Genomic DNA, 56643 nt, shown 5'->3' on the forward strand with positions numbered 1-56643 from the left:
GTGCTGACCCTGGCGCGCATTCCGCGCCAGTCAGTCGAGCAAGACCTTTGCACACCTGGTTTTTACGGTTTGCAAAGGCGACCCCGAACACTTCCGGCGCTCGCTGTAAATCCCAGGTGCAACAAAAACTTTTGCTGGCTCGATGGCCTGCAGCCTTTTCGTACCTGAGGAGCGTACATGGAGTGGTTTACCGATCTGTTCACGATGCAGTTTCTGACAGCCCTGCTGTCGATCGTCGTTATTGACCTGGTCCTGGCTGGCGACAACGCCATCGTGATTGCCCTCGCGGCGCGCAACCTGCCGCCGCACCTGCAGAAGAAAGCCATTGTCTGGGGCACCATCGGTGCCGTGGTGGTCCGTTCGGCCATGACGATTGGCGTGGTCTGGCTGCTCAAGATCCCCGGCCTGCTGCTGGTTGGCGGCCTGGCGCTGGTCTGGATCGCCTACAAGCTGCTTGCCGCCGAGAATGACGGCGACGAGCACGGCGCTGGCGCGGCCACGCTGATGGGCGCCATGAAGACCATCATCATCGCCGACGCGGTGATGGGCGTGGACAACGTGCTGGCCGTGGCCGGCGCCGCCCACGGCAGCTTCCTGCTGGTGGTGCTGGGCCTGCTGATCAGTATCCCGATCGTGGTCTGGGGTTCGAGCCTGGTGCTCAAGCTGATGTCGCGCTACCCGTCGATCATCTACATCGGTGCCGGCGTACTGGCCTTCACCGCCGTCAAGATGATCCTGGGCGAGCCGATCACCAAGGCCTTCTTCGAGGCACAGCCTGCCATCAAGTGGGGCTTGTACCTGGTGATCATCGGCGGCGTGCTGGGGGCGGGCTACCTGACCCAGAAGCGTCGCGACGGCAGCCAGAAGGCGGTGGAAAGCCACTGACCCGGCTGACCGGCATTGCCGGAAACGCAAAAGGCCGCCTTCGGGCGGCTTTTTGCTTTCAGGCTAAAATCCTCGCTTTACGGCCCTCAAAGCCGACATCACATTTCTACCCCGCGCCGATGAAACAGTACCTCGACTTCATGCGCCATGTTTTTGAGCATGGCACCGAAAAGTCCGACCGCACCGGCACCGGCACGCGCTCGGTGTTCGGCTACCAGATGCGCTTCGACCTGAACGAAGGCTTTCCGGTCGTCACCACCAAGAAGCTGCATCTGAAGTCGATCATCCACGAACTGCTGTGGTTCCTGCAGGGTTCGACCAATATCCAGTACCTGAAGGACAACGGCGTCACGATCTGGGACGAATGGGCCGACGCCAACGGCGAGCTGGGCCCGGTCTACGGCTACCAGTGGCGCGCCTGGCCGACGCCGGACGGCCGCCATATCGACCAGATCAGCGAGGTGGTGCAGCAGATCCGCAGCAACCCCGATTCGCGCCGCCTGATCGTGTCGGCCTGGAACGTGGGCGAGATCCCGCAAATGAAGCTGCCGCCCTGCCACGCGTTCTTCCAGTTCTACGTGGCCGACGGCAAGCTCAGCTGCCAGCTGTACCAGCGCAGCGCGGACATCTTCCTGGGCGTGCCGTTCAATATCGCCAGCTACGCGCTGCTGACGCACATGATCGCGCAGCAGTGCGACCTCGGCGTGGGCGACTTCGTCTGGACCGGCGGCGACTGCCACATCTACAGCAACCACTTCGAGCAGGTGCAGACGCAGCTGTCCCGCGCGCCGATGAAGCTGCCGACGCTCAAGATCAAGCGCCGTCCCGACAGCATCTTCGACTACCAGTACGACGACTTCGAACTGGTGGGCTACGAATCGCACCCCGCGATCAAGGCGCCGGTGGCCGTATGACGCTGCTGACCCTGATCGTCGCGCGGGCGCGCAATGGCGTGATCGGCCGCGACAACGCGCTGCCGTGGCGCCTGCCCGAGGACCTGCAGCATTTCAAGCGCACCACGCTGGGCGCGCCGATCATCATGGGCCGCAAGACCTGGGATTCGATCGGCCGGCCGCTGCCGGGCCGCCGCAATATCGTGGTGAGCCGCAACCCCGCCCTGCAACTGGAAGGCGCCGAGGTGGTGGGATCGCTCGAAGACGCCCAGCGCCTGTGCGCGGGCGTGGAACAGGTGTTCCTGATCGGCGGCGCACAGCTGTACGCGGAGGCCCTGCCCAGCGCGGATCGCCTGATCGTCACCGAGATCGATGCCGATGTGGAAGGCGACGCCCACTTCCCGGCCGTCGACCGGTCGAAGTGGGTGGAGGTTGCGCGCGAAACCCACCATTCAGCGGCCAACGCGTTCGACTATGCGTTCGTCACCTACGAACGCCCGCCGTCGGGCGAGGAATGACACCACCCGCCTGACCATGAAAAACGGCGCCCTCGGGCGCCGTTTTCCGTCTGGCCGAATGCCGGATCAGTTGCCGGCAATCGTCATCTGTTCGATCAGGATCGACCCGGTTTCCTTGGTGCCGCGCACCAGCGCGTCGGCGCCGATACCAACGATCTGCTTGAACATCTCGACCATGTTTCCGGCAATCGTGATTTCCTCCACCGGGTACTGGATCACCCCGTTCTCGACCCAGTAGCCCGACGCGCCGCGCGAATAGTCGCCCGTCACGTAGTTCACGCCCTGCCCCATCAGTTCCGTCACCAGCAGGCCGGTGCCCATCTTCTTCAGCATGCCGGCGAAGTCGTCGCCCGGTTGCGTGTTCGAGCTGGTCAGCGTCAGGTTGTGCGAGCCGCCCGCGTTGCCGGTCGTCTGCATGCCAAGCTTGCGCGCCGAATAGGTCGACAGGAAATAGCCCTGTACCACACCATCGCGCACCACCTGGCGGGCGTGGGTACGCACGCCTTCCTCGTCGAACGGGGCGCTGCCCATGGCGCCCGGCACGTGCGGCTGCTCATTGATCTGGATATCGGGCGAGAACACGGCCTTGCCCAACGAGTCGTACAGGAACGTCGACTTGCGGTACAGCGCGCCGCCCGACACCGCCTGCACGAAGGCGCCCAGCAGGCCGGCCGCCAGCGGCGCCTCGAACAGCACCGGGCACTTGCGCGTGGACAGCTTGCGGGCATTCAGGCGGGCCAGCGCGCGCTCGGCGGCATAGCGGCCAATGGCCTCGGGCTCGGCCAGCGCCAGCGGCGAACGCTTGGACGAATACCAGTCGTCGCGCTGCATGCCGCCGCCGGATCCGGCGATCGGTGCCGCCGAAATAAAATGGCGCGAATACGGGTAGCCGCCCACGAAGCCGCGCGACGTGGCCAGCACGAACTGCGAATGCTGGGCCGACACGCTGGCGCCATCGCTGTTCTTGATCTTCGGCGACACCGCGAACGACGCCGCCTCGGCACGGCGCGCGATGTCGATGGCACCCTCGGCGTCGATGTTCCACGGGTGGAACAGGTCCAGGTCCTGCGGATCGCGTTCGAGCAGCCCTTCCTCGGCCAGGCCCGCGCAATCGTCCTCGGCCGTGAAGCGGGCGATGTTGTACGCCGCCTCCGCCGTGGCGCGCAGCGCCTCCGGCGAGAAATCCGACGTGCTGGCATTGCCGCGGCGCTGGCCGATCATGACCGTCACGCCCACCACCTTGTCACGGTTCTGCTCGATGGTTTCCACCTGCCCCTTGCGCACCGTCACCGACAGGCCGCCGCCTTCGGAGATCTCGGTAGCGGCATCCGTCGCGCCAAGTTCGCGTGCCACGCGCAGCACATCGGCCGCCATGGCCTTGAGCTGATCCTGGGTATAGGTGAAATGCGCGGTCTTTTCGGCAGTCTGGCTCATATGGGCGGGCGTGATCAAAAGTCCAAACGGGAATCATAGCAAGATAAAATGCCGGCCATGACGCGAAATACCCGTAACAACTCCAACGGCCGTTTCCCGGGCGCCTTTGCCCCGGAAGAGGACGACGACCTGCCCAAGAGCAAGTCGCAGCGCAAGCGCGACATGACCGAGCTGCAGGACCTGGGCGCCGAACTCGAGGCGCTGGCCAAAGACCGCCTGGCGCGCGTGCCGATGCCAGAGTCGCTGGCGGACGCCATCCATGCTGCCCGCAAGATCACCAGCCACGAGGGCAAGCGCCGCCAGATGCAGTTTGTCGGCAAGGTCATGCGCAGCCTGGACGACGACGAAGTGGCCGCCATCCGCGCCGCGCTGGAAGGCTTCAAGGGCACCAGCAAGGCCGAAACGGCGAAGATGCACCTGATGGAACGCTGGCGCGAACTGTTGCTGGCCGACGACGCCAATCTGACCCGATTCCTGGGCGAACACCCGGGCGTGGACGTGCAGTCGGTCCGCAACATCATCCGCAACGCGCGCAAGGAAAAGGAACTCGGCAAGCCGCCGAAGTACTACCGCGAGCTGTTCCAGGCCATCAAGGCCGCACTGGAAAGCGGCAATGATGGCAACGAAAGTGCCGCGACAGACACCCCGAAGGAATCCGACGCATGAATCCGTCGCTGACCGCCCCCGTTCCCCGTCACCACCCCGACGAGCTGGTGGTCGGCTTCGTTTCCATTTCGGACCGGGCATCGTCCGGCACGTACCAGGACGAGGGCATCCCGGCCCTGCGCGACTGGTTCGGCAAGACGCTGACTTCGCCGTGGCAGGCCGTGGAACGGCTGATTCCCGATGAGGCGCCGCTGATTTCGCGCACGCTGATCGAACTGGTCGACGTGGCCGGTTGCGATCTGGTGCTGACCACGGGCGGCACTGGCCCGGCCCGGCGCGATGTGACGCCCGAGGCCACACTGGCCGTGGGTACCAAGGAAATGCCGGGATTTGGCGAGCAGATGCGGCAAGTGAGTCTGCACTTCGTGCCGACGGCCATCCTGTCGCGGCAGGTGGCGGTGATCCGCGAAACGCCGAGCCGCGCGGCGCTGATCGTCAACCTGCCCGGCCAGCCCAAGGCGATTCGTGAGACGCTGGAAGGCCTGCGCGACGTGGAAGGCCGCGTGATCGTGCCGGGCGTGTTCGCGGCGATGCCCTATTGCATCGACCTGATCGGCGGCCCGTATGTGGAAACCAACGAAGCCATCGTGAAGGCGTTCCGGCCGAAGAGCGCGTTGCGCGCGAAGCCGAATCCGACGGTATGACCGCCCCATGCCGATAACGCCCTTCCCCCTGCGCAGGGCGTTTTTTATTTCAGCCCCAGATACAGCCCGATCGGCACGAACACCACGGCGGCGATATTGCCGAGCAGCACGATCGACGCCACCTGGTCGGGTTCCTGCCGGAAGTGGTCGGCCACCAGGAAATTCAGCACTGCCGGCGGCAGCGATGCGAAGACGAACAGCAGCCCGCGCTGCAGGTCGGTCATCGGCACCCACCATGCCAGCAGCAGCGCCACGGCGATGCCGGCCAGCGGGCAGACGATGGCGCCCAGCACGCCCATGCCCCAGTTGCGCAGGCTCACATCCTTCATCCGTACGCCCAGTGCGAACAGCATCAGCGGCACCGTGGAATCGCCCAGCAGCTTGATCGATTCGTAGACGGGCTCGGGGAGCGCAAATACGGGCTTGGCCAGCGACAGCGCCACGCCGGCCACGGTGGCCAGCACCATCGGATTGCGCGCGATCTGCGCCATCGACGCATGCCGGTTCACGATCTTCATGCCGATCGTGAAATGCATCAGGTTCGATGCCGCGAACAGCGCCACGGCCGGCGCCAGGCCCCCCTGCCCGAAGGCAAAGACCGACAACGGCAGCCCCATGTTGCCGCAGTTGTTGAACATCATCGGCGGCACGAACGTGCGCGGGTTGGCGCCGCTCATGCGCGCCACCACCCAGGCCAGAACGCCCGAGCCGATGACCACGGCCACGGCGCAGGCCAGCAGCACCAGGTGATCGGCCAGCACAAAATCCTTGCTGATGAACGCCGATACCACCAGTAGCGGCGCGATCACTTCGAGCATCGCCTTGTTGATGCCCGCCATGTCCGGATGGGCACGCCGCCCGTATATCCACCCGATCAGGATGATCAGGATGACCGGCGTGATGATCGAGACGATGCGCGTGAACATGGCAGGGGCGGCTGGACGGACTCAGGCGGCGTGGCCGGTCCGTCTTGGAGCCCGCTCGCCGGGTTCTTGTTCTAGAGCGGGTGTTACGCGGAAGGGGCGGCGGGAGCGGCAGGCGATGCCGGTGCCGGCAACGTGGCGGCTGCCTCGGCCGGCGTCTTGATGAAGTGCTGGCGGTAGTAGCGCAGTTCTTCCACCGATTCCAGGATGTCGGCCAGCGCCGTGTGCAGCTGACGCTTCTGGAAACCCTTGTGGATCGCCGGCTCCCAGCGCTTGCACAGTTCCTTGAGCGTGGAGACGTCGAGATTGCGATAGTGGAAGAACGCTTCGAGCTTGGGCATGTAGCGCGCCATGAAGCGGCGGTCCTGGCAGATCGAATTGCCGCACATCGGCGACTTGCTGGCCGGCACCCAGCGCTTCAGGAAGGCCAGCAGCTCGGCCTCGGCCTGGGCTTCGGTCAGCGTCGATGCCTTGACCTTGTCGATCAGGCCCGAGCGGCCGTGCGTGCCCTTGTTCCAGTTGTCCATGCCATCGAGCACCGCATCGGACTGGTGGATCACCAGCACCGGCCCTTCGGCCAGGATGTTCAGTTCGGAATCGGTGACCACCACCGCCACCTCGATGATGCGGTCGGTATCCGGCTGCAGGCCGGTCATTTCCATGTCCAGCCAGACAAGGTTGTTTTCACTTTTGACGGAGGATGCGGCGGGACTTGTCATCTGGCGGTACGGCTCGATATGGACTTCGAAAAGGAATTGCCCCGGAACGGCGGGTGGCCGGGGGCGAACAATTTATAATTCTCGCATATCTGCCCCGGATGGCATGCTGCGCACTTGGGCTTTCCCGTTGCTGCGCCGCGCCATCCTCTACAAGGCTCTCCGATGTTCACGCTGATCTTTCTTGCCGCCCTGGTCATCATGGTGCTGACCAAACTCTGGCTCGCCTCGCGCCAGATCCGCCATGTGGCCCGCCATCGCGGCGCCGTGCCCGCGCGGTTTGCCGACACCATCGCCCTGTCCGCCCACCAGAAGGCGGCGGACTACACGATCGCCCGCACACGGCTGTCGATGCTCGAAGTGGTGGCCGGCGCCGCCGTGCTGATCGGCTTCACGATGCTGGGCGGCCTGCATGCGCTGAACCAGTTCTGGCTCCACACCTTCCCGGACAGCGCCTACCTCTACGGCGTGGCGCTGATCGCCAGCGTGGCCGTCATCGGCGGGCTGTTCGACCTGCCCTTCTCGCTGTACGGCCAGTTCGTGATCGAGCAGCGATTCGGCTTCAACAAGATGACGTTCGGCCTGTGGCTGGCCGACCTGGCCAAGATGGCCGCCGTGGCCTGCGTGCTGGGCCTGCCGCTGCTGCTGGCCGTGCTGTGGCTGATGGATCGCGCCGGCCCCTACTGGTGGCTTTACACCTGGCTGCTGTGGGTGGGCTTCAGCCTGTTGCTGCAGGTCATCGTGCCCACGTACATCGCCCCGCTGTTCAACAAGTTCGAGCCGCTGACCGACGAAGGCCTGCGCCAGCGCATCGAGGCGCTGCTGCGCAAGTGCGGATTCGCCAGCAAGGGCCTGTTCGTGATGGACGGCAGCCGGCGCAGCGCGCATGGCAACGCCTATTTCACCGGCTTCGGCGCGGCCAAGCGCATCGTGTTCTTCGACACGCTGCTGGAGCGCCTGGACGGCGAGGAGGTGGAAGCGGTGCTGGCCCACGAACTGGGCCACTTCAAGCGCCGCCATGTGGCCAAGATGATCGCGGTCACGTTTGCGCTCTCGCTGGTATTCCTGGCGATCCTGGGCTGGCTGGCCACCCGCGAGTGGTTCTTCACAGGCCTGGGCGTGCTGCCGAATTTCGGCGCCAGCAACAACGCGCTGGCGCTGGTGCTGTTCTTCCTGGCCCTGCCGGTGTTCACATTCATCCTCGGGCCGCTGGCCAGCCAGTCGTCGCGCAAGCATGAATTCGAGGCCGACGAGTTCGCCGCGCACCAGACCAATGCCGGACACCTGGTGTCCGCGCTGGTGAAGCTGTACAAGGACAACGCGTCGACGCTGACGCCGGACCCGATCTATAGCGCGTTCTACTACTCGCATCCGCCCGCAGCCCAGCGGATCGACCGTCTGCTGTCGCACGCATGACCCGCAGCGCACGCCATCACAATGCCGGCAAGGGCACCGGCAAGGCCAACGGCGCCGATACGGAATCGGCGCTGATCGTCGCCGCGCACGGCCGCCACTACGTGGTGGAGCGCACCGATGGTTCCCACCTGCATGCCTTCCCGCGCGGCAAGAAAAGCGACGCAGCCGTGGGCGACCACGTGCGCATCGAACTGGCCGCGGTGGACCAGGGTGTGATCACCGGCATCGACCCGCGCAAGAACCTGCTGTACCGGTCCGACCAGTTCAAGTCGAAGCTGCTGGCGGCCAATATCGACCAGGTGATCATCGTGCTGGCCACCGAGCCGAGCTTCTCGGAGGATCTGCTGGGCCGCGCGCTGGTGTCGGCCGAGGCGCTGGAGATCCGCCCGCTGGTCATCCTGAACAAGACCGACCTGACCGGGCGCCTCGACGACGCGCGCCGCCGCCTCAAGCTATACCAGGATCTGGGCTACGACACGCTGGAGCTGTCCGTCCACGGCCGCCCCGAAGAGGCGCTGGCCGCGCTGCAGCCGCGCACGGCGGGGGTGTCCAGCATCCTGATCGGGCAGTCGGGCATGGGCAAGTCGTCGCTGCTGAACCTGCTGATTCCGGGCGTGGAAGCCCAGACACGCGAGATTTCGTCGAAGCTCGACTCCGGCAAGCACACCACCACGTTCACGCGGCTCTATCACCTGCCTGCCGAATGGGCCGTCGTCGATGGCCAGCCCGGCTATCTGATCGACTCCCCGGGCTTCCAGGAATTCGGCCTGCACCACCTGAGCGAAGGCATGCTGGAGCGCGCCTTCCCGGAATTCCGGCCGCAGCTGACCGAATGCCGGTTCTACAACTGCCACCACATCAACGAGCCCGGCTGCGGCGTGCTGGGCGCCATCGACAACGGCACGATTTCTCCGCGCCGCCACCAGCTCTATACGCAGCTGCTGCACGAATCGCGACAGCAGAAGCCGTGGTAAGCCCCGGCTGGCAATTGGCAACGGCCGTGGTAAGGTAAAAGCACCCTGCCCGCCACGGCTTCATCATGAAACTGCTGCTGAGGACGCCTTCGCTGGTCCATGCCGCGCATTGCCAGAACGTACTGGATGCAGCGGGCATCCGCGCGGAAGTCCGCAATACCTGGCTTGCCGGTGCGGCAGGCGATATCCCGCTCAATGAAAGCGCCCCGCAGGTCTGGATTCTTGACGACGCCGCCGAGGCCGACGCATGGGCCACGCTCAATGCGGCGGCCAATCCCGCGCCGGGGCCCCGCTGGCAGTGCCGCCGCTGCGGCGAATGGCACGAGGCGCAGTTCGCCGCATGCTGGCACTGCGGCGCGCACCAGGAATAAAAAAAGCGCCACAACACGTGGCGCTTCGTCTTCGTCCGTCGGCGGTCAGCCCACCCAGAGGGCCAGCGAGATCATCGCCAGCAGCAGCATCCACAGGATCACGGCACGCCAGACCAGGCCCACCGCCGACTGCAGCGTGCGGACGCCGGGGTCCGCGCCAAACTCGGGAGGCACCGGCTCGGCCTCGCTCATGCCCGGCGCGTAGTCCACCCCAGCCAGGCTCGTGCGCAGCATGACGCTTGAATCCTCTTCGGCCAGCGGCTGGCCCAGCCGCACGCCGAGCGCCCCGCCGCCGCTGGCCAGCAGGATGCCGTTGACCGCGTCGTTCCACTTGCGCGCGTGGTTGCGCCACGCGTAGACCGCGTCCTCGAAATTGCCGACGATGGCAAACCCGATTGCCGTCAGGCGCGACGGCACCCAATCCAGCACGTAGAACGCGCGGGCGGCGAAACGCCCCAGCGCCGGGCTGCGCTCGTTCGACGGCGTGTTCCACTGGCGATTCAGGAATTCGGCCGTGCGATACAGCACCACGCCACCGGGACCGATCGGCACCAGGAACCAGAAGAACACCCCGAACACGTGGCGGTGCACGGCCACGATGGCCGCCTCCAGCGTGTGGCGGACGATCTCGCTCACGGGCATTTCGACCGTGTCGAGTCCGGTCCATTCATGCAGCAGCGTGCGGGCGGTATGCAGGTCGTCCCGGTTCAGCGCCTCGTGAATGTCCGTGAAGTAATGGCTGAACTGGCGGAAACCCAGGGTCAGGTAGAGCAGCAGGACATTCCAGACCAGCGTCAGGGCCACGCTGATCGACGCCAGCAGGTAGTGGACAAACACCACGGCCAGCGTGAGCGGCAACACAACGGTAAGCCAGGCCAGCGCAGCGTCGCGCGGGCGGCCGGTGTCGAAGGCGTGCTCGGCGCGGTCACCCAGCACACGCACGATGTCGTAGATGGGATTGTTCCGGCCGAGCGCCCGGAATTGTTCGGCAATCAGCGCCAGGAGAATGGATACGAAGGTCATCGCGTGACGATTAGTCGGCGCACGGCGTGTGCCGCGGCGGTCGCATGGCGGATAGGCCAGACGATAGCATAGCGGCAAGTGTTCCAAGTACCTGTAAGCACTGGTTACGGGTAAACAAATGGCGGCCGCGCAACGCAAACGCCCGCCAGGGCGGCGGGCGTCTGCAGCGGACTTCACCGGATCACGCCGGCAGGTCGAACACCAGCACTTCGGCGTCGGCGCCCTTTTCCAGGCTCACGGCATCCTCGCCGGCAAGCTTGGCGGCGTCGCCCGATTCCAGCGGCTGGCCGTTGACCGTCACCCGGCCGCGCGCCACATGCACGTAGGCCTGGCGTCCCGGCCGCAGCGCCAGCGTGGCAGTCTCGTCGCCGTCGATCAGGCCGGCAAACAGGCGAACGTCCTGATGGATCACCACCGAACCGTCGGCGCCGTCCGGGCTGCCCACCAGGCGCAGGCGGCCGCGCTTGTCGGCGGCGTCGAACGTCTTTTCCTCGTAGCCCGGCTCGATGCCCTGCTGGTTCGGCATGATCCAGATCTGCAGGAAGTGCGTGGTCTGGTCGGCGGCGTGGTTGTACTCGGAGTGGCGCACGCCGGTGCCAGCGCTCATGCGCTGCACGTCGCCCGGACGGATGACGCTGCCGTTACCCATGCTGTCCTTGTGCGCAAGTTCGCCTTCGAGCACATAGCTGATGATTTCCATGTCGCGGTGGCCATGGGTGCCAAACCCCATGCCGGGCGCCACACGATCCTCATTGATCACACGGAGCGGGCCAAACTGGATATGGCGCGGGTCGTAATAGTCGGCAAACGAGAACGTATGGTACGACTTGAGCCAGCCATGGTCCGCATAACCGCGATCTTCAGACTTACGGATTTCAATCATTTTGATGGCCCTCCTTGTGGCCTGGAATCGAACCCTTCAGCTCTTGGCTGCGGGCTCGGCGGCGTTTCGATGCTAGGCAGTTTAGGGGAGCGGGAGTATATTGGCGGGCACCGCGTTAGAAGCACTTGTTCAGAAATTCTGAATATGCCCCTGTCACTCGAATCCCTTGAAGTCCTTGACGCCATCGAGCGCAAAGGCAGTTTTGCCGCCGCCGCCCACGAAATGGGCAAGGTGCCCTCCGCGCTGACCTATGTGGTCCGCAAGCTCGAGGAAGACCTCGACGTACTGCTGTTCGACCGCCGCCGCCATCGGGCCGAACTGACGCCGGCGGGCCGCGCCCTGCTGGACGAAGGCCGCCACCTGCTGCACGCCGCGGACGACCTGGCACGGCGCGTCAAGCGCCTGGCCACCGGCTGGGAAGCCAGCCTGAACATCGCCGTGGACGATCTGGTCAATTTCCGGGCCCTGCTGCCCGTGATCCAGGACTTCTACGCCGAGAACACGGCCACCCGGCTGCGCTTTGCCAAGGAAGTGCTGGGCGGCACCTGGGATGCGCTGGTCAGCAACCGGGCCGACCTGATCATCGGCGGCGCGTACGAGATTCCAAGCACCCAGGGCTTCCAGGTGCGGCCGCTGGGCACGATTCCGTTTGTCTTCGCCGTGGCCGCGCATCATCCGCTGGCCACCGAGGAAGGCCCGCTCACCACGATCCAGATTGCCAAGCACCGCATCGTGGCCGTGGGCGATACGTCGCGCAACCTGCCCGCGCGCACCCACGGCGTGCTGGCCGGCCAGGACGTGCTGGTGGTGCCCACCATGCGCGACAAGCTCGAAGCGCAGATCCGCGGCCTGGGCTGCGGCTGGCTGCCCGCGCCGATGGCGCAGCCGCATATCGAAAGCGGCGTCCTGCAGGTGCGCGAAACCGTGGAAGTGCGCGCGCCCGGCAACTTCAAGGTGGCATGGCGCACCAATACGCGCGGCAAGGCGCTGCAATGGTGGTCCAGCAAGCTCGACGATCCCCGCCTGGCGCAGGCGTTGATGCAGCAGGCGCCGCAGCAGCCGGAGTCGTTCGAGTAAGTCCGCCGCACCATGCCGCAACGCTACCGGGGGCGCTTCGCCCCCTCTCCCACCGGCCCGCTGCATCTCGGTTCGCTGGTGACCGCGCTGGCCAGCTGGCTCGACGCGCGCGCCCATGGCGGCGACTGGCTCGTGCGGATCGAGGACATCGACTATCCGCGCTGCGTGAAGGATGCCGACACTGGCATCCTGCGCACGCTCGACGCGCTGGGCCTGCGGCCCGACGAACCGCCGGTCTGGCAAAGCCGCCGCGAGTCGCGCTATGCCGATGCACTGCGGCGGCTGGACGCCGCCGGCAGCCTGTATCCATGCGGCTGCTCGCGCAAGGAAATCGCCGATTCGCTGATCCATGTCCGCGAACGGCACCAGACGCTCGGCTATCCAGGCACCTGCCGCAACGGCCTGCATGGCAAGCTGCCGCGCGCGTGGCGCGTGCGCGTGCCGGACGGCCCTGCGGCCACGATCTGCTTTGACGATCGCTGGCAGCGGCGCCAGTGCCAGAACCTGGAAACGGAGCTTGGGGATTTCGTGCTGCGCCGGGCCGACGGGCTATGGGCGTATCAGCTGGCCGTGGTCGTCGACGACGCCGAACAGGGCATTACACACATCGTGCGCGGCGCCGACCTGCTCGACTCCACGCCCCGCCAGATCCATCTGCAGCATCTGCTGGGCCTGCCCACGCCGTCATATCTGCACGTGCCCGTAGTGGTCAACGCGATGGGCGAAAAACTGAGCAAGCAAAGCGGCGCGCAGGCGCTGGACACGGCCGCGCCGCTGGATGCGCTGCGGCAAGCCGGCGCGCACCTGGGCATCGTGAACGGAGAAGCGTCGGTCACAGCATGGCTGGCGGCGGCCACGGAGCAGTGGGCGGAACAGTGGCTGGAGCGATAGGCGGCGAGTGGGTCGTCGAACCCGATCCGTCCGTCGTCGCCCGGAATGATAACGGCCCGCCAATGCGGGCCGTTTTGCCAGTGAAGCCTTGGCGATCTTACGACTTGCGCGGCGCACCGCCCAGCAGTGCCGCCACCGGGCGCTTGGGCGCCTGACGGCCACGCGTGAGCGCGGCGGCCAGTTGATCTTCCGCCTTTGGCGCAGGCGTGTAGTTGCCCGACGGCTCGTACGGACGCGAGAAGAACGGATCGTCCGACGGACGGAACGCCGGCCGGCCATTGGGTTCGGTACGACGGCGGCGCGGGGCCGATTCGTCGCGCTCGCTGCTGCCACCGGCCGCACCGGCTGCACCACCCGCCGCACCGCCGTTGTCGCGCGCACGGCGCACGTCCGATCGCTGGCGGCGGCGGTCGGATTCTTCCTGGCGCGCACGCTCGCCGGTCGGGTCGAAGCCTTCCAGCGTGCCGCGCGGCACGCTGCGCTTGATCAGCTTCTCGATATCGGCCAGCAGGCGGTCATCGTTGCCCGGCACGTGGATCGACAGCGCGTCGCCGCTGGCACCCGCGCGGCCCGTACGGCCGATCCGGTGGACGTAATCCTCGGCGCTGAACGGCAGGTCGAAGTTGATCACGCACGGCATGGCCGGGATGTCCAGGCCACGCGCGGCCACATCGGTGGCCACCAGCGCATCGATGGTGCCGCTCTTGAAGCCGTCGAGCGTCTGCATGCGCTCGGTCTGGGTCTTGTCGCCATGGATGGCGGCGGCGTTGATGCCTTCGCGCTCCAGGTGGCGTGCCAGCCGCGAGCAGCCGATCTTGCTGTTCACGAACACGATGCACTGCTTCGACTGCTGCTCGTTGGCACGCTGCTTGAGCAGGTGCACCACGGCGGCCTGCTTGTGGCCATCCGGCACGGAATACACCACCTGGCGCACGTTTTCGTTGGTCGAGTTGCTGCGCGCCACTTCGATCGTCACCGGCTGCTTCAGGTAGCTCGACGCCAGCTTCTTGATCTCGGGCGAGAACGTGGCCGAGAACAGCAGCGTCTGGCGTTGCGCCGGCAGCAGGTTGATGATGCGCTGCAGATCGGGCAGGAAGCCCATGTCGAGCATGCGGTCGGCCTCGTCAAGCACCAGCATCTGCACCTGCGACAGGTTCACCGACTTCTGCTGTACGTGATCGAGCAGGCGGCCCGGCGTGGCCACGAGAATTTCCACGCCACGGCGCAGGGCGTCGGTCTGCGGATTCATGTCCACGCCACCGAACACAACGGTGCTGCGCAGGTCGGTGTGCTGGGCGTAGCGCGCCACGTTGTCGTAGACCTGGTCGGCCAGTTCGCGCGTGGGGGTGAGCATCAGCGCGCGCACCGGGTGGCGCGCCGGCGACGCGCTGGCGTTGGCCATCGGCAGCAGGCGCTGGATGATCGGCAGTGCAAAGCCGGCGGTCTTGCCGGTGCCGGTCTGTGCAGCGCCCATGACGTCCTTGCCCAGCAGCACCACCGGAATGGCCTGCGCCTGGATCGGCGTGGGCTTGGTGTAGCCCTGGTCGGACAAGGCACGCAGAATGCGCGCGTCCAGCCCGAAGCTTTCGAACGTCTGCTCTGCGGCTGGGGTCTGGTCTGGGGTGTTGGTCATCGTCATCAATGAGGTGTCGGTGCAGGGCGCGGAGCCGAGGCAACGGACACGCGTCTGGTACGGTTCAACGGGCGGCGCGCGGCGGAAAACGCGCGAAAAGATGAATTGCCCGGAAAATCAAAGACTTGGATTCTACCATCAGAGTCCGGGGGCGCACACCGGGGCGGAAGGGCAGTATCGGTGTTTGACATGTCAATGACATGTCAACAACGCGTCACATTACCGGGCGAGGATATCGCCCCGCCATGTCCACACATTGAGATCCGACGCCTTCCGCCATGACGACCCGCCTGCATTCGCTGCCCCCCGCGCCCCCCTCCGACGCCACCCGCCGCACTTTCCTGCGAACCTCCAGCCGCTTTTTCGGCCTGGGCGCCGGGCTCGCGGCCGGGTTGACAGTATTCGGGCCGCCGGCCCTGGCGGCGCCGGCCGTGGTGACGTCCGGCCGCCCTGACGCGCCGGATGGCATTCAGCTTGGCGATCCGTCGGACGATGGCCTCGTTGTCTGGGCCCGCGCCGGACAACCGTCGCGCATGATCGTCGAATACGCCACCGATCCCGGCTTCCGTAACGCCATGCGTATCGCCGGACCGCTGGCCAGCAGCGAGACCGATTTGACGGCGCGCACCCAGCTGACCGGTCTGTCGCCAGGTCAGTCCTACCACGTGCGGGTGGCGTTCGAGGCACCCGGCCGGCGACGTGCCCATGGCGCCTGGATGGAGGGCAGCTTCCGCACGCGGGCCATGACGGCCGACAAACCGGTCCGTTTTGTGTGGTCGGGCGACACGGTCGGCCAGGGCTGGGGCATCAACCCCGACCTGGGCGGCATGCGCATCTACGAGGCCATGCGCCAACGCAATCCGGACTTCTTCATCCACAGCGGCGACACCATCTACGCCGACAGCCCGATCGCGGCCGAGCAGAAGGCCGAGGACGGCCGTATCTGGCGCAACGTGGTGACCGAGGAAGTCAGCAAGGTGGCCGAAACGCTCAAGGAATTCCGTGGCCGCCATCGCTACAACATGATGGACGTCAATGTGCGCCGCTTCGCCAGCCAGGTGCCGCAGATCTGGCAATGGGACGACCATGAGGTGACCAACAACTGGTCCGACTCGAAGGATCTGTCAGCCGACAACCGCTACAAGGAGAAGGATGTGCGCCTGCTGGTGGCCCGCGGCAGCCGCGCCTTCCTGGAAAACGCGCCGATGCGCTGGCACCGCCAGGGCCTGGCCGAACGCGTGCATCGCAAGATCGCCTACGGCCCCCTGCTCGACGTGTTCGTGCTGGACATGCGCAGCTATCGCGGCCCGAACGGCTACAACCGCGAAACCGCCGAAAGCGCCGGCACCGCGTTCCTGGGCAACGCACAACTGGACTGGCTGATGGCCGAAATGACCGCATCGCAGGCCACGTGGAAGGTGATTGCGGCCGATATGCCGATTGGCCTGGGCGTGCCGGACGGCAAGGACGCCGAAGGCCGCGCCAGATGGGAAGCCATCGCCAACGGCGACGGCCCGGCGCTGGGCCGCGAGCTGGAAACCGCGCGCCTTCTGACCCGCATCAAGCAGGCCGGTCTGAAGAACGTGGTCTGGCTAACGGCGGACGTGCATTACTGCGCCGCGCACCACTATTCGCCCGAGCGCGCCGTGTACAAGGATTTCGATCCGTTCTGGGAATTCGTGGCCGGTCCGCTCAACGCCGGCAGCTTCGGGCCGAATCCGCTCGATAACACGTTCGGGCCGCGCGTGGTCTACCAGAAGGCGCCCACCGCCCAGAACATGTCGCCCTTTGCCGGCTTCCAGTTCTTTGGCGAGGTCAACATCGATCCCGCATCACGCGCGCTGACCGTGGACCTTCGTGATTTGAACGGTGTGTCGCAATTTCAGCAGACGCTGCCGGTGCAGGCCTGAATTGGAAGCTGAAGTTGGAGATTCAACGATGCACGCCTGGCCCGCGCACCCCGCAGCGAGACCAGGCGTGCCTTCTTCACGCTGACATCAGTCGCTCTTGATGTTGTTGTCCTTGATGACCTTGCCCCACTTGGCAAAGTCGTTCTGCATGCGCGCGGCGAGCTGGTCGGACGGCAGGTACGACGCCACCGTGCCGGCGCCCAGCATCTTCTGCTGCACGGTCGGATCGGCCAGTGCGCCCTTGAGCGCGTCGGACAGTTTGGCAACCACGTCCCTCGGCGTGCCGGCCGGCACCAGCAGGCCACCCCACGACGACGCATCGAAGCCCGGGAAGCCCTGCTCGGCCACGGTCTTCACCTCCGGCGCAAACGTGACGCGCTTGCTTGACCCCACCGCGATCGGGCGCAGCTTGCCGGCCTTGATATGCGGCAGCGCGGCGATCATGTCCGAGAACATCATCGGCACCTGGCCGGCCAGCAGGTCGGAAATCGCCGGTGCGCTACCTTTGTACGGCACGTGCTGCACGTCGAAGTGACCCAGGTTCTTCAGCAGTTCGGTCGACAGATGGCCAAAGCTGCCATTGCCGGCGCTGGTGTAGTTCATCTTGCCGGGGGCGGCCTTGGCCTTGGCGATGTACGACTGCAGGTCGGTCACGTCGGGCAGCGACTGCGGATTCACGACCATCACGATCGGCAGCTCGTAGGCGTTACCGACCGGCGTGAAGTCCTTGAAGATGTCGTAGCCCTTGCGCGGCAGCAGGTGCGGCGCCAGCAGCGTGGGCGTGGCCAGCATCACCAGCGTGTAGCCATCGGGGGCCGCCTTGGCCACGGTTTCGGTGCCGATGGTGCCCGAGGCACCGGGACGGTTGTCGATGACGATGGTCTGCTTCAGCGTCTCACCCATCTTCTGGCCGATGATGCGCGCGGCCGTGTCGGTCGGGCCACCCGCCGGGAACGGCACCACCAGGCGAAGCGGCTTGTCCGGGTAGTTCTGCTGCGCCAGCGCGGACGCCGGTGCAAACGGCAGCACGGCTGCCAGGGCCAGCGCGGACAGCGCCAGACGACGGGATTGACGACGGTGTTGCACAGTGCTTCCTCCAATATCGGCCCGGTACAGCGGGCCTCTTTCTCGTAATCGTTCTAGTAGTTTCTTGAATCGCGCTCAGAGCCGCATCGGCCCCGGCTGGAACAGCCGCGCGTCCATCGTGCGCAGGTCGTCGGCCACCGCCACCGGCGTGGCGCACTGGTCGAGCACGTCGCGCTGCAGGTCCACCCCCGGAGCGATTTCCACCAGCGTCAGGCGCGCGTCGCCGCTGGCATCGGCGCGCATCTCGAACACGGCGCGCTCGGTCACGTACAGCACCGGAATGCCCAGCGACGCGACGTACGGGCCATTGAAGCTCAGGTGCGAGACCTCGGGCACGATCTTCCTGACGCGCCCTTCCTTGACGATCTGCAGCGCGCCGTCCGCGGCGCGAACCTCCAGCCCGCCGGCCGTCAGCGTGCCCATGAAGACCACCGCGCGGGCGCTCTGCGTGATGTTGATGAAGCCGCCCACGCCGGCGATCAGCGCGCCCTCGCCTTCGCCGAACTTGCTCACGTTCACGTTGCCGTGGCCATCGAGCTCGGCAAGACCCAGGATGGCCAGGTCGATGCCGCCGCCCTCATAGAAATCGAACTGCGCGGGCTGGTCGACCACGGCCTCGGGATAGGCCGACGCGCCAAAGCTCAGCCCATCGGCCGGCGTGCCACCGATGGGCCCGGCCTCCACGGTCAGCGTGAAGCCGTCGAGTCCGGCCTGGTGTGCCAGCGCGCCCACGGCGGCCGGCATGCCCACACCCAGGTTCACCACGCGCGGCCGGCGCGCGGCCAGTTCCATCACGGCGCGGCGCTGCACGATGGTGCGGGCGTCCAGCGCGGCCGATGGGGCTGGCAGCGATTGCGCTTCCTTCGCCTTCTCGGCGGCATCGGCACGCTCGCCACGCCACGGGCGCACGTAGGCGTCGTTGTACGTCTCGGCAAACGTCATCTGGTGATGCGCGGGCTGCTCGCTGACCACCACGTAATCCACCAGGATGCCGGGCACGTGAATGGCCTGCAGCGTCTCGTGACAGTCGACGATCGACTCCACCTGCGCAATCACGATGCCCCCCGAGTTGTGGGCCGCCTGCGCCATGGCCAGCAGTTCGTGGTGGAACGCTTCGCGATGCGTGCTCAGGTTGCCGCGCGGGTCCGACGCCGTGCAGCGGATCAGCGCGCAATCGATGCGGAAGCTCGGATAGAACAGGTATTCGTCGCCCCGGAAGTCAACCGCTTCGACCCAGTTCGCGGTGCCCGCCGCAATCGCGTCGCGGGCCCGCTGGTTGACGGCGCCGCCGTGGTAGCGCGGGTCCTGCGTCGTGCGCGGATCCACGAACGTGTGCAGGCCGATCTTCGTCAGCACGCCGGGCTTGCCCCCGGCGATGGCGCGATACAGGTGCGTGAGCACGCCCTGCGGCAGGTTGAAGCCTTCGCAATCCTCGTTCATGGCCAGCGTGGCCAGCCGCGTGGCCGAACGCCAGTGCCCGCCGACGATGGCGCGCGTCATGCCGGCATTGCCGAAGTGATTCACCCCGCGTGCGCCACGGTCGCCCTGCCCTGCGGAATAGACCAGGGTCAGGTCGCGCGGCAGGCCATCGCGCAGAAAGCGTTGCTCCAGCGCCTCGGTCACGCCCTCGGCATGGCCGGCGCCGACAAACCCCGCACTGGCCACGGTCCAGCCGGTCTGGACGAGTTCTGCCGCCTGCGCGGTGGTGATCACCTTCATTGCCGTCTCCTGAGTCTTGTTCTGTCGTGGTTTTTACGGATCCACGTTTTGCGAACAAATGTTCGCGAAACACCTATCATACGGATCGGACGGCCGGACGCAAGTCGGGTCTGACCCGCAGAACCCTCATATTTCGATCCGCTTGAACCCGACATGCCGCGCAGCGACACCCAGACCACCGAAGACGCCATCGAGACCCCCAGGAAGGAGGAACTGCTCGACTCCCTGACCAAGGGCCTGGCTTTGCTGCGCCTGTTCGCCAGCGGCAGCGAGCGCCTGACCATGCAGGATGCGGCCGAGCAACTGGACGTGACGCGTGCCGCCGCCCGCCGCCTGCTGCTTACGCTGGCGCACAACGGCTACGTGGCCCAGCAGGGACGCCAGTTCGTGCTGACCCCGAGGGTCATGGATCTGGGCTATGCCTACTTTGCGTCAATGAACCTGCCGCAGCTTGCGCGTCCTTATCTGCAGGCGCTGTGCGCCGAGGCCGGCGAAAGCTGTTCGGTCGGCATGCTGGACCACGAGTCGGTGGTGCTGGTGGCGCGCGAGGAGCCCAGCCAGTTGCTGCGCGTGGACATGGCGATTGGCCGCCGCATGCCGGCCTATGCGCACTCGCTGGGCCGCGTGCTGCTGGCCGGGCTCGATGACGATGCCCTGAGCGCCTACCTGGACCGTGCCGAACTGCGCAAGCTGACACCGTTTACGATCAGCTCCCGTCCGGCTCTGGCGCGCAAGCTGGCGGAAGTGCGCGCCGATGGCTATTGCGCGCTGGTCAGCGAACTGGTCGATGGATTTGCCGGGATCTCGGTGCCGCTCACCGACCAGACCGGCAAGGTGGTGGCCGGCCTGGGCCTGAGCATGGTGCTGGGCAGCCGCGACCAGGCCTATCTGGAACGGCACTACCTGCCGCCGCTGCGCCACGCGGCGGCGCAGATCGAGGCCATCCTGAAGGCGCGATAAGTGCCCGTTGGCCCCAGAAGGAAAAAGCCCCGCTGGCCGGGGAGGTCGCGGGGCAGAAGTGGTAGCGGGGCAAGGATCCTGTCGCCCCGCCGCGTATCGTGATGCAAGGCGACTGGCGCCACATCACCCGTTTGTGGGGCATTTGGTGGGGTATCGCACGGCCAGCGTACGATTCCACACGACTTGATCCGTCAATACATCACATTCGCGCTCAGGCGTGCGGCAAGGCGCGGAAAGCGGGCAACGTCTCGGCCGCCGCAGTAAATGCGGCCAGCGCAGGATGCGACGCCGGCTCGACCCTGCCCGGCAGCAAGGCCTGCGTAAACGTCCACACCACCGCCGCCGTCAGGCCGGCCTGATCGAGGTCCTGCTCGACCGCAGGCAGCGGCACCGATTTCATCTCCGCTTCGAGCAGCGCGAAGGCGCTGGCGCACTGGCCATCCACCCGCTGCACCCACGGCTGATGCACTTTCTCGCTGGGGCGGAGGTTGTGCTCGTAGACATGCTGCACCGCCTTCTCGCACGCTGCGAGCGCCAGACCGACGATGCGCAGCGCGCGCTGGCGCGCGGCGAGGTCTGCCGGCATCAGGCTGCGGCCGGCCAGCGCCTCGGCGTAGTCGATGATCAGCGTCGAATCCATCAGCACCACGTCGTTGTCGCACACCAGGCTTGGGGCCTTGACCACGGGATTGATCTCGCGAAACTGCTCGAAGGTGCGAAACACCGACACCTGCTCCAGCGCATAAGGCAAACCCAGCAGCCGCAGCGTGATCGCGGTGCGGCGCACATAGGGGGAATCGAGCATGCCGATCAGTCTCATTTGGGCTCCAGTTTCAAGACGGACGAGGGGGAAGCGGGAGCCATACGATAGCGCAACCATGTCGCGCCCGTCGCTGTGTGATGGAATGACCATTTCAATCATTTTTATGATCGAACTGGTCAAAATCGATCGATTGGCCTACACTTCGCCCCACGTTTGATCGATCCGATCAAACGACTGCGCAAAACACACAGTGGCCGCACCCCACGCGGCAGGAGACGACGATGCAGATTCATATCAAGCGCGCCATCGAGCGCGTGCCGGGCGGCATGATGATCGTGCCATTGCTGATCGGTTCGCTGGTTGCAACGTTTGCCCCCGATGGTCCGAAGTTCTTCGGGTCGTTCACCAACGCCCTGTTCACCGGCGCGCTGCCCATCCTGGCCGTGTTCTACGTCTGCATGGGCGCCAGCATCAGCGTCAAGGCCACGCCCTACATCGTCAAGAAGGGCGGCGTGCTGTTTGCCACCAAGGTGGGCACGGCCATCGTGCTGGGCGTGATCCTGGGCCACTTCCTGGGCGAGGCGCCGATCAGCGCCGGCATGTTCGCCGGCCTGTCCACGCTGGCCGTGGTGGCGGCGATGAATGACACCAACGGCGGCCTGTACATGGCGCTGATGGGCCAGTACGGCAAGCCCGAGGACGTGGGCGCCTACACGATCATGTCGCTCGAATCGGGGCCGTTCCTGACCATGGTCACGCTGGGCGTGGCGGGCCTGTCGGCCTTCCCGTGGCCGACGCTGGTCGGCAGCATCCTGCCGCTGATGCTGGGCATGATCCTGGGCAACCTGGACCGCGAGATGCGCGAATTCCTGAGCAAGGCCGTACCCGTGATGATTCCGTTCTTCGCACTGGCGCTGGGCGCCGGCCTGGACCTGCACAAGGTATGGCAGGCCGGCATGCTGGGTCTGGGGCTGGGTGTTGCCGTGGTCGTGGTGACGGGCTTCACGCTCTATATCGCCGACCGCCTGAGCGGTGGCACCGGCGTGGCGGGCGTTGCCGCCGCCAGCACCGCCGGCAACGCGGCAGCCGTGCCCACCCTGGTGGCGGCGGCCAACCCGGCCTACACCGAGGCCGCCAAGCACGCCACGATCCTGGTAGCCGCCTGTGTGGTGGTGACTTCCGTGCTGACCCCGCTGCTGACCGCCTTCGTGGCGCGTCGCGTGGCACGGCGGACAAACGCCACCATGGCCAGGACCGCCGCATGAGCTGGCTCATCATCGCCGACGACCTGTCCGGCGCGGCAGACTGTGCGATCGGCTTCGCCGCGCATGGCGCGCGCACGGTGGTGACGCTGGATGCAGCGGCCGCCGTGGAAGTCGGCGGTGCCGATGTGGTCGCCGCCGACGTCGACAGCCGCCGCCTGGCACCTGCCGACGCCGCCGCGCGCAACCTCGAAGCCTGGCGCTGCGGCACGGCCGCACACCGGCGGCTCTACAAGAAGATCGATTCGACCCTGCGCGGCAACTGGGCCGCCGAAACGGCCGCGCTGCAGCCGGTGGCCGGCCTGGCCATCGTCGCCCCGGCCTTTCCGGCCATGGGCCGCGTCACGCGCGATGGCCGGATGTTCGTGAACGGCCAGCCGCTTGAAAGCACCGACATCTGGCACCTGGAAGGCCTGACCGGCCCCGCCGACATGGTGGCGCTGCTCGAAGCCCAGGGCCTGCGCGCCGCGCGCATTTCGCTCTACACACTGCGCGCCGGCATGGCCGCCGTGCAGTCTCAACTGGCAGGCTGGCAGGCCGAGGGCTATCAGGCCGTGGTCTGCGATGCCGACATCGACGCCGATCTGCTTACCCTTGCCCAGGCATCGATCGACCTGGCCACGCCGGTGTTCTGGGTGGGCTCGGGCGGTCTGGCACGCGCCCTGTCGGCGGCGGCACCCGTGCGGGGCGTGGAAGCCTCGCCCCCCGCGCCCCGCCACGAAGGCCCGGTGCTGACGCTGGTGGGCAGCATGTCCGGCGTGTCGGGCAGGCAGGCCGCCTATCTTTGCGAACAGGCCGGCATCGACGCGCTGGTGGTGCCGCCGCAGGCGCTGCGCGACGGCGCGTACCACGCGGCATGGACCGCGTCGCAGCAGTCGATTGCCGAATGCCTGATGGCGGGCCGCGACCTGCTGGTCAGCATCGGCCGCGACGACGCGTTCGATCCGGCCGAAGGGCCGCAGCTGTCCACCGCGCTGGCGCAGCTGGTATTGCCCTATTTTGCGCACGTCGGCGGCCTGATCGCCACCGGCGGCGAAACGGCACGTGCGATGCTGGCGGCCGCCGGCATCGGCGCCCTCACGCTGAAGCGCGAGGTGGAAGCCGGCGTGCCGCTATCCGAAACCCTCACGGGCCCCACGCGCCGCATTGCCACCAAGGCGGGCGCGTTCGGCACCGACGCCGCGCTATGGCTTGCCTGGCAAGCCATGCGCCAGGACTGATTTCCCCACCAAACGGGACATGGACAAATGAGCGACTACATTCCGGTTATCGGCATCACGATGGGTGATGCGACGGGCATTGGGCCCGAAGTCATCGTCAAGAGCCTGGCGCACGAGAGCGTCTACGCCCAGTGCCGCCCGCTGGTCATCGGGGACGCGCGCCGGCTGGAGCAGGCCGGCCGCCTGGTCAACTCGACGCTCAAGGTGCGCGCCATCGCCTCGCCCGACGAAGCCCGCTTCGAGATGGGCACGATCGACTGCATCGACCTGGGGCTGATCCCGGAAGACCTGCCGTTCGGCAAGCTGTCGGCCGTGGCCGGCGACGCCGCGTTCCGCTACATCGAGCGCGCCGTGCAACTGACGCAGCAGGAAAAGATCGACGCGATCTGCACCGCGCCGCTGAACAAGGAGGCGCTGCACGCCGGCGGCCACAAGTTCCCGGGCCATACCGAGATGCTGGCGCACCTGACCGGCACGCCCGAGGTGTCGATGATGCTGGTGGCGCCGAAGCTGCGCGTGATCCACGTGACCACCCACATCGGCCTGATGGACGCCATCCGCAAGATCGAGCCGGGCCTGGTCCAGCGCACGATCGACCGCGGCAACACCACGCTCAAGCGCGCCGGCATTGCCGCGCCGCGCATCGGCGTGTGCGGCATCAACCCGCACGCCGGCGAGAACGGCCTGTTCGGCCAGGGCGAGGAAGAGCAGAAGATCATCCCCGCCGTCGAGGCGCTGCGCGCGCAGGGCGTGGATGTGGAAGGCCCGCTGCCGGCCGATACGCTGTTCTTTCGCGCCGGCCGGGGCGATTTCGACCTGGTGGTGGCGATGTACCACGACCAGGGCCACGGCCCGGTGAAGGTGCTGGGCCTGGAAGCCGGCGTGAACATCACCGTCGGCCTGCCGGTCATCCGCACTTCGGTTGACCATGGCACCGCGTTCGACATCGCCGGCAAGGGCATCGCCGACGAGCGCAGCCTGCTGGAAGCCCTGCGCCAGGGCGCGGAGCTGGCCACGCGGCGCGCTTGATTGCCGACTGATTGCCGACTGATCTCGTATGGTCGCCCGGCGCGCATCTGACGGCGCCTGCACTGCTGTAAGATCGGGGATCGATTTTCGATCCCCTTTTTCTTGTCTCGCTCATGAAAGCCGCCGACCGCCGCCGCGCCATCCTCGAACTCGTGCTTGCGGGTGAAGACGCCAACGTCGACCGGCTGACCGCGAGCCTTGGCGTGTCCGAGGCAACCGTGCGCCGCGACCTGACCGCGCTGGCGCGCGAAGGCCGCATCGTGCGCACCTACGGCGGCGCCGCCGCGCTGATGCAGGTGGGCGGCCACGAACCCGAGGCATCGCTGGAGGAACGCAAGGCCCTGCAGCGCGACCAGAAGGAAGCCATCGCCCGCCTGGCGGCAAGTTTCGTGCAGGACGGCGACGCGGTGCTGCTGGACAGCGGCACCACGGCCGCCGCGCTGGCCCGCCTGCTGGCCGCGCGCGAAGACCTGCACGTCTACACCACGAACCTGCTGGCCGTAACCGCGCTGGCGGGCCTGCCCAGAATCCGCGTCACGCTGATCGGCGGCGATGTGCGCCCGTCGAGCATGGGCACGTTCGGGCCGCTGGCGCAGGTGGCGCTGTCACGCATCAGCGTCGACAAGGCATTCCTGGGCGCCGACGGCGTGGTGGCCGGCGTGGGCCTGTGCGAAGCCAGCGCGGAACAAGCCTACCTGAAGGAATGCATCATCCGCCAGGCTGCCGACATCTTCGTGCTGGTCGATTCCACCAAGCTCGGCCGCGCCCGCCAGCAGCACTGGACCCCGCTGGAACGCGCCTGGACGCTGGTCACCGATGCCGACGCCACGCCGGCGCAGCTGGAACCGTTTCACGCGCTCAAGCAGGTCGAGGTGGTGGTAGCCGAGTAGCTCCCATCTGATGCCGCAAGGGCGGCGATGGTTGGGGATGGCGGCGACCGTCATGCACCGAGTCGCGCACGCATGCCGGGGACATCCATCGTGTTCCCGGCGCATCGGCAACCTGCCCGAGAGCCTGGTGCTCTACGACAACCTCAACCGACTGGACACCCTGCGTTTCTGCGCAGCACACCGGCACGGTGGATCGGCGCCGCAGCGCCATGCCCGACCACCGGATGTAGCGGTATCGGCATCCCGCACCCGGAGCAGGGCTAATACGCCCCGCGCGCGCGCGTGCTAACTTGCCCCTTCCCGCCCGTGCATCCCACGCACGCAGGCAAGCCAAGTACGTTAGACGCACGCAATCACCCGATGGAGGCCGTCATGCAAATCGCTTTCCTTGGACTCGGCACGATGGGGCTGCCGATGGCCGCAAACCTGCTCAAGGCCGGCCATTCGGTACGCGCCTGGAACCGCTCGCCGGGCCCCGTCGACCGGCTCGTCGCACAGGGCGCGCACGGCGCCACCACGGCTGCCGACGCCGCCAGGGGGGCCGAGGTGCTGATCACGATGCTGGCCGACGACGACGCCACGCGCGACACCATCCTCGGCGGCGGTGCGCTGGACGCCCTGGCCCGTGGCGCCATCCATATCAACATGGGCACCGTCTCGGTGACGCTGGCGCGCGAACTGGCCGCGCTCCATGCGGCGCGTGGCGTAGCCTACGTCGCGGCGCCGGTACTGGGCCGCGTCAACGTGGCCGAAGCCGGCCAACTGAACATCCTCGCCGCCGGCGACACCCAGGCACTGGCCACCGTGCAGCCGCTGTTCGATGTGCTGGGCCAGAAAACCTGGATCTTTGGCGACAAGCCGGAGCAGGCCAACGCGGTCAAGCTTGGCGTGAATTTCATGATTGGCGCCGCCATTGGCGCCATGAGCGAAGGCGCGGCGCTGGCACAGGGCTACGACGTCGACCCGGCCGCGTTCCTGGACCTGGTCACCGCCACGGTATTCGCCGCCCCGGTCTACAAGATCTACGGCGGTGCGATCGCCGAACAACGCTTCGAGCCCGCCGGCTTCAAGCTGGCGCTGGGCGGCAAGGACGTCAGGCTGGCCCTGGAAGCGGGCGAGCAGGCCAACGTGCCGATGACGCTGGCCAGCACGCTGCGCGACGCGCATATCGAGGCCATCGCGCATGGCGATGGACAGAAGGATTGGGCGGCACTCGCGCTGACAGCGCGGCGGCGGGCGGGACGGGGCTGAACTCACGAAATTCGGCGCCGATTCGGAATTTCGCCAAAAAAAAGGGGTTACGGCATCAACCGTAACCCCTTTGTTTGCAATGGTGGGCCTCCCGTGAGTCGAACACGGCACCAACGGATTATGAGTCCGCTGCTCTAACCAGGCATGAGCTAGAGGCCCTTAGAAGGCGTGATGCTTAGCTGCCTTCCAGGAAGCTCTTCAGCTTGTCGGAGCGGCTCGGGTGGCGCAGCTTGCGCAGTGCCTTGGCCTCGATCTGACGGATACGCTCGCGCGTGACGTCGAACTGCTTGCCCACTTCTTCCAGCGTGTGGTCCGTGCTCATTTCGATGCCGAAACGCATGCGCAGCACCTTGGCTTCGCGCGGCGTCAGGCTGTCCAGCACGTCCTTCACCACGTCGCGCATGGAGCCATGCAGCGCCGCTTCGGCCGGGGCCAGCGTGTTCGTGTCCTCGATGAAGTCGCCCAGATGCGAATCGTCGTCGTCACCGATCGGCGTTTCCATGGAGATCGGTTCCTTCGCGATCTTCATGATCTTGCGGATCTTGTCCTCGGGCATTTCCATCTTCTCGGCCAGCGTCGCCGGATCCGGCTCGTTGCCGGTTTCCTGCAGGATCTGGCGCGAGATCCGGTTCATCTTGTTGATCGTTTCGATCATGTGAACCGGGATACGGATCGTGCGGGCCTGGTCGGCGATCGAGCGCGTGATGGCCTGGCGGATCCACCACGTGGCGTACGTGGAGAACTTGTAGCCGCGACGGTATTCGAACTTGTCCACCGCCTTCATCAGGCCGATGTTGCCTTCCTGGATCAGGTCCAGGAACTGCAGGCCACGGTTCGTGTACTTCTTCGCGATCGAGATCACCAGACGCAGGTTGGCCTCGGTCATTTCGCGCTTGGCTTCGCGGGCGCGCTTCTCGCCTTCGGACATCTTGCGATTGACGTCCTTCAGCTCCTTCAGCGGCAGCACCACGCGGGCCTGCAGGTCGATCAGCTTCTGCTGCAGCTCGTGCACGGCCGGCACGTTACGCTCGACGATCGTGCTGTACGGCTTGTTGTCGGCGACGATGGTCTCGATCCAGTCCAGGTTCGTCTCGTTGCCGGGGAAGCGGGCCACGAAGTCGGCACGCGGCATGCCGCACTTGTCGACCACGATGTTCAGGATGGCACGTTCCAGCTTGCGGACTTCGTCCACCTGGCCGCGCAGCGTGTCGCACAGGCGCTCGACGTTACGCGCGGTGAAGCGGATACCCATCAGCTCGGCCTGGATCGCTTCCTGGGCCTTCACGTACGGCTTCGACTTGTAGCCTTCCTTTTCGAAGGCACGGCGCATCTTGTCGAACTGCTCGGCGATGATCCGGAATTTCTCCAGCGCGGCAAGCTTCAGCTCTTCCAGCTGACGGGCCGATGCGCCGGCGCCGGCACCGTTCTCGTCGTCGTCTTCCTCGTCGCCTTCCTCGTCGTCGCCGTCTTCCGACTCCTCGTCCTCGTCAGCGGAGGCGGCCGCGGCGGCCGGCGAGTTGTCCTGGACTTCCTCGGCGTTCGGATCGATCAGGCCATCGACGAATTCGTCGATCTTCATCTCTTCGTTGGCGATGCGCTCGGCGCTGGCCAGAATTTCCGAGATCGTGACCGGGCAGGCCGAAATGGCCATGACCATGTCCTTCAGGCCGGCTTCGATACGCTTGGCGATCTCGATTTCGCCTTCGCGCGTCAGCAGTTCCACGGTGCCCATTTCGCGCATGTACATGCGGACCGGGTCGGTGGTGCGGCCAAATTCGGAATCGACGGTGGACAGCGCGGCTTCGGCCTCTTCCTCGGCCTCTTCCTCGCTGGTGGCCGACGGGGCGTTGTCGTTCAGCAGCAGCGTCTCGGCGTCCGGCGCCTGTTCGTAGACGGCGATGCCGATGTCGTTCAGCGTGGCGACCAGCGTGTCGATCGTTTCCGAATCGACCATGTCGTCCGGAAGGTGATCGTTGATTTCCGCATAGGTCAGGTAACCGCGCGACTTGCCCAGCTTGATCAGCGCCTTCAGCTTCTGGCGGCGGACCTCGAGTTCTTCCTCGCTGCCGGCCTGGTTGGACGAAGCGAATTCCTTGAGCAGCGCCTTTTCCTTGGCCTTGCGGTCCTTGGCCTTCTGCTTCTCGGTCTTGGGGGCCGCCGCGGGCGTGGAGGCGGGCGCGTCGTTGTCGTAAAACTCTTCAGTCACGTCTTCGATGGTGCTGTCTTCTTGCTGCATCTCGGCCTTGGGCTTGCGGCCACGCTTCTTCGGCTCGGGCTTGACGGCCGGGGCGGCGGGGCGCTCCGATGCAACGGGTGCGGGAGTTGCGGCACGGGCCTTCGGCGCGGCGGCAGCGGCGCCAGCCTTGGCGCTGCTGGTCCGGGTGCCGGCCGTCGTTGCCGCACGCTTGCTCTCGACTTCGGTATTCTGCTGTTTCGCCACGGTGATACTCTTGCCTTTCACTGTTGCAGCGGCATCACTGCCGCTTGTATTGGCGCTGCTGCCGCTCTCGCGTGCCGAAGTCGAGGGCTTTGAATTTTCGGATGTGCGATTCCTGGCGGAAGTGGTTCCGGCGGGCGCTGAAACGCTACGCGCGGACTTTGCTGGCGCAGACCGGGCTGATGTCGTCCTGACTGACGCGGTCGAAGTCTTCGCCGCCGTTGTTTTCACGGACGCCTTGCCGCTCCCTGATTGGGGAGCTTTGGAGGGAGCCTTCTCGGCTGCCCTTTCGGTTGCTTTGGCCTTTGCCATTGGCACGCTCACTTTCGCCAGTACTGGAGAGAGATTTCGCAATCCAAACCGGGCATTGTAGCACGTCGCCAATCCCCGGCTTCCTGTCAGGTGAGGTTTTCACCTGAAAAATCAAGGCTTAAGCGATTAGACCCCGGATTCGTCCGTCAGTTGGGATCACATGTGCAATGGCTCAAGCCGAAAAATCTGTGTGCTGCGCTTTTTATCGGGTGCCGCGTGGCGGCTACTCGTCTTCCGCGTTGACGGGCCGCCATCCCATCTGACGACGGCGCTGTACTTCCGGCATCAGCCAGCGATAGCGCGCCTTGTCGTCCTCATTGGCGGTGCCGGCCTGTATGGCGGCCAGCAATGTCTCCAGTTCGCGCTGCAGCGGGTCTGCCAGCAGCTTGTGTACGGCGCCGTCGAATTCAAGTGTCGCAAGCGCCTCTTCCATTTCTTCCTTCAGCACGGCGGCCCGGGCGGCGGCGTAGACGTCCGCGTACGGCGTCTGGGCCAGTTGCTCGTTGAAGGCCGCAAAATTCATGGTGCCCTGGATGCCGTCGCAGGCGGCTACCAAGTGAGCAAGCACTTCGGTTTCCGGACGCTGCGGATCGAGCAGCAAGGCGCGGGCATCCTCGTCAAGCCGGCTAGCCAGCGACGGGTAGCTCATCAGCAGCTGAATCACCTGCTGCTCCAGCCCGGTCGGCGCCTGGCGCCGCGCGCGGGGGCGCGGCTGCGAGAAACGGCCCACCCGCGACGAGTCGCTACCCAGCCCGCACACCGCCTCGATTTCGGCCGGCGTCGTACCGGTAGCATCGGCAAGTTCGCGCACAATCTGTAGCCGCAGACCGCCGGCCGGCATGGCCTGCAGCAGCGGCTTGGCCTCGAACTGGGCGCGGGCGCGGCCTTCGGGCTGCCGCAGGTCCTGGTCTTCCGTGACGATCTGGAGCAGAAAGCGCGACAGCGGCATCGCGTTCTGCACCTGACGCGCGAAAGCGTCGGTACCCTCTTCACGCACGTAGCTGTCGGGGTCGTGCTCGGCGGGCAGGAACAGAAAGCGGATGGTCTTGTTGTCAGCCACATGGGGCAGGCAGGCTTCCAGCGCCCGCCGCGCGGCCCGGCGCCCGGCGGCATCGCCGTCGAACGAGAAGACCACGGCGTCGGTCTGGCGCAGCAGCTTCTGCACGTGGATCGCCGTACAAGCCGTGCCCAGCGTGGCAACCGCGTTGGCAAAGCCAAGCTGCGCCAGAGCCACCACGTCCATGTAGCCCTCCACCACCAGCACGTAGCCATTCTCGCGAACGGCGTGTCGCGCCTCAAACAGGCCGTAGAGCTCCGTTCCCTTGCTGAAGAGCGGCGTTTCGGGGGAGTTCAGGTATTTAGGCTCGCCCTGACCCATGACGCGACCGCCAAATCCGATCACGTTGCCCTTGGTGTTCCGGATGGGGAACATGATCCGGTCACGGAACCGGTCGTAACGGCGCGGCTTGCCGTCGGCGTCACGCTTGTCCGGGGATTCGATCAACAGGCCATTTTCGACTAGTGGCGCCGCGATCGCATCGTCGCGATACGTGCCGAACACGGCTTCCAGGCCCTGCCAGTCGTCCGGCGCGTAACCAAGTCCGAACCGCACGGCAATCTCGCCGGTCAGGCCGCGGCCCTTCAGGTACTGGATGGCCTGCGGCGCACCGCGCAGCTGTTTCTTGTAGAACTCCGTGGCCCGCGACATGGCGTCGCTCAGTGCCACCGATCTGGCCTGCTGTTCCGCGCGCTGGGCGGGCGGCAAGCTGTTGCGTTCCTCGGGAACGGACAACCCCACCGACTGCGCCAGCTCGCGCACGGCATCGGGGTACGACTGGCCCGAATACTCCATCAGGAAGCCGATGGCCGAGCCATGCGCGCCGCAGCCAAAGCAGTGATAGAACTGCTTGGTCGGGGAAACCGTAAACGAAGGGGATTTTTCGTTGTGGAACGGGCACAGGCCCATGAAGTTGGCCCCGCCCTTCTTCAACTGTACGTACTTGCCCACCACGTCGACAATGTCCACGCGGTTGAGCAGGTCCTGAATGAAGGATTGCGGAATCACCCGACTGACCGTCCTGATGCCAAGGCCTGCCGGACACACCGGCGGCCATTTTTCTGGAATGCGTGACCGGAACGTCGCCCGGCTGCCATCGAATCATTGTAGTGCAGCCGCAACGAAATGCCGGCCTTCGCCGACATTTAGCGCCATGTCCCGTCAACGCGACGCCAACTCCGCGCTTCGCAACTGCTAATCCTGCTTATATCTGATGCGACTGCCAATTATTTGGGTGCAAGGGCAGCCTTGACCAGACCGGACACCGCTGTCATGTCGGCACGGCCGGCCAGGCGAGCTTTCACCAGACCCATGACCTTGCCCATGTCCTGCGGGCCGGTGGCGCCGGCTTCCGTCACGGCCTTCTGCACTTCGGCGGCCACTTCGGCTTCCGACAGTTGTGCGGGCATGTAGGCCACCAGCACATCGACCTCGGCCTTCTCCTTGGCCACCAGGTCGTCGCGACCGGCCTGCTCGAACTGGCTGATCGAGTCCTTGCGCTGCTTGATCATCTTGTCGATGACCGCGGTCACGGCGGCGTCGTCCAGCTCCACGCGCTCGTCCACCTCACGCTGCTTGATGGCAGCCTGCAGCAGTCGGATGGTGCCGAGGCGCTCGGTCTCGCGGGCGCGCATGGCGGTCTTCATGTCATCGGTAATGCGGGCTTTCAGGGACATGGCAATCTTCCGAAAAATTGGTAGCAACTGGGACCATAACGCAAAAACCCGCCGGAGCCATGGCCCGTAGCGGGTTTCTTGCAGAAGCAAAGCGTCGGTCAAAAGGGAACGAAGCGCCTCACCGGTCATGTGCGAGAGCGCCGATTGTAGCGCATGGCCTGCGCCACTGCATGCGCGGTGTCTATGCGGACCGGCCCCGCGCCGCCTCGGCCGCCGCCTCGCCTGCCGCCACGGCCGATGCCCAGGCCCACTGGAAGTTGTAGCCGCCCAGCCAGCCGGTCACGTCCACCACTTCGCCGATGAAGTACAAGCCGTCGACGTCACGCGCCATCATGGTCGACGACGACAGCCCCCGTGTATCCACGCCGCCGAGCGTGACCTCGGCCTTCTTGTAGCCCTCGGTGCCGGACGGCACAAGTCGCCAGCGGTTCAGCGCCTCGCCAAGCTGGCGCAGCGCCTTGTCAGGCATGTCGGCCACCGACTGCGTGCCCTGCAGACCCACGGCGGCGCACCAGGCGTCGGCAAGCCGGGATGGCAGGCGTTCGGCCAGCAGGTTATCCAGATGCTTGCGACCGCCTTTCTTATGGCCGATCAGCCAGTCCGCGGCGTCCTCGCCATCGAACAGGTCGATCTCGATGGGCGTGCCGGGCCGCCAGTAGCTGGAAATCTGCAATACGGCCGGCCCTGACAGACCACGGTGGGTCCAGAGCAGGTCTTCCTTGAAGGCGCCGGCCGACTTGCCGCTGCCGGTGGCGATATCGACCTCCATCGACACCCCGGCCAGCGGCACGAACGGCTGCCAGGCCTGACCGTCGAACGTCAGCGGCACCAGCGCAGGGCGGGTTTCCACGACCTTGAGCCCGAACTGGCGAGCAATGCGATACCCGAAATCCGTCGCGCCGATCTTCGGGATCGACAACCCGCCGGTAGCCACCACCACCGCGCCGGCGCGCACCGGGCCCTGTCTGGTCAACAGCAGGTAGTCGTCCCCTTCCTTGCGAATCTCGTCGATCGTGCAGCCGGTCTGCCAGTGCACGCTTCCGGCGTCACATTCGGCGCGCAGCAGCTGGATGATGTCTTCGGCGCTGTTGTTGCAGAACAGCTGGCCGCGATGCTTTTCGTGCCAGCCGATGTCGTAGCGGCGCAGCAGGCCCAGGAAGTCCTGCGGCGTGTAGCGGGCAAGGGCCGACCGGCAGAAATGCGGGTTCGACGACAGGTAGTTGGCCGGGCCGGCCTGCAGGTTCGTGAAATTGCAACGGCCGCCGCCCGAGATGCGGATCTTCTCGGCCAGCCGCGTGGCATGGTCGATCAGCACCACCCGTGCGCCGCGCTGGCCGGCCACGGCGGCACACATCATGCCGGCCGCACCCGCGCCCAGCACCGCCACGTCGAACCGGTCTTTCCTGCCTTGTGTCATGTCGCCCTTTCAAGAAGCCGCGATTGTAGCGAATGACTGGCGCCCGAGCGCATGGGGTCAGGGTGTGCTACCCTGCTGGCCTTCCGATTTTTGCCGGCAAGATCGCTGCAGTTGCAGCCCGAACCCGTCCGGCCGCACCAGAATTCCCATGCTTGTCCTCGGTATCGAATCCTCCTGCGATGAAACCGGGCTGGCCCTCTACGACACCGGGGCCGGTCTGCTGGCGCATGCGCTGCACTCGCAGATCGCCATGCATCGCGAATACGGTGGCGTGGTGCCGGAACTGGCGTCGCGTGACCATATCCGCCGCGTGCTGCCGCTGTTGCAGCAGGTGCTGGACGATGCCGGCCGCCAGCGCAAGGACATCGACGCCATCGCCTATACCCAGGGGCCCGGCCTGGCCGGTGCGCTGCTGGTGGGCGCCTCGGTGGCCAACGCGCTGGGCTTTGCGCTGGATGTGCCGATGGTGGGCGTTCACCATCTGGAAGGACACCTGCTTTCGCCGCTGCTGACTGATGCCCCGCCGCCGTTCCCGTTTGTCGCGCTGCTGGTGTCGGGCGGCCACACCCAGTTGATGGAAGTCAAAGGCATTGGCGACTACACGCTGCTGGGCGAAACGCTCGACGACGCCGCAGGGGAAGCGTTCGACAAGACCGCCAAGCTGCTGGGCCTCGGCTATCCGGGCGGCCCCGAGGTGTCGCGGCTGGCCGAATTCGGCAATCCCGGCGCGTTCGAGCTGCCACGGCCGATGCTCCATTCCGGCAATCTCGATTTCTCGTTCGCGGGGCTCAAGACCGCCGTGCTGACGCAGACGCGCAAGCTCGGCAACGCCTGCGAGCAGGACCGGGCCAACCTGGCGCGGTCGTTTGTCGATGCCATCGTCGACGTGCTGGCCGCAAAGTCGTTCAACGCGCTCAAGCAGACCGGCCACAAGCGGCTGGTGGTGGCCGGCGGCGTCGGCGCCAACCGGCAGCTGCGCGAGCGGCTCGACGAGATGGGCCGCCGCCGCAAGGTGGACGTGTACTACCCCGACCTGGCCTTTTGTACCGACAACGGGGCGATGATCGCCTTTGCCGGCGCCATGCGCCTGCAGGCCGCGCCCCAGCTGGCGCGACATGGCTACGACTACGGCGTCACGCCGCGCTGGGATTTGTCCGATATCCGCCTGCCGGCCCCTGCCGGCACGCCGGCTTCGCAGGACAGCTAGTTCTCCCCGCCCGCGCCGGGCGGAAGCGGGGAGCCACCTCGAACGCTTACGCGACGCGCTTGTCGCGCTCGATCACGGCGTAGGCGCTGTGATTGTGGATCGACTCGAAGTTCTCGGCTTCCAGCGTGTACGCCACGATCCGTTCATCGGCATTCAGACGCATGGCGATGTCGCGCACCAGGTCCTCCACGAACTTCGGGTTCTCGTAGGCGCGCTCGGTCACGAACTTTTCGTCGGGACGCTTGAGCAGGCCCCACAGCTCGCACGATGCCTCTTCCTCGGCCATGCGCACCAGCGTTTCCACATCCAGGTCGCCGGCCAGTTCCACCTGCATGGTGATGTGCGATCGCTGGTTATGCGCGCCGTACTGCGAGATCTTCTTCGAGCACGGGCACAGGCTCGTGACCGGCACCAGCGCGGTCAGGAACAGGCGCGTCCGCCCGTCGCGCTTCTCGCCGGCCAGCGTCACTTCGTAGTCCAGCAGCGACTGCACGCCCGACACCGGCGCGGTCTTGCTGATGAAGTACGGGAACGATACCTCGATGCGGCCGGCATCGGCTTCCAGGCGCACCAGCATGTCGTCGAGCAGCGCACGGAACCGGGCCAGGTCCAGCGGCGCGCGGTTGTCTTCCAGCAGCGCCACGAAACGCGACATATGCGTGCCCTTCTGGTCCGCCGGCAGGCGTACGTCCAGGTTGAACGTGCCAACGGTGCCGATGTCGCCAGCCGGCGTCTTCAGTGTCAGCGGATATCGCACGCCCTTGACGCCCACGCGCTGGATCACGATCTGGCGGGTATCGACGCTCGATTGCACGTCGGGCATCACGAAGGCGGGATTGATGTCATTCATCTACGGTTTCCTCCAGGACGTCGTCAGGGGATGACGGCCATCCTTACGGTCGCGGCGTTTTCGCAGGATTTCTCCACGCCGCGCAACGAGTGTGAAACGACGGGTCCGGACAGAAAACGAGGGGGGCGCCGGCCCGCAGCTGCGAACACAAAAATGGGAATGGCGATTCTACGCAATATTGGAAGGTGCTGCCGCGCCCACGCGTGAATCCGCGTATTTCATGCGGACAATGGCCCGCCGATGCAGCTTCCTGCCGTTTGCGGACAGCCAAAACAAAACCGGCGCGGATAATCCGCGCCGGTCCCGGGTAAAGCGTGCTGGCGACTGGCCGTCAGGCGACGCGCGTGGCCACCTTCACCGGCTGCCCGGTCAGCGCAAAACGCTCGCGCACCGAACGCTCGATGCCAGCGGCATCCAGGCCACACTGCGACAGCAGGAAAGCCGGATCGCCGTGATCGATGAACTTGTCGGGCAGCCCCAGCACCAGCGTCGGAATCTCGATGCCGGCCTCGGCCAGGGCTTCGAGCACGGCGCTGCCGGCGCCGCCCATCGTCGCGCCCTCTTCCACCGTCACCAGGTAGTCATGGTTCGCGGCCAGCTGCTTGACCAGGTCAACGTCCAGCGGCTTCACGAAACGCATGTTTGCCACGGTGGCATCGAGCGAATCCGCGGCCGCGAGCGACGGATGCAGCATCGAACCGAATGCCAGGATGGCCACGCGCTGGCCGGCACGCGCCTGGCCTGCGCGGCGAATCTCGCCCTTGCCCAGCGGCAGCGCCGTCAGCGCGGCCTCGGTAGCCACGCCCACGCCCGCGCCACGCGGGTAGCGTACGGCGGTCGGGCAATCCTGCTGGTATGCCGTGGTCAGCAGCTGGCGGCATTCCTGCTCGTCGGCCGGCGTCATCACCATCATGTTCGGGATGCAACGCAGGAACGGGATATCGTACGCACCGGCGTGCGTGGCACCGTCGGCGCCCACCAGGCCGGCGCGGTCCAGCGCGAACACCACCGGCAGGTTCTGCAGCGCCACGTCGTGGATCAGCTGGTCGTAGCCGCGCTGCAGGAACGTCGAGTAGATCGCCACGACCGGCTTCAGACCCTCGCAGGCCAGGCCGCCGGCAAACGTCACGGCGTGCTGTTCGGCAATGCCCACGTCGTAGTAACGATCCGGGAAACGCTTCTCGAACTCCACCATGCCCGAGCCTTCGCGCATGGCCGGCGTCACGCCGATCAGGCGCTTGTCGGCGGCGGCCATGTCGCACAGCCATTCGCCGAATACCTGCGTGTATGTCTTGCGCGACGGCTTGGCAGACGGGCGGATGCCCTCGGCGGGGTTGAATTTGCCCGGGCCGTGATACAGGATCGGGTCGGCCTCGGCCAGCTTGTAGCCCTGGCCCTTCTTGGTCACCACGTGCAGGAACTGCGGGCCGTGGCCTTCCAGGGCGCGCTGGCGGATGTTCTGCAGCGTCGGCACCAGCGATTCCAGGTCATGACCGTCGATCGGGCCGATGTAGTCGAAGCCGAATTCCTCGAACAGCGTGGCCGGCACGACCATGCCCTTGGCATGTTCTTCCAGGCGCTTGGCGAATTCGAGCACCGGCGGCGCCACCGACAGCACCTTCTCGATGCCCTTCTTGGTGGCCGCGTAGAACTGGCCCGACAGCAGGCGGGCCAGGTGCTTGTTCAGCATGCCAACCGGCGGCGAGATCGACATGTCGTTGTCGTTCAGCACCACCAGCATCGGCAGGTCCTTGTAGACCCCGGCGTTGTTCATGGCCTCGAAGGCCATGCCGGCGGTCATCGCGCCGTCGCCGATCACGGCGATGCCCACGCGCTTGTGACCCATCGTGCGCGCTCCCAGGGCCATGCCGAGCGCGGCCGAGATCGAGGTCGACGAATGGGCCGTGCCGAAGGTGTCGTATTCGCTTTCCGAGCGACGCGGGAAGCCGGAGATACCACCGTACTGGCGCAGCGTCGACATGCGGTCGCGGCGGCCGGTCAGGATCTTGTGGGGGTAGCTCTGGTGACCCACGTCCCAGACGATGCGGTCGCTCGGGGTGTCGAACACATAGTGCAGCGCAATGGTCAGCTCCACCGTGCCCAGGTTGGACGACAGGTGACCGCCGGTTTGCGAGACCGATTCCAGCACGTAGGCGCGAAGTTCGTCGGCAAGCGTGCCGAGCTGGCGGCGGTCCAGCTTGCGCAGGTCCGCGGGGTCGTCGATATTGTTGAGCAGCGTGTAGGTCATGATGTCCGTTCGGCCGCCGGATTCTGTGTGTCCGGCTTTTCAGTTCAGTTTGAGCGCAGCACGATCAGGTCGGCCAGTTCGGCCAGCCGGCCGGCGCGTGCGCCGAATCCCGCCAGCGCCTCGTGGGCGTCCGTGCGAAGCTGGGCAGCCAGCTCGCGTGCGGCATCCAGACCAAGCAGCGATACATAGGTCGGCTTGTCGTTGGCGGCATCCTTCCCGGCGGTCTTGCCGAGCGTTGCCGTATCTGCAGTGACGTCGAGAATATCGTCCACCACCTGGAAAGCCAATCCCACGGCCGCCGCATATTGGTCAAGCGCCGCCAGACCGGCCGGATCGATGTTTCCGCACAACGCTCCCATGCGCACGCTGGCACGCAGCAGGGCGCCGGTCTTCATGCGATGCATGCCTTCCAGTGCGTCGCGCGTCATTGCCAGGCCCACGTTCTGCAGGTCGATCGCCTGGCCGCCGCACATGCCCACCGAGCCCGACGCCATGGCCAGCTCGGCCACGAGCTTCAGGCGCGCCTCGGCGCCGAGTGCCGGCACCTGTGCCAGCACGATGAACGCCTGGGTCTGCAGGGCATCGCCCACCAGCAGCGCCGTGGCTTCGTCGTAGGCCTTGTGGACCGTCGGCCGGCCGCGGCGCAGGTCGTCGTCGTCCATGCAGGGCATGTCGTCGTGAACCAGCGAATAGGCGTGGATCATCTCGACGGCACATGCCGCGGCATCGCAGGCCTCGGGTGCCGCACCCGCCACCTCGCCCGCGGCATGAACCAGCAGCGGGCGCACCCGCTTGCCACCGCCGAGGACAGCATAGCGCATGGCCTCGTGCAAGGTGTGTGGAATTGTGTCCGTGGACGGCAGTGCGGTGTCCAGGGCGGCCTCGGTCCGGGCGCCTTGCGCCCGCATCCAGGTAGCGAAATCGCTCATTCGAAATCTGCGCTGTTGTTATCGGAACGTGGCTCGCCGGCCAGGGGTTTCAGGGCATCGCCCTCCAGAACCTTGACCTGCTGGGCCACCCGCTCCAGGCTCTGCTGGCAAAAACGGACGAGTTCCGCGCCGCGACGGTACGCGGTCAGGGACGCTTCCAGCGGCAGTTCGCCGCTTTCCATGCTCGCCACCAGGGTTTCCAGCTCGGCCATTGCGGCCTCATAGGAAGCCGGTGGCGCACTGGCGGCCGGCGTATCTTCAGGCTGGACCGGGGCGGTCGTCGTTCTTGGCATGTCAGGCCTTGATCAGGGGAATTCGCGATTTTACGCCAATCCGGGGCCGGGCCGCAGAACAGTCTTATCCACTTGATGGATACCGGGCGTGCGGATCGTGCACTTGGCACAGTCTTTTGACAGGGAAGTGACGTGTGCGCCCGGGTCGTCTTTGGGAATGCGGCTGAAGGGGCACCTCCATGACGACCCGGGTCGACTTTTTCGCTAAAAACCCAAAAAAATCAGGCCCTTAATTTTTGGGCTCGGGTACAATCCCCGGCTCGTCAGCGATATCCGACCGTTGCATCCAGGACGCACTTTTCCGCCGCCAGACTGGTCAGGCGGAAAGGGAACCGGCGCGGATCCCGATCGTCTGACACGGTTTCCCAAATCGATTCATTTTTCGATGGTTGGGTTGTTCACTGCTTTCGCCTGTTCATAGGGAGTGGGGATAATGTCCAATCTCAGCACCGCGCTCAAGCTTGCGCCGGCTGATTCGCAGTTGCCCGTCGACGTCTACTTTGACGAGGCGCTGCATCAACAAGAACTCGAACTGCTGTTCAAGAAGGGCCCGGGCTACGTCGGCCACGCGCTGATGGTGCCGGAATCCGGCGACTTCCAGACGCTGGCCGCCGAAGACGAGGGCCGCGTGCTGGTGCGCAACCCGGACGGCATCGAGCTGCTGTCCAATGTCTGCCGCCACCGCCAGGCCATCATGATGAATGGCCGCGGCAACGCCAGGAACATCGTCTGCCCGCTGCACCGCTGGACCTACGACCTGCAGGGCGAACTGCTGGGTGCGCCGCATTTCGCGGAACAGCCATGCGTGCGACTGAACCGGTCGCCACTGCAGAACTGGAACGGCATGCTGTTCGAAGGCGAGCGCGACGTGCGCGCCGACCTGTCCCGCATGGGCGTGGCTGAAGACCTGAACTTCGACGGCTACATGCTGGACCACGTGGAAGTCCACGAGTGCGACTACAACTGGAAGACCTTCATCGAGGTCTATCTGGAGGATTACCACGTTGTGCCGTTCCACCCTGGCCTGGGCAGCTTTGTGTCGTGCGACGACCTGAAGTGGGAGTTCGGCGAGCAGTACAGCGTGCAGACCGTGGGCCTGCACAAGGGCCTGGAGCGCCCGGGCAGCCAGACGTACCAGAAGTGGCACGACGAAGTGTTGCGCTTCAACAACGGCAAGTTGCCGAAGCATGGCGCGATCTGGCTGACCTACTACCCCAACATCATGGTGGAGTGGTACCCGAACGTGCTGTGCATCTCGACGCTTCACCCGATGGGCCCGCGCAAGACCCGCAACGTCGTGGAGTTCTATTACCCCGAGGAAATCGTGCTGTTCGAGCGCGAGTTCGTCGAGGCCGAGCGCGCCGCCTATATGGAGACGTGCATCGAGGACGACGAAATTGCCGAACGCATGGACGCCGGCCGCCTGGCGCTGATGAAGCGCGGCATCAGCGAGACCGGCCCGTACCAGTCGCCGATGGAAGACGGCATGCAGCACTTCCACGAGTGGTATCGGCGCGCGATGGACTACCGCAACCGCTGAACGTTCGCAACCCGGTGCGGTGATCGCCCGTAAAACTGTGGACAACACGAAACGGACCGTGAAAACGGTCCGTTTTGCATTGGAGCGGCGGTCGGCGCACTGATAGAATCCGTTTTAATCGTTGCCTTATCAACGATTTTTTTCTGGCTCCGCCCCCTTTCCACGCTGACTCTCGCCCGGTTTCGCCATGCAATCGCTCTGGATGTTGTTTGCCGCCTTCGCATTTTCCTTGATGGGGGTGGGGGTCAAGCTGGCATCCGAGCTCTACACAACAGGCGAGATCGTCTTCTACCGCAGCCTGATCGGCGTGACGATCATGTGGATCCTGCTGTCGTCGCAAGGCACGTCGGTGCGCACGCCGCACATGGTCACCCACATCAAGCGCAGCATCTTCGGCGTAACCGCCCTGCTGCTCTGGTTCACATCGATCACGCTGCTGCCACTGGCCACGGCGATGACGCTGAACTACATGTCGCCCGTGTGGATCGCGTTGATTCTGGGCGCCGGCGCGGCGCTGGCCGGCACGCGCGGCGGCACCGACAAGAAGCTGATCGGCGCCATCCTGCTGTCGTTCGCAGGGGTGATCTGCCTGCTGCAGCCCTCGGTGGGCAAGGACCAGCTGGCGGGCGGCATGATTGGCCTGGTGTCCGGCGTGTTCACGGCGCTGGCCTACGTGGAAGTGCGCCAGCTGGGCCAGCTTGGCGAACCCGAAGGCCGCATCGTGTTCTACTTCTCCGCCGTGGGCCTGGTCTGCGGTCTGATCTGGATGCTGTTCACCGGCATCAGCCACCACACCTGGCACGGCGCAGGGTTGCTGCTGGCCATCGGCATCCTGGCCACGCTGGGGCAGACGTCGATGACGCGTGCCTACAAGCGCGGCAACACGCTGCTGACGGCCAACCTGCAATACGCGGGCATCGTGTTTTCAAGCCTGTGGGGCACGCTGGTGTGGGACGACAAGCTCAACTGGATCTCCTGGCTGGGCATGGCGCTGATCGTGGCCAGCGGCATCGCCACCACGCTTACGCGCGCCCGCGATACCGACAAGCATCCCACGCCGGCCACGCCGGTCAAGTCGCCCGAGGCGGAAGTGCATCCCGAGGTCTGACGCGCGCGCGGAAGCGGCGGTGTAGCATTGGCATCGACTTCCCACTCAACGCGAGACAGGTTCTTCATGCCATCACCGCTGATTTCCGCCATCGAACTGAACCAGCTGCGCGCCTCGGCCAGGCAGCATGTGGTCGTCATCGATTGCTCGTTCGACCTGACCAATCCCGCCGCCGGCCGCGAGATGTACCAGCAGGACCATGTGCCGGGCGCGTTCTACCTGCACCTGGACAATGAACTATCCGGCCCGAAGACCGGCTTCAATGGCCGCCACCCGCTGCCCGATGCCGATCTGTTCGTGGCGCGGCTGCGCGCGCTCGGTGTCAACGACGACACGCTGATCGTCGCCTACGATGCGCAGGGCAGCATGTATGCCGCCCGGCTCTGGTGGCTGGCGCGCTGGGTGGGCCACGGCGCCGTGGCCGTGCTCGATGGCGGCAAGGCGGCCTGGCTGGCGGCAGGCCTGCCGCTGGAACCGGGCGTGACGCCCGATCCGGAAGCCGGGGGGAACCTCACGCGCCGCGCGTCGCTGGTGCGTACCGTCGATGCCGCCGCCCTGCTGGAAAACCTGGACCACCCCGCGCTGCTGGTGGTCGATGCGCGGGCGGCCGACCGCTTCCGCGGCGAGAACGAAACGCTCGACCCCGTGGGCGGCCACATTCCCGGCGCCGCCAATCGATTCTTCAAGGACAACCTGACCGGGGACGGACGCTTCAAGCCGGCCGATCAGCTGCGCGCGGAATTCGGCCAGGTCTTCGGCGGCAAGACGGCGGCCGACACAGTCATGCAGTGCGGCTCGGGCGTGACCGCCTGCCACAATCTGCTGGCCCTCGAAGTGGCCGGGCTGACCGGTGCGGCGCTGTATCCGGGGTCGTGGAGCGAATGGTGCGCCGATCCGAAGCGCCCGGTGGCGACGGGTAGCGCCACCTGAGGCGCCAGACGGCCCAGCAAAAGCGGCGCCAGTTCAGTTTGACGCCGCTTCCGTTTTGGCCTTCGAGTGGCCATGCGCGTGCTGCTCGTGCACGCCGTTGGTGATAAAGACGATCGCCGCGATACCGGCCGCCACCAGCACCACCTGCACCGCCGATTCCTTAAGACGCGGCTTGCGCTGCATCTGCGGCATCAGGTCGCTCACGGCGATATAGACGAAGCTGCTCGATGCAATCACCAGTACATACGGAATCCAGCCCGTAAGCTGGTCCAGCAGGAAGTAGCCCACGATGCCGCCCAGGATGGCGGCCAGGCTTGACAGCAGATTGAACGCGAAGGCCCGCGCCTTCGAGAAGCCCGCGTTCAGCAGCACGATGAAATCGCCCACTTCCTGCGGGATTTCGTGCGCGGCAATGGCCAGCGCCGTCACCAGACCGATATGCGGATCGGCCAGGAACGCGGCGGCAATGACGATGCCGTCGGCAAAGTTGTGGAACGTGTCGCCCACCAGGATGGTCAGGCCGCTGCGCCCCGCTTCCTCGCGGTCATGGCCGTGATGGTGGTGATGCCCGTCGCCCTCGTGGTGATGCGAATGGCGCAGCAGCGAGATCTTTTCGAGCAGGAAGAAACCCAGCAGCCCGGCCAGCAGCGTGCCGAACAGCGCACGCGGATCGGCGCCGGACTCGAACGCTTCGGGCAGCGAATGAAGCAAGGCGGTCGCCAGCAGCACGCCCACCGAGAAGCTCACCATGCGCTCCACCACGCGCGAAGCCACGGTCAGCGACAGCAGCGCCGCGCCGAAGATGCTGCCGACGCCCGAAATCGTCGCCGCCAGCAAGATGTACAAAAGCGTGGAATGGATGATGAACTCCCGGACCGGCCCCCGCCCGACAGCCGGGCAGTCGTCGCCGACTGACTACGCTCGCGCACTAACGCAACATGGTTGCAAAAACGCGAAAGTCCGCATTGTACGTACCTCGGCGCCCTCTTTGCAATCACCCGCGCGGATGCAGGGGCTAATGGGGGCCCGGATCAAACGACTTTGTGTTCCTTGAACCAGGCCAGGCAGCGTTGCCAGCCGTCCTTGGCTGCCGCTTCCACGTAGCTGGCGCGGTAGTCGGCGTGGAATGCGTGGCCGGCTTCCGGATAGACCACGAAGGTTGACGCCCTGGCGTTCGGGTTCGACGATTCGGCCAGCGCAGCCTTCATCTGGGACACATGTTCCTGCGTGATCCCGGTGTCCTTGCCGCCGTACAGACCCAGCACCGGCGCGTGCAGTTCGCCGGCGATATCGACCGGGTTCTTCGGCTTCAGCGCGTTCGGCTGGCCCACAAGCTGGCCGTACCACGCCACCCCCGCTTTCACGCGCTTGCTATGCGCCGTGTACAGCCACGTGATGCGCCCGCCCCAGCAGAAGCCGGTAATCGCCAGCCGGTTCACGTCGCCGCCGTTCGCGGCGGCCCACGTCACGCAGGCGTCGAGGTCGCCCATCACCTGGGCATCGGGCACCTTCTGGATGATGTTGGCCTGCAGTTCCTGGATGGTGCCGTAGCTGGTGGGGTCCCCCTGGCGGGCAAACAGCTCGGGGGCGATGGCCAGATAGCCCAGCTTGGCGAAACGGCGACAGATGTCGGCGATATGCTCGTGGACGCCGAAGATCTCGCTGATCACCAGTACGACCGGCAGGTTCTTCTTGCCTTCGGGCTGCGCGCGATAGACCGGCATGTTGAAGCCGTTCGATGGCACGGTGACTTCGCCGGCAGTCAGGCCGTTGAAATCGGTCTTGATGGTCTGCGCCGTCACCGGCAGTACGGCTGCCGCAAAGGCCGAGCCCAGCGCGGTCTTGACGAAACTGCGGCGGTCAAACGATTGACCGGGAACGAGGCTTTCGACTTCGGGCTTGAGCATGAGGGGTCTCCGTGGCATCGAGGGCACCGCACGCGTCATCTGCATGTGACGCAAGCGCGGCGCCGTCGATTCTAAGCAAACATGGCCGCCAGCGCACGCCCTGGCGTGGTGGCGGCCATCGGCCATGATCCAGCCCCTTTTTTCGGATCCGCGCCCGGTCAGTGCAGCTTCACGCGCGGGCTGGTCTTGCTGCGCAGCCAGTGCGTCACGGTGTCGAGCCCCATGCCGATCGCGCCATGCAGCGCCAGTACGTGCATCCGGTACAGCGACGTGTACATGAAGCGCGCCATCAGGCCCTCGATGAACATCGAGCCGCCGATCAGGCCGCCCATCAGGCTGCCCACCGCGCTGAAGTGCCCCAGCGACACCAGCGAGCCGAAGTCCTTGAAGCCGAATTTCGGCAGCGGCTTGCCATCGAGCCGGGCCCGCAGCGCGTCGTACAGGAACGTGGCCTGCTGATGCGCCGCCTGGGCGCGCGGGGGCACCGTGGTCTGTTTCTCGGGCCACGGCGCGGCCGCACAGTCGCCGAATGCGAAGACGTCCGGATCGGTTTCGGTCTGCAGCGTGGGGCCGACCACGAGCTGCCCCATCTTGCTGACCGGCAGGCCAAGCGTGCGCAACACGCCCGGCGCCGTGATGCCGGCCGCCCACACGGTCAGGTCCGCATCGATGCGCTTGCCGCTGGCCGTCAGCACGGCATCGCCCGTCACTTCGGTGACGCGCTCCGACGTGAACACGTCAACGTCGAGCTTGCGCAGCAGCTTGGTGGTCTCGGCGGAGACACGCTCCGACAACGCCGGCAGGATGCGCGGGCCGGCCTCGATCACATGGATGCGCACGTCACGGCGCGGGTCCAGGTGGTGCAGCCCATAGGCATTGAGCACGTGGGCGGTATTGCGCAGTTCGGCCGAAAGCTCCACGCCCGTGGCGCCGGCGCCGATGATGGCCACGTCCACCTGCGGCCGGCCATCGGCACCCATGCGCCCCTTGCCGTTCTGCGCGCGCACGCAGGCCGCGATGAGCTTGCGGCGGAAGCGTTCGGCCTGGTCCACGGTATCGAGCGCAATGGCGTGTTCGGCGGCACCGGGCACATTGAAGAAGTGCGTGATGCAGCCGATGGCCAGCACCAGCGTGTCGTACGGCAGTTCGCGCGCGGGCAACAGTTCGGTGCCGTCCTGGTCCATGCAGGCCGCCACGTTGACGATCTTGCGTGCCCGGTCGATGCCCGTCAGTTCGCCCTGCTGGAAGTCGAAATGGTGCCAGCGCGCCTGCGCGGCGTATTCGAGCTGGTGGGTATTCGGATCCATGCTGCCGGCGGCCACTTCGTGCAGCAGCGGCTTCCAGATGTGCGTGGGCATCCGGTCGACCAGCGTCACCTGTGCGCGTCGCGACTTGCCCAGCTTGTCGCCGAGCCGCGTGACGAGTTCAAGCCCGCCGGCCCCGCCGCCGACCACGATGATCCGGTGGGGAAGGTTCGAAGGACGCGGCGCCACGCTGACTTGCGTGCCGCCTGCGGTAGTGTCGATAGGAGTGGGGGCGCTTTCCTCTCTGCCTTGTGCGTTGCTCATGGTCTACCCGATGTTTTCAATTTGAAAACCGGTGCAGGCCCCTGCGGCGTCTTTCTGTTGTGGTCTCGCACCGCGAGGCCGATGTTCTGCGTGCGGCTGGTACTGCCAGGAAACGGCTGGTTTGCTGCCAGTGTGCTGCAGAGCAGCACGGCTGGCAAGCCTTCCAGCGTCGATTCAGACAGTACTTCTTTGCATACATCGGCATCGCGCGGGAGACAGTTGCAACCCGGCGATCTGTGCCCTGTCGGGGCACGCGCGACTGTGCTGGCGGCAGCGCCCGGCAAGGTGCTTGCCGGGGTGCCTCTTGCGGGGCCCGGCCAGCTTGCGGCCCCGAGTGCGATCGCTAGTGCGCTTCCTCCCAGTTCGCGCCGCTGCCCACTTCGGCCACCAGCGGCACGTTCAGCGTGGCGACCGAGCACATCAGCTCGGGCAGTTTCGACTTCACCAGGTCGAACTCGGCCTGCGGCACTTCGAGCACCAGTTCATCGTGCACCTGCATGATCTGGCGCGACCCGAGCCTGTCGGTTTCCAGCCAGTCCTGCACGGCGATCATCGACAGCTTGATCAGGTCGGCGGCCGTGCCCTGCATCGGCGCGTTGATGGCGGCACGCTCGGCGGCCTGGCGGCGCGGGCCGTTGCCGCCCCGGATGTCGGGCAGCCACAGGCGGCGGCCGAACACGGTTTCGACGTAACCCTGCTCGCGCGCCTTCTGGCGCGTTTCCTCCATATAGTTGGCCACGCCCGGATAGCGCATGAAGTAGCGGTCGATGTAGTGCTTGGCCGCCTCGCGCTCGATGCCCAGGTTGCTGGCCAGCCCAAACGCGCTCATGCCATAGATCAGGCCGAAGTTGATCACCTTGGCGTAGCGGCGCTGCTCGCTGGTGACGGCCTCGCGCTCCACGGCAAAGATCTCCGCGGCCGTGGCGCGGTGGATGTCCTCGCCGTTGGCGAACGCGCGGAGCAGGTTCTCGTCGCCCGAGATATGCGCCATGATGCGCAGTTCGATCTGCGAGTAGTCGGCCGACACGATCACATTGCCGGGCCCGGCGATGAACGCTTCGCGGATGCGGCGGCCTTCCTCGGTGCGCACCGGGATGTTCTGCAGGTTCGGATCGGTCGAGGCCAGCCGGCCCGTCACCGCAGTCGCCTGGCCATAGCTGGTGTGCACGCGGCCGGTCTTTGGGTTCACCATCCTGGGCAGCTTGTCGGTGTAGGTCGACTTGAGCTTGGACAGGCCCCGGTAGTCCAGCAGCAGCTTCGGCAGCGGGTAGTCTTCGGCCAGCTTCTGCAGCACCTCTTCGTCGGTTGACGGCGCGCCGCTGGCCGTCTTCTTGACCACCGGCAGCTGCATCTGGTTGAACAGGATCTCGCCGATCTGCTTTGGCGATCCCAGGTTGAACGGCTGGCCGGCAGCCTCGTGCGCGGCCTGCTCGGCTTCCAGCATGCGCTGGCCCAGGGACGCGCTCTGCGCGGCCAGTTTGTCGGCATCGATCAGCACGCCATTGCGCTCGATCTTCTGCAGCACCACCGACACCGGCATCTCGATGCCTTCGTAGACGTACTTCAGGCCCTCGTCACGTTCCAGCTGCGGCAACATCTTGCGATGCAGGCGCAGCGTGACGTCGGCGTCCTCGGCCGCGTATTCGGTGGCGCGATGCAGGTCGATCTGATCGAAGCCGATCTGGCTGGCGCCCTTGCCGCACACCTCCTCATAGGTGATCGTCTTCAGGCTCAGCAGGCGTTCGGCCAGGCTGTCCATGCCATGGTTGCGGTACGACGCCAGCACGTAGCTTTCCAGCATCGTGTCGTGCGCGATGCCGCGCAGCGTGATGCCGTGGTTCATGAACACGTGCGCGTCGTACTTCAGGTGCTGGCCCAGTTTCAGGCGCGACGGGTCTTCCAGCCACGCGCGCAGCTTGTCCAGCACGTATTCGCGCGACAGCTGGCCATGGTTTTCAAGGCCGGCCACGTCGGGGCCGCGATGTGCCACGGGAATGTAGGCGGCCTCGCCCGGCTCCGCCGACACCGAGATGCCCACCAGTTCGGCCAGCATCGGATCGAGCGAAGTGGTTTCGGTATCGATCGCCACGAGCGGCGCGTCCACCAGCTTCTGCAGCCACGCGTCGAGCGCGGCTTCGGTGGTCACCGTTTCGTAGCGGATCTGGGCCGGGGGCAGGTCTTCGGCGGTCTGGTCCTCGGCGGCGGCCGGTGCGGCATCGAACAGACCGCCCTGTGCCGGTTGTGGCGTGGCACGGGCCGCGGCGGCGCGCGCATTCGGCAGCGACTCGCCGGTGGCTTCGCGCAGCCAGGTCTTGAAGCCGTAGCGCTGGAAGAACGCCACCAGCTTGTCCTTGTCCTCGCCCAGGTCGTGCAGCGCGTGAAAGTCGGCCACGGCGTCGCGGAGATCGCAATCGGTCTTGACCGTGACCAGTTCGCGGGCGCGCGGCAGCCAGTCCAGCGTGTTGCGCAGGTTCTCGCCCACCACGCCCCTGATGCCATCGGCACCGGCCATGATGTTGTCGAGCGTGCCGTACTCGGTCAGCCACTTCACCGCTGTCTTGGGGCCCACCTTCGGCACGCCGGGAACGTTGTCCACGGCGTCGCCGATCAGCGACAGGTAGTCGACGATACGCTCGGGCGCCACGCCGAACTTGGCCACCACGCCGGGCGGGTCCAGGACTTCGCCGCTCATCGTGTTGACCAGTGTGACGCTGTCGTTGACCAACTGCGCAAGATCCTTGTCGCCCGTGGATACAACCGTACGCACGCCCTGCTGCGTGGCCTGGCAGGCCAGCGTGCCGATCACGTCGTCGGCTTCCACGCCTTCCACGACGACGATCGGCCAGCCCAGCGCGCGCACCGCCTCGTGGATCGGCTCGATCTGGCGGGCCAGGTCCTCGGGCATCGACGGGCGATGTTCCTTGTAAGCGGGATACAGATCATCGCGGAACGTCTTGCCCTTGGCGTCGAACACGCAGGCGATATACTCTGCCGGGTAATCGTTGCGCAGCTTGCGCAACATGTTGATCATGCCGTAGATTGCCCCTGTGGGCAGACCTTCGCCATTCCTCAGGTCCGGCAGCGCGTGATACGCGCGATACAGATAGCTCGATCCATCGACGAGCAAGAGTGTTTTTGGACTATCCGACATTCCCATGGACTCTAAATTGACTGGTGCCCCTATTGGCGGCGCAGACTCAGCGCCCCTCGCCGACACGGATGTTTCCGACATTTCCGGCAACACGGTGAATCCGCCGCCCGGCAAGGCCTCGGCACATGCCGCAGCCATCGCTGCCAAGGCCGATGCCGCGGCTGCCGGCAAGAACCCCGAAGAACAGGAAGCTGCCGCGCGTGCGGCGGCAGCGCGCGCGAATCCGCGCAAGATGATTCCAAGCCTGCGTGCACTGGCCGACGAAGACCGTGCGACGGCCAAGAAGGCGCGCGCCTCGTGGCAAATGTTCACGATTATGGCAGAGTTCATCGAGGCCACCGAGTACCTCTCGGAGATCCGTCCGGCCGTCTCGATCTATGGCAGCGCGCGCCTGCGCGAGGACTCGCCGTACTACCAGAAGACCATCGAAATCGCGCGGCTTTTCTCGGACGCGGGCTTCGCGGTGATCTCCGGCGGCGGCCCCGGCATCATGGAAGCGGCCAACAAGGGCGCACACGCGGGCAAGTCGGCCAGCGTGGGCCTGAACATCGAGCTGCCTCACGAACAGCAGGGCAATCCGTACCAGGACATCGCCATGCGGTTCCGCCATTTCTTCACGCGCAAGGTCACGTTCGTGAAGAATTCCGACGCGTTCATCGTCATGCCGGGCGGTTTCGGCACGCTCGACGAACTGGCCGAGGTGCTGACGCTGGTGCAGACCGGCAAGTCGCGCTCGGTGCCGGTGGTGATGTACGGCAGCCGGTTCTGGAAGGGCCTGCTGGACTGGTTCCGCTTCACGCTGCTGCCGATGGGCCTGATCGCGGAGCACGACCTGGACCTGATGAAGATCGTCGACGAACCGCAGGAAGTGCTCGAAGCCGTGTACGAGTACTACGAGAAGCGCGGCGGCGACAACCCGATTCCGCCCAAGGAAGAAATGTTCTATCTGTAAGGCATTACGCGCCACATCCACCGGCCGGCCGACAGGCCCGGCAGGTGGACGCAAGGCCACGGGAGCGACCCGGAAAACGACAGGAATTGCTAGAATGGAAGCCTGCCCACCTGCCACATCCGGCGCCGCCGGCTGCATGCAGGCCAATTCCGCGTCGCGGGCCCATCTGCCCGCGCGCACAGGAGCCTCAGATGACTTCCCCTTCGCAACCGGGCGCCACGCTGGCCGATCTGAAAGCCGCCATCGGCCGCCACGGCTATCTGCTCGCGCTCGCCGCTACCGTCCTGGCACTGACTGCCACCCAGGCGGCGCTGGCAGAGGAAACCAGCAATGCGCTGACGCAGCAGGAACTCAATAAAATCAACAACCAGCCGATTGCTCCCGCCGCGAAGAGCCAGTTGAACCAGCCCCGCGAGCCGAGCTTCCAGTTGCGGGAACGCGACGGCACCCAGGTGACCGAATACCGCGACAAGGGCCGCGCCACCGAAATCCAGGTGCAGTCCGGTTTTGGCACGAAGTACGAGATGAGCAAACCCGAAGACAGTTCGCCCCGGATTCGTGACCACGACGTGAACCGCGTGCCGTCGGTAAACCTGAAATTCTGAGCCCGGTCCCGAGCCGTTCCGAGGATCGATCCGGCAGACCTGATAGTCTTACGCCTTTCTCACCCACGATCCGCGCCGGCGCCGCTTGCCTGGCGAGGATCGCGCCGGCCCTCCGGCAGCAATGCCGCGGCGGCGGAACGTGACCTTGCGGTTGCGGTCCGTCGTCCCTCCGTTTCGTACCAATTTGACAGTATGGCCGTATTTACCACGGTCTCGCAGGACGAGATCGCCCGCTGGCTGCTTGATTACGACCTTGGCGAAGTGCGCGCGCTGCGCGGTATCGCCTCGGGCATCGAGAACAGCAACTTCTTTCTGACCATGGAGCAGGATGGCGTCACGCGTGAGTACGTGCTGACCATCTTCGAGCGGCTTCGGTTCGACCAGCTGCCCTACTACCTGCACCTGATGGATCATCTGGCCCGCCACGGCATCAGCGTGCCGGCCCCGATGCCGGCGCGCGATGGCGAGATCCTGCGCGAACTGAAAGGCAAGCCGGCCACCATCGTCACGCGCCTGCCCGGCGCGTCGCAGCTGGCCCCGGCGGCCGACCACTGTGCCGAAGTCGGCACGATGCTGGCACGCATGCACCTGGCCGGCCAGGACTATCCACGCCAGCAGCCGAACCTGCGCAGCCTGGCCTGGTGGCAGCAGACCGCGCCCGAGATCACGCCGTTCCTGGACGCTGGCCAGCGCCAGCTGCTGACCGACGAGATCGCGCACCAGACGGCCTTCTTCGGCAGTGCCGACTACGCCGCGCTGCAGGGCGGGCCGTGCCATTGCGACCTGTTCCGCGACAACGTGCTGTTCGATACGGTCGATGGCCGGCATCGGCTGGGCGGCTTCTTCGATTTCTACTTCGCCGGCGACGACAAGTGGCTGTTCGACCTGGCGGTGACCGTCAACGACTGGTGCATCGACCTTGCAACCGGCGCGCTCGACCCGGTCCGCGCGCAGGCCATGCTGCGTGCCTACGACGCGGTCCGCCCGCTGACAAAGGTGGAAGCCGGGCACTGGCAGGACATGATGCGCGCCGGCGCGCTGCGCTTCTGGGTGTCGCGCCTGTGGGATTTCTACCTGCCGCGCGAAGCCGACATGCTCCAGCCGCACGATCCGACCCACTTCGAACGCATCCTGCGCCGTCGCATCGACGACGGGGCGACGCTCCCCTGGATCTGATTCGCCATGCAACTACTGGAAGTTTCCGCCAAGGAAGGCTACGTCTGGCTGCGCCAGGGAATCTGGCTGTTCCGCAAGAACCCGCTGGCGTTCCTGATGCTGCTGTTCATCTACCTGATCGCCGCCCAGCTGGCGATCTTCGTGCCGCTGTTCGGCATCATCGCCCTGCTGGTCTTCACGCCCGGCCTGTACGTGGGCGTGATGACGGCCTGCCGCGAGGTCATCCAGAACAAGCGGGTGCTGCCCACCATCCTGCTGGCCGGATTCCGGACCAACGGCAAGCAGGCCACGCGCCACCTGCTGGTGCTCGGGGCCATCTATGCGGTGCTGGTGTTCTCGCTGAGCCTGATCGCCACGGCCGTGGTCGATATCGGCGCGGTGGCGCCCATCGTGCTGCGCGGCGAAGAGCCGTCGGCCGATGCCATCCGCCAGCTGTACTTCGCGCTGCTGGTCGGCGCGGTGCTGTACACGCCGGTGGCGATGATGTTCTGGTTCGCGCCGCTGCTGGCCGCCTGGCACCAGGTGCCGCCGGTCAAGGCGCTGTTCTTCAGCTGGACGGCCTGCTGGCGCAACCGCGGCGCGTTCTTCACCTATGCGGTGATGTTCGCGGTGCTACTGGTGGCGGTGCCGCTGGTGCTGGAAACGGTCTTCGCGGCGCTGGGCGCGCAGGCGGTGATGTCGTTCCTGGTGACACCGTACTCGCTGCTGATGCTGGCGATCCTGTACTGCTCGTTCTACGCCACCTATCGTGGCTGCTTCAATATCGTGCCGCCCGGCGAGGCAGCGGAAAGCGCCCGGCAGGCCTGATCCTGCCACGCCCTGACGCACCTGACGCACCTGACGGTTCCTGCCGCGCCCCGCTGCCGCCATCGGCACCGGGGCGCAAATCCATCCTCAGTCGATCGGATCCAGCTTCGCCACCGCCAGCGCCAGCCACTTGGCGCCGTGCCGCTTGAAGTCGATATTGGCGCGCGCATCGGCGCCCTCGCCTTCCAGCGCCTTGATCCTGCCCTCGCCGAACTTCGTGTGGAACACGTTCTGTCCCACGCGGAAGCCGGTGGCCGCGGCGCGCTTTTCCTCGGCGTAGTTCTTGCCCGTGTCCATGCCGCCCGTGGCCTTGCTGCCCGTGTACGGCACGTCCTCGGCACGCTTGAACCAGTCGCGGCCCCAGGCGCTGTCGCGCTCCTGGCGGCTGACGCCATAGTTGCCGTACGAAGCCTGGCCTTGGGGCGTGATCCACTTCAGCGCCGGTTCGGGCAGTTCCTCGAAGAATCGTGAACGCACGTGGTAGCGCATCTGGCCGTGCAGCACGCGGCTCTGGGCAAACGACAGGTACAGCCGCTCGCGCGCCCGGGTGATGGCCACGTACATCAGGCGGCGCTCCTCCTCCAGGCCGTCGGCTTCCATGGCGCTGTTCTCGTGCGGGAACAGGCCCTCTTCCAGGCCGGTGATGAACACCACATTGAATTCGAGCCCCTTGGCCGCGTGCACGGTCATCATCTGCACCGCGTCCTGGCCGGCCTGCGCCTGGTTGTCGCCCGCCTCCAGCGAGGCGTGCGTCAGGAAAGCCACGATCGGGGTCATCACCACCGGCAACTGCTCGGGGTCCAGCACCTGCTGGTCCTGGTCGCCCTGCGCCAGCGCTGGCGCGGCGTCGCGGCTGGCGGGCAGCATGCGGGCCAGCGCGTCGAGGCCGTAGCCCTCTTCCACGACGAAGGCCTGGGCGGCCGTCACCAGTTCCTGCAGGTTCTCGATGCGGTCCTGGCCTTCCTTTTCGGTCTGGTAATGCGTGAGCAACCCGCTGGTATTCGTCACGTATTCCACGGTTTGCGCCAGCGTCATGCGGCTGGTCTCCGCGCGCATCTGTTCGATCAGGCGCAGGAAGGCCGCCAGCGACGTGCCGCCCTTGCCGGGCACGTAGGCCACCGCCTCGGCCAGCGAGCAGTTGTACTGGCGCGCGGCGTCCTGCAGGGTTTCCAGCGTCTTGGCCCCGATGCCGCGCGTCGGGAAGTTGACCACCCGGCCGAACGCGGCGTCGTTGCGCGGATTTTCGATCAGCTGGAGGTACGCCAGCGCGTGCTTGACTTCGGCGCGCTCGAAGAAGCGCAGGCCGCCATAGACGCGGTACGGGATGCCTGACGAAAAAAGTGCGTGTTCGATCACGCGCGATTGCGCGTTGCTGCGATACAGGATCGCCACCTCCGACCGCGCCATACCCTGGGCGATCTGGTCGCGGATTTCCTCAACGATCCACGATGCCTCCTGCCCGTCCGAGCCGGCCTGGAACACCCGCACCGGCTCGCCATGCCCCGCGTCGGTGCGCAGGTTCTTGCCAAGCCGGCGCGCGTTGTGCGAGATCAGGTGGTTGGCGCTATCGAGGATGTGTCCGTGCGACCGGTAGTTCTGCTCGAGCTTGATCATGTGCCGCACGCGGAATTCCTGCTCGAAATCGCGCATGTTGCCGACATTTGCGCCCCGGAACGCGTAGATGCTCTGGTCGTCGTCGCCGACCGCGAACACCGCCGCGGCGTTGCCCGTGCCGTAGCCGGCCAGCAGCTTGAGCCAGCGGTACTGCAGCACGTTGGTATCCTGGAACTCGTCGACCAGCACGTGGCGGAAGCGGTGCTGGTAGTGCTGGCGGATGGCGTCGTTGTAGCGCAGCAGTTCGTAGCAGCGCAGCAGCAGTTCGGCAAAATCGACCACGCCCTCGCGCTGGCACTGCTCGTCGTAGGCGGCGTACAGGTCGACAAAGCGGCGGTTGAAGTCGTCGTTGGCCTCGACGTCGGCCGGCCGCAGGCCCTGTTCCTTGGCGTTGTTGATGAAGTACTGCAGGTTCTTGGCCGGGTACTTCTCGTCGTCGACGTTGAGCTGCTTGAGCAGCCGCTTGAGGGCGGAAAGCTGGTCCTGGCTGTCCAGGATGGCAAAGGTCTGGGGCAGCCCGGCGTCGCGGAAGTGCGCCCGCAGCATGCGGTTGCACAGGCCGTGGAACGTCCCGATCCACATGCCGCGCGTGTTGATCGGCAGCATCGACGACAGCCGCGTCTGCATTTCCTTGGCGGCCTTGTTCGTGAAGGTCACGGCCAGGATGCCGGCCGGGGACACCCGCCCGTTCTGGATCAGCCAGGCGATGCGCGTGGTCAGCACGCGGGTCTTGCCGCTGCCCGCGCCGGCCAGGATCAGGGCCGGTTCGTCCGGCAAAGTGACGGCGGCGTGTTGTTCGGCGTTGAGATTGGCAAGCAGGCTGGACATCGGATCGGGGCCAATAAAGTAGGCGGCAATTATACCGGCGGCCGCCGCCCGGACCTGTCGGCAGCCGCCGCGCGCAAGCCTCCGGCTGCCCGCTCCCGGCCCGGAAATGCGCATCGGTACGCCGGCTCCCCTATAATTTGACGTTTTCCCCGGCCGAACGCCGCCGCCCGCCCCGCCGCGAGCCGGTCCGAGCCCCGATCCGCATTCCAAGCATCCCAAGACATCCGAGCATGACCGCAGAAGACCAGTCCCTTGCCAAGAGCTTCGAACCCGCCGCCATCGAGGCCAAATGGGGCCCCGAGTGGGAGCGCCGCGGCATCGCCCAGCCCACTTTCGATGCGAACCGTCCCGATTTCGCCATCCAGCTGCCGCCGCCGAATGTGACCGGCACGCTGCATATGGGGCACGCGTTCAACCAGACGATCATGGACGGCCTGGCCCGCCATGCGCGCATGCGCGGCGCCAACACGCTCTGGGTGCCGGGCACCGACCACGCCGGCATCGCCACGCAGATCGTGGTGGAACGCCAGCTTGAGGCGCAAGGCGTGTCGCGCCACGACCTGGGGCGCGAGAAGTTCACCGAGAAGGTCTGGGCCTGGAAGGAAGAATCGGGCTCCACCATCACGCGCCAGGTGCGCCGCATGGGTGCGTCGATCGACTGGACGCGCGAGTACTTCACGATGTCTCCCGAGATGTCGAGCGCCGTGACCGAAGTCTTCGTGCGCCTGTATGAACAGGGCCTGATCTACCGCGGCAAGCGCCTGGTCAACTGGGACCCGGTCCTGGGCACCGCCGTGTCCGACCTGGAAGTGGACAGCGTCGAGGAAGAAGGCTCGCTCTGGCATATCCACTACCCGCTGGCCGAACCGGACACCGTGCGCGGCCTGACCCATCTGACCGTGGCCACCACGCGCCCCGAGACGATGCTGGGCGACACGGCCGTGATGGTGCACCCCGAGGACGAGCGTTACGCGCACCTCATCGGCAAGTTCGT

At 66.1% G+C, this 56643-nt stretch carries 49 protein-coding genes and 1 tRNA gene (1 of these 50 cut by a window edge); 27 read left to right on the plus strand and 23 right to left on the minus strand.

Features of this window, described 5'->3' with window-relative positions; translation table 11 throughout:
• The first annotated feature begins 177 nt into the window (after positions 1 to 177).
• From BLQ58_RS02315 to BLQ58_RS02325, 3 genes are all read left to right on the plus strand, one after another.
• The gene (locus BLQ58_RS02315; protein ID WP_092594360.1) at positions 178 to 885 is read left to right on the plus strand and encodes a TerC family protein; all 708 of its coding nucleotides are present in this window, start codon (positions 178 to 180) and stop codon (positions 883 to 885) included.
• A gap of 119 nt (positions 886 to 1004) precedes the next feature.
• Entirely contained in the window at positions 1005 to 1799 is a 795-nt protein-coding gene (locus tag BLQ58_RS02320; RefSeq protein ID WP_092594361.1) for a thymidylate synthase, read from the plus strand.
• Entirely contained in the window at positions 1796 to 2296 is a 501-nt protein-coding gene (locus BLQ58_RS02325; RefSeq protein WP_092594362.1) for a dihydrofolate reductase, read from the plus strand. The genes BLQ58_RS02320 and BLQ58_RS02325 overlap by 4 nt, the downstream gene beginning before the upstream one ends.
• A 66-nt stretch (positions 2297 to 2362) precedes the next feature.
• On the opposite strand, the gene pmbA is transcribed toward BLQ58_RS02325, so the two are convergent.
• A complete protein-coding gene (pmbA, locus tag BLQ58_RS02330; RefSeq protein WP_092594363.1) occupies positions 2363 to 3730 on the minus strand; it encodes a metalloprotease PmbA in 1368 nt (455 codons plus the stop codon).
• A 57-nt stretch (positions 3731 to 3787) separates the two neighbouring features.
• Between pmbA and yjgA the strand changes: the two genes are divergently transcribed.
• A complete protein-coding gene (gene yjgA / locus BLQ58_RS02335; RefSeq protein WP_302847621.1) occupies positions 3788 to 4396 on the plus strand; it encodes a ribosome biogenesis factor YjgA in 609 nt (202 codons plus the stop codon).
• Complete coding sequence (gene mog / locus BLQ58_RS02340; protein ID WP_092594365.1) at positions 4393 to 5040, plus strand: molybdopterin adenylyltransferase; 648 nt, start codon at positions 4393 to 4395, stop codon at positions 5038 to 5040. The genes yjgA and mog overlap by 4 nt, the downstream gene beginning before the upstream one ends.
• Positions 5041 to 5084: 44 nt before the next feature.
• Here the strand turns inward: mog and BLQ58_RS02345 are convergent, their stop codons facing one another.
• Positions 5085 to 5966: an AEC family transporter gene (locus BLQ58_RS02345; RefSeq protein WP_092594366.1), complete on the minus strand. Its 882-nt coding sequence runs from the start codon at positions 5964 to 5966 to the stop codon at positions 5085 to 5087.
• Positions 5967 to 6049: 83 nt separating this feature from the next.
• On the minus strand, positions 6050 to 6682 hold the full coding sequence (gene orn / locus BLQ58_RS02350) for an oligoribonuclease (RefSeq protein WP_092594367.1): 633 nt from the start codon (positions 6680 to 6682) through the stop codon (positions 6050 to 6052).
• A 162-nt stretch (positions 6683 to 6844) separates the two neighbouring features.
• Here orn and BLQ58_RS02355 point away from each other — a divergent pair, with 162 nt between their 5' ends.
• The 3 genes from BLQ58_RS02355 to BLQ58_RS02365 all read left to right on the plus strand — a co-directional run bounded on the left by BLQ58_RS02355 (position 6845) and on the right by BLQ58_RS02365 (position 9440).
• Complete coding sequence (locus tag BLQ58_RS02355; protein WP_092594368.1) at positions 6845 to 8095, plus strand: M48 family metallopeptidase; 1251 nt, start codon at positions 6845 to 6847, stop codon at positions 8093 to 8095.
• Positions 8092 to 9069: a ribosome small subunit-dependent GTPase A gene (gene rsgA / locus BLQ58_RS02360; protein WP_092594369.1), complete on the plus strand. Its 978-nt coding sequence runs from the start codon at positions 8092 to 8094 to the stop codon at positions 9067 to 9069. The genes BLQ58_RS02355 and rsgA overlap by 4 nt, the downstream gene beginning before the upstream one ends.
• A 65-nt stretch (positions 9070 to 9134) precedes the next feature.
• Entirely contained in the window at positions 9135 to 9440 is a 306-nt protein-coding gene (locus BLQ58_RS02365; RefSeq protein WP_092594370.1) for a putative signal transducing protein, read from the plus strand.
• Between the two features lie 45 nt (positions 9441 to 9485).
• Here BLQ58_RS02365 and BLQ58_RS02370 read toward each other — a convergent pair whose 3' ends face one another.
• Together BLQ58_RS02370 and BLQ58_RS02375 are read right to left on the minus strand one after the other, a co-directional pair.
• Complete coding sequence (locus tag BLQ58_RS02370; RefSeq protein WP_092594371.1) at positions 9486 to 10463, minus strand: CobD/CbiB family protein; 978 nt, start codon at positions 10461 to 10463, stop codon at positions 9486 to 9488.
• Between the two features lie 181 nt (positions 10464 to 10644).
• Complete coding sequence (locus BLQ58_RS02375) at positions 10645 to 11346, minus strand: pirin family protein (RefSeq protein WP_092594372.1); 702 nt, start codon at positions 11344 to 11346, stop codon at positions 10645 to 10647.
• Positions 11347 to 11490: 144 nt separating this feature from the next.
• Here BLQ58_RS02375 and BLQ58_RS02380 point away from each other — a divergent pair, with 144 nt between their 5' ends.
• Both BLQ58_RS02380 and gluQRS read left to right on the plus strand, forming a co-directional pair.
• Positions 11491 to 12423, plus strand: a complete 933-nt coding sequence (locus BLQ58_RS02380; RefSeq protein ID WP_066731515.1) for a LysR family transcriptional regulator — start codon at positions 11491 to 11493, stop codon at positions 12421 to 12423.
• 12 nt (positions 12424 to 12435) lie between these two features.
• On the plus strand, positions 12436 to 13314 hold the full coding sequence (gluQRS, locus tag BLQ58_RS02385; RefSeq protein WP_092594373.1) for a tRNA glutamyl-Q(34) synthetase GluQRS: 879 nt from the start codon (positions 12436 to 12438) through the stop codon (positions 13312 to 13314).
• Between the two features lie 97 nt (positions 13315 to 13411).
• Here gluQRS and BLQ58_RS02390 read toward each other — a convergent pair whose 3' ends face one another.
• Positions 13412 to 14953, minus strand: coding sequence for a DEAD/DEAH box helicase (locus tag BLQ58_RS02390; protein WP_092594374.1), 1542 nt, complete (start codon positions 14951 to 14953; stop codon positions 13412 to 13414).
• A gap of 272 nt (positions 14954 to 15225) precedes the next feature.
• Between BLQ58_RS02390 and BLQ58_RS02395 the strand changes: the two genes are divergently transcribed.
• Positions 15226 to 16857: an alkaline phosphatase D family protein gene (locus BLQ58_RS02395; protein WP_092594375.1), complete on the plus strand. Its 1632-nt coding sequence runs from the start codon at positions 15226 to 15228 to the stop codon at positions 16855 to 16857.
• Positions 16858 to 16944: 87 nt separating this feature from the next.
• On the opposite strand, the gene BLQ58_RS02400 is transcribed toward BLQ58_RS02395, so the two are convergent.
• Entirely contained in the window at positions 16945 to 17943 is a 999-nt protein-coding gene (locus BLQ58_RS02400) for a Bug family tripartite tricarboxylate transporter substrate binding protein (protein ID WP_254775782.1), read from the minus strand.
• A gap of 75 nt (positions 17944 to 18018) precedes the next feature.
• The gene (locus tag BLQ58_RS02405; RefSeq protein ID WP_092594377.1) at positions 18019 to 19662 is read right to left on the minus strand and encodes an acyl CoA:acetate/3-ketoacid CoA transferase; all 1644 of its coding nucleotides are present in this window, start codon (positions 19660 to 19662) and stop codon (positions 18019 to 18021) included.
• 153 nt (positions 19663 to 19815) lie between these two features.
• On the opposite strand from BLQ58_RS02405, the gene BLQ58_RS02410 reads away from it, so the two are divergent.
• Entirely contained in the window at positions 19816 to 20622 is an 807-nt protein-coding gene (locus BLQ58_RS02410; RefSeq protein ID WP_092594378.1) for an IclR family transcriptional regulator domain-containing protein, read from the plus strand.
• Positions 20623 to 20833: 211 nt separating this feature from the next.
• Here the strand turns inward: BLQ58_RS02410 and BLQ58_RS02415 are convergent, their stop codons facing one another.
• Positions 20834 to 21442, minus strand: coding sequence for a glutathione S-transferase family protein (locus tag BLQ58_RS02415; protein ID WP_092594379.1), 609 nt, complete (start codon positions 21440 to 21442; stop codon positions 20834 to 20836).
• 224 nt (positions 21443 to 21666) lie between these two features.
• On the opposite strand from BLQ58_RS02415, the gene BLQ58_RS02420 reads away from it, so the two are divergent.
• The 5 genes from BLQ58_RS02420 to BLQ58_RS02440 all read left to right on the plus strand — a co-directional run bounded on the left by BLQ58_RS02420 (position 21667) and on the right by BLQ58_RS02440 (position 27037).
• Positions 21667 to 22650 carry a 2-keto-3-deoxygluconate permease gene (locus BLQ58_RS02420; protein ID WP_092594380.1) on the plus strand — a complete coding sequence of 328 codons (984 nt, stop codon included), beginning with the start codon at positions 21667 to 21669 and terminating at the stop codon, positions 22648 to 22650.
• Positions 22647 to 23867: a four-carbon acid sugar kinase family protein gene (locus BLQ58_RS02425; protein ID WP_092594381.1), complete on the plus strand. Its 1221-nt coding sequence runs from the start codon at positions 22647 to 22649 to the stop codon at positions 23865 to 23867. Before BLQ58_RS02420 ends, BLQ58_RS02425 begins: the two co-directional genes overlap by 4 nt.
• 27 nt (positions 23868 to 23894) lie before the next feature.
• On the plus strand, positions 23895 to 24896 hold the full coding sequence (gene pdxA / locus BLQ58_RS02430; RefSeq protein ID WP_092594382.1) for a 4-hydroxythreonine-4-phosphate dehydrogenase PdxA: 1002 nt from the start codon (positions 23895 to 23897) through the stop codon (positions 24894 to 24896).
• Between the two features lie 113 nt (positions 24897 to 25009).
• A complete protein-coding gene (locus BLQ58_RS02435; protein WP_092594383.1) occupies positions 25010 to 25786 on the plus strand; it encodes a DeoR/GlpR family DNA-binding transcription regulator in 777 nt (258 codons plus the stop codon).
• Positions 25787 to 26158: 372 nt separating this feature from the next.
• The gene (locus BLQ58_RS02440; protein WP_092594589.1) at positions 26159 to 27037 is read left to right on the plus strand and encodes an NAD(P)-dependent oxidoreductase; all 879 of its coding nucleotides are present in this window, start codon (positions 26159 to 26161) and stop codon (positions 27035 to 27037) included.
• An 80-nt stretch (positions 27038 to 27117) separates the two neighbouring features.
• Here the strand turns inward: BLQ58_RS02440 and BLQ58_RS02445 are convergent.
• Positions 27118 to 27196 (minus strand) — tRNA-Ile (locus BLQ58_RS02445).
• Between the two features lie 16 nt (positions 27197 to 27212).
• On the minus strand, positions 27213 to 29498 hold the full coding sequence (rpoD, locus tag BLQ58_RS02450) for an RNA polymerase sigma factor RpoD (protein ID WP_175459819.1): 2286 nt from the start codon (positions 29496 to 29498) through the stop codon (positions 27213 to 27215).
• Between rpoD and BLQ58_RS29035 the strand changes: the two genes are divergently transcribed.
• Positions 29488 to 29847 carry a hypothetical protein gene (locus BLQ58_RS29035; protein ID WP_254775783.1) on the plus strand — a complete coding sequence of 120 codons (360 nt, stop codon included), beginning with the start codon at positions 29488 to 29490 and terminating at the stop codon, positions 29845 to 29847. The genes rpoD and BLQ58_RS29035 overlap by 11 nt on opposite strands.
• 162 nt (positions 29848 to 30009) lie before the next feature.
• On the opposite strand, the gene dnaG is transcribed toward BLQ58_RS29035, so the two are convergent.
• The 3 genes from dnaG to BLQ58_RS02465 all read right to left on the minus strand — a co-directional run bounded on the left by dnaG (position 30010) and on the right by BLQ58_RS02465 (position 33936).
• Positions 30010 to 31851, minus strand: coding sequence for a DNA primase (dnaG, locus tag BLQ58_RS02455; protein ID WP_092594385.1), 1842 nt, complete (start codon positions 31849 to 31851; stop codon positions 30010 to 30012).
• Positions 31852 to 32069: 218 nt separating this feature from the next.
• A complete protein-coding gene (locus BLQ58_RS02460) occupies positions 32070 to 32519 on the minus strand; it encodes a GatB/YqeY domain-containing protein (protein ID WP_092594386.1) in 450 nt (149 codons plus the stop codon).
• Between the two features lie 181 nt (positions 32520 to 32700).
• On the minus strand, positions 32701 to 33936 hold the full coding sequence (locus tag BLQ58_RS02465; protein WP_092594387.1) for a BaiN/RdsA family NAD(P)/FAD-dependent oxidoreductase: 1236 nt from the start codon (positions 33934 to 33936) through the stop codon (positions 32701 to 32703).
• Between the two features lie 148 nt (positions 33937 to 34084).
• Between BLQ58_RS02465 and tsaD the strand changes: the two genes are divergently transcribed.
• Positions 34085 to 35143 carry a tRNA (adenosine(37)-N6)-threonylcarbamoyltransferase complex transferase subunit TsaD gene (gene tsaD / locus BLQ58_RS02470; protein WP_092594388.1) on the plus strand — a complete coding sequence of 353 codons (1059 nt, stop codon included), beginning with the start codon at positions 34085 to 34087 and terminating at the stop codon, positions 35141 to 35143.
• 46 nt (positions 35144 to 35189) lie between these two features.
• Here tsaD and folE2 read toward each other — a convergent pair whose 3' ends face one another.
• The 4 genes from folE2 to BLQ58_RS02490 form a co-directional block, all read right to left on the minus strand.
• Positions 35190 to 35993: a GTP cyclohydrolase FolE2 gene (folE2, locus tag BLQ58_RS02475; protein WP_092594389.1), complete on the minus strand. Its 804-nt coding sequence runs from the start codon at positions 35991 to 35993 to the stop codon at positions 35190 to 35192.
• A gap of 331 nt (positions 35994 to 36324) precedes the next feature.
• Entirely contained in the window at positions 36325 to 38241 is a 1917-nt protein-coding gene (gene dxs / locus BLQ58_RS02480; RefSeq protein WP_092594390.1) for a 1-deoxy-D-xylulose-5-phosphate synthase, read from the minus strand.
• Between the two features lie 44 nt (positions 38242 to 38285).
• The gene (locus BLQ58_RS02485; RefSeq protein ID WP_092594391.1) at positions 38286 to 39170 is read right to left on the minus strand and encodes a polyprenyl synthetase family protein; all 885 of its coding nucleotides are present in this window, start codon (positions 39168 to 39170) and stop codon (positions 38286 to 38288) included.
• Positions 39167 to 39463: an exodeoxyribonuclease VII small subunit gene (locus tag BLQ58_RS02490; RefSeq protein WP_092594392.1), complete on the minus strand. Its 297-nt coding sequence runs from the start codon at positions 39461 to 39463 to the stop codon at positions 39167 to 39169. The genes BLQ58_RS02485 and BLQ58_RS02490 overlap by 4 nt, the downstream gene beginning before the upstream one ends.
• A gap of 433 nt (positions 39464 to 39896) precedes the next feature.
• Here BLQ58_RS02490 and BLQ58_RS02495 point away from each other — a divergent pair, with 433 nt between their 5' ends.
• The 3 genes from BLQ58_RS02495 (at position 39897) to BLQ58_RS02505 (ending at position 43041) form a co-directional block, all read left to right on the plus strand.
• Positions 39897 to 41003, plus strand: a complete 1107-nt coding sequence (locus BLQ58_RS02495) for an aromatic ring-hydroxylating oxygenase subunit alpha (protein WP_092594393.1) — start codon at positions 39897 to 39899, stop codon at positions 41001 to 41003.
• 187 nt (positions 41004 to 41190) lie between these two features.
• Positions 41191 to 42111: a DMT family transporter gene (locus tag BLQ58_RS02500; RefSeq protein WP_092594394.1), complete on the plus strand. Its 921-nt coding sequence runs from the start codon at positions 41191 to 41193 to the stop codon at positions 42109 to 42111.
• A gap of 66 nt (positions 42112 to 42177) precedes the next feature.
• A complete protein-coding gene (locus tag BLQ58_RS02505; protein WP_092594395.1) occupies positions 42178 to 43041 on the plus strand; it encodes a sulfurtransferase in 864 nt (287 codons plus the stop codon).
• 33 nt (positions 43042 to 43074) lie between these two features.
• On the opposite strand, the gene BLQ58_RS02510 is transcribed toward BLQ58_RS02505, so the two are convergent.
• The 4 genes from BLQ58_RS02510 to polA all read right to left on the minus strand — a co-directional run bounded on the left by BLQ58_RS02510 (position 43075) and on the right by polA (position 49667).
• Positions 43075 to 43887, minus strand: a complete 813-nt coding sequence (locus BLQ58_RS02510) for a ZIP family metal transporter (protein ID WP_153945546.1) — start codon at positions 43885 to 43887, stop codon at positions 43075 to 43077.
• 185 nt (positions 43888 to 44072) lie between these two features.
• The gene (locus tag BLQ58_RS02515) at positions 44073 to 44948 is read right to left on the minus strand and encodes a dienelactone hydrolase family protein (RefSeq protein WP_092594397.1); all 876 of its coding nucleotides are present in this window, start codon (positions 44946 to 44948) and stop codon (positions 44073 to 44075) included.
• A 158-nt stretch (positions 44949 to 45106) separates the two neighbouring features.
• Positions 45107 to 46516: an NAD(P)/FAD-dependent oxidoreductase gene (locus tag BLQ58_RS02520; RefSeq protein ID WP_092594398.1), complete on the minus strand. Its 1410-nt coding sequence runs from the start codon at positions 46514 to 46516 to the stop codon at positions 45107 to 45109.
• Positions 46517 to 46859: 343 nt separating this feature from the next.
• Entirely contained in the window at positions 46860 to 49667 is a 2808-nt protein-coding gene (gene polA, locus BLQ58_RS02525) for a DNA polymerase I (RefSeq protein ID WP_092594399.1), read from the minus strand.
• A 4-nt stretch (positions 49668 to 49671) separates the two neighbouring features.
• Here polA and BLQ58_RS02530 point away from each other — a divergent pair, with 4 nt between their 5' ends.
• From BLQ58_RS02530 to BLQ58_RS02545, 4 genes are all read left to right on the plus strand, one after another.
• Positions 49672 to 50619, plus strand: a complete 948-nt coding sequence (locus tag BLQ58_RS02530; RefSeq protein WP_175459820.1) for an LOG family protein — start codon at positions 49672 to 49674, stop codon at positions 50617 to 50619.
• A gap of 191 nt (positions 50620 to 50810) precedes the next feature.
• Positions 50811 to 51224, plus strand: a complete 414-nt coding sequence (locus BLQ58_RS02535) for a DUF2782 domain-containing protein (protein WP_092594400.1) — start codon at positions 50811 to 50813, stop codon at positions 51222 to 51224.
• A gap of 192 nt (positions 51225 to 51416) precedes the next feature.
• Positions 51417 to 52400: a homoserine kinase gene (locus BLQ58_RS02540; protein WP_092594401.1), complete on the plus strand. Its 984-nt coding sequence runs from the start codon at positions 51417 to 51419 to the stop codon at positions 52398 to 52400.
• A gap of 6 nt (positions 52401 to 52406) precedes the next feature.
• Positions 52407 to 53207, plus strand: a complete 801-nt coding sequence (locus BLQ58_RS02545) for a BPSS1780 family membrane protein (RefSeq protein ID WP_092594402.1) — start codon at positions 52407 to 52409, stop codon at positions 53205 to 53207.
• 87 nt (positions 53208 to 53294) lie between these two features.
• Here the strand turns inward: BLQ58_RS02545 and BLQ58_RS02550 are convergent, their stop codons facing one another.
• On the minus strand, positions 53295 to 55649 hold the full coding sequence (locus tag BLQ58_RS02550; protein ID WP_092594403.1) for a UvrD-helicase domain-containing protein: 2355 nt from the start codon (positions 55647 to 55649) through the stop codon (positions 53295 to 53297).
• Between the two features lie 230 nt (positions 55650 to 55879).
• Between BLQ58_RS02550 and BLQ58_RS02555 the strand changes: the two genes are divergently transcribed.
• Positions 55880 to 56643 carry the start of a valine--tRNA ligase gene (locus tag BLQ58_RS02555; RefSeq protein ID WP_092594404.1) on the plus strand. 2104 nt of this gene lie beyond the right edge of the window, so only the first 764 of its 2868 coding nucleotides appear in the window; its start codon is at positions 55880 to 55882; the stop codon falls past the right edge of the window.

The sequence above is a fragment of the Ralstonia sp. 25mfcol4.1 genome (assembly GCF_900104095.1).
In the GTDB taxonomy this organism is placed as follows: Bacteria; Pseudomonadota; Gammaproteobacteria; order Burkholderiales; family Burkholderiaceae; genus Cupriavidus.

Bases quoted from the DNA above. Each gene is read 5' to 3' on its own strand.
- BLQ58_RS02315 (WP_092594360.1), top strand. From the start codon at position 178: ATGGAGTGGTTTACCGATCTGTTCACGATGCAGTTTCTGACAGCCCTG.
- BLQ58_RS02320 (WP_092594361.1), top strand. From the start codon at position 1,005: ATGAAACAGTACCTCGACTTCATGCGCCATGTTTTTGAGCATGGCACC.
- BLQ58_RS02325 (WP_092594362.1), top strand. From the start codon at position 1,796: ATGACGCTGCTGACCCTGATCGTCGCGCGGGCGCGCAATGGCGTGATC.
- pmbA (WP_092594363.1), bottom strand. From the start codon at position 3,730: ATGAGCCAGACTGCCGAAAAGACCGCGCATTTCACCTATACCCAGGAT.
- yjgA (WP_302847621.1), top strand. From the start codon at position 3,788: ATGACGCGAAATACCCGTAACAACTCCAACGGCCGTTTCCCGGGCGCC.
- mog (WP_092594365.1), top strand. From the start codon at position 4,393: ATGAATCCGTCGCTGACCGCCCCCGTTCCCCGTCACCACCCCGACGAG.
- BLQ58_RS02345 (WP_092594366.1), bottom strand. From the start codon at position 5,966: ATGTTCACGCGCATCGTCTCGATCATCACGCCGGTCATCCTGATCATC.
- orn (WP_092594367.1), bottom strand. From the start codon at position 6,682: ATGACAAGTCCCGCCGCATCCTCCGTCAAAAGTGAAAACAACCTTGTC.
- BLQ58_RS02355 (WP_092594368.1), top strand. From the start codon at position 6,845: ATGTTCACGCTGATCTTTCTTGCCGCCCTGGTCATCATGGTGCTGACC.
- rsgA (WP_092594369.1), top strand. From the start codon at position 8,092: ATGACCCGCAGCGCACGCCATCACAATGCCGGCAAGGGCACCGGCAAG.
- BLQ58_RS02365 (WP_092594370.1), top strand. From the start codon at position 9,135: ATGAAACTGCTGCTGAGGACGCCTTCGCTGGTCCATGCCGCGCATTGC.
- BLQ58_RS02370 (WP_092594371.1), bottom strand. From the start codon at position 10,463: ATGACCTTCGTATCCATTCTCCTGGCGCTGATTGCCGAACAATTCCGG.
- BLQ58_RS02375 (WP_092594372.1), bottom strand. From the start codon at position 11,346: ATGATTGAAATCCGTAAGTCTGAAGATCGCGGTTATGCGGACCATGGC.
- BLQ58_RS02380 (WP_066731515.1), top strand. From the start codon at position 11,491: ATGCCCCTGTCACTCGAATCCCTTGAAGTCCTTGACGCCATCGAGCGC.
- gluQRS (WP_092594373.1), top strand. From the start codon at position 12,436: ATGCCGCAACGCTACCGGGGGCGCTTCGCCCCCTCTCCCACCGGCCCG.
- BLQ58_RS02390 (WP_092594374.1), bottom strand. From the start codon at position 14,953: ATGACGATGACCAACACCCCAGACCAGACCCCAGCCGCAGAGCAGACG.
- BLQ58_RS02395 (WP_092594375.1), top strand. From the start codon at position 15,226: ATGACGACCCGCCTGCATTCGCTGCCCCCCGCGCCCCCCTCCGACGCC.
- BLQ58_RS02405 (WP_092594377.1), bottom strand. From the start codon at position 19,662: ATGAAGGTGATCACCACCGCGCAGGCGGCAGAACTCGTCCAGACCGGC.
- BLQ58_RS02410 (WP_092594378.1), top strand. From the start codon at position 19,816: ATGCCGCGCAGCGACACCCAGACCACCGAAGACGCCATCGAGACCCCC.
- BLQ58_RS02415 (WP_092594379.1), bottom strand. From the start codon at position 21,442: ATGAGACTGATCGGCATGCTCGATTCCCCCTATGTGCGCCGCACCGCG.
- BLQ58_RS02420 (WP_092594380.1), top strand. From the start codon at position 21,667: ATGCAGATTCATATCAAGCGCGCCATCGAGCGCGTGCCGGGCGGCATG.
- BLQ58_RS02425 (WP_092594381.1), top strand. From the start codon at position 22,647: ATGAGCTGGCTCATCATCGCCGACGACCTGTCCGGCGCGGCAGACTGT.
- pdxA (WP_092594382.1), top strand. From the start codon at position 23,895: ATGAGCGACTACATTCCGGTTATCGGCATCACGATGGGTGATGCGACG.
- BLQ58_RS02435 (WP_092594383.1), top strand. From the start codon at position 25,010: ATGAAAGCCGCCGACCGCCGCCGCGCCATCCTCGAACTCGTGCTTGCG.
- BLQ58_RS02440 (WP_092594589.1), top strand. From the start codon at position 26,159: ATGCAAATCGCTTTCCTTGGACTCGGCACGATGGGGCTGCCGATGGCC.
- BLQ58_RS02460 (WP_092594386.1), bottom strand. From the start codon at position 32,519: ATGTCCCTGAAAGCCCGCATTACCGATGACATGAAGACCGCCATGCGC.
- BLQ58_RS02465 (WP_092594387.1), bottom strand. From the start codon at position 33,936: ATGACACAAGGCAGGAAAGACCGGTTCGACGTGGCGGTGCTGGGCGCG.
- tsaD (WP_092594388.1), top strand. From the start codon at position 34,085: ATGCTTGTCCTCGGTATCGAATCCTCCTGCGATGAAACCGGGCTGGCC.
- folE2 (WP_092594389.1), bottom strand. From the start codon at position 35,993: ATGAATGACATCAATCCCGCCTTCGTGATGCCCGACGTGCAATCGAGC.
- dxs (WP_092594390.1), bottom strand. From the start codon at position 38,241: ATGACCTACACGCTGCTCAACAATATCGACGACCCCGCGGACCTGCGC.
- BLQ58_RS02485 (WP_092594391.1), bottom strand. From the start codon at position 39,170: ATGAGCGATTTCGCTACCTGGATGCGGGCGCAAGGCGCCCGGACCGAG.
- BLQ58_RS02490 (WP_092594392.1), bottom strand. From the start codon at position 39,463: ATGCCAAGAACGACGACCGCCCCGGTCCAGCCTGAAGATACGCCGGCC.
- BLQ58_RS02495 (WP_092594393.1), top strand. From the start codon at position 39,897: ATGTCCAATCTCAGCACCGCGCTCAAGCTTGCGCCGGCTGATTCGCAG.
- BLQ58_RS02500 (WP_092594394.1), top strand. From the start codon at position 41,191: ATGCAATCGCTCTGGATGTTGTTTGCCGCCTTCGCATTTTCCTTGATG.
- BLQ58_RS02505 (WP_092594395.1), top strand. From the start codon at position 42,178: ATGCCATCACCGCTGATTTCCGCCATCGAACTGAACCAGCTGCGCGCC.
- BLQ58_RS02515 (WP_092594397.1), bottom strand. From the start codon at position 44,948: ATGCTCAAGCCCGAAGTCGAAAGCCTCGTTCCCGGTCAATCGTTTGAC.
- BLQ58_RS02520 (WP_092594398.1), bottom strand. From the start codon at position 46,516: ATGAGCAACGCACAAGGCAGAGAGGAAAGCGCCCCCACTCCTATCGAC.
- polA (WP_092594399.1), bottom strand. From the start codon at position 49,667: ATGTCGGATAGTCCAAAAACACTCTTGCTCGTCGATGGATCGAGCTAT.
- BLQ58_RS02530 (WP_175459820.1), top strand. From the start codon at position 49,672: ATGGACTCTAAATTGACTGGTGCCCCTATTGGCGGCGCAGACTCAGCG.
- BLQ58_RS02535 (WP_092594400.1), top strand. From the start codon at position 50,811: ATGACTTCCCCTTCGCAACCGGGCGCCACGCTGGCCGATCTGAAAGCC.
- BLQ58_RS02540 (WP_092594401.1), top strand. From the start codon at position 51,417: ATGGCCGTATTTACCACGGTCTCGCAGGACGAGATCGCCCGCTGGCTG.
- BLQ58_RS02545 (WP_092594402.1), top strand. From the start codon at position 52,407: ATGCAACTACTGGAAGTTTCCGCCAAGGAAGGCTACGTCTGGCTGCGC.
- BLQ58_RS02550 (WP_092594403.1), bottom strand. From the start codon at position 55,649: ATGTCCAGCCTGCTTGCCAATCTCAACGCCGAACAACACGCCGCCGTC.